The sequence below is a fragment of the Amycolatopsis sp. NPDC104863 genome, from assembly GCF_055582965.1.
The window spans coordinates 260517-314790 of the sequence record NZ_JBVJOW010000004.1 but is presented as its reverse complement, the minus strand read 5'-3'; the positions used below and the strand labels follow the sequence as shown (position 1 = coordinate 314790).

The window sequence follows — 54274 nt, the reverse complement described above, 5'->3', positions numbered from 1 at the left end:
TGGACGTCCAGCGCGCCGAAGGGTTCGTCCAGCAGCAGGACTTCCGGTTCGCACGCCAGCGCCCGCGCGATCGCGACGCGCTGCTTCTGCCCGCCGGAAAGCTGTTTCGGCAGCGACCGGCGCACGGCGTCGAGCCCGGTCTCGGCGAGGTACCAGTCCACGCGCTTGGCGCGCTCGGCCGCGTCGATCGGCAGCAGCTCGAGTCCGAACGCGACGTTCTTCTCGACGGTGCGCCACGGGTAGAGCGCGCCGTGCTGGAAGACGAGCCCGCGGTCCGGGCCGGGCCCGGTCACCGGGGCGCCGTCGAGCACGATCTCGCCTTCGGTCGGCGTGCTCAGCCCGGCCACCAGCGAAAGCAGCGTCGACTTGCCCGAGCCGCTCGCCCCGACGACGCAGACGAACTCGCCGCGCAGCACTTCGAGGTCGACCCCGTCGAGGGCGCGCGTCACCTTGCCGCGGACGGTGTAGTCCTTGGCGACGCCCCGCAGTTCCAGCGTCATGCCGCCCACTTCCCGACCTGCGTGCGCAGCAGGCGCAGCAGGACGTCGATGGTGAGACCGGCGATCCCGATGACCACCAGCACCGCGAAGATCTTGTCGGTCTGCAGGAACCGCTGCGCGCGAACGATCCGGTAGCCGAGGCCGGCCTGGGAGTTGATCAGCTCGGCGACCACGACGAAGTTCCACGCCGCGGCGGCGTTGACGCGGACCGCGTCGATCATGCCCGGCAGCGAGTGCGGCACGACGATCTTGCGCAGCACCTCGCCCCGGCGCGCGCCGAGGGTGTAGGAGACGTCGAGGAGCGCGCTCGGCACCGCCCGCACGACGTCGGCGGTCATCAGCGTGTTGAAGAAGACCGTGCCGATGAAGAGGATCGCGATCTTCGACGGCTCGCCGAGGCCCAGCCAGATGATCAGCAGCGGGATGAACGCGCTCGCCGGCAGGTAGCGCAGCAGGCCGATCAGCGGCTCGAAGAACGCCTGGCCCGCGGTGAAGGTGCCCATCAGGACGCCGAGCGGCACCGAGACGAGCACCGCGAGCCCGAAGCCTTCGAGCACCCGCTGGGTCGTCGCCCAGAGGTCGTCGAACAGCTCGCCGGTGCCGGCCATGTCCAGCCCGGCCTTGAGCACCGCGGCCGGCGACGGCAGGAACGTCGAGTCGACGACCCCGCTGACGCTCAGCACGACCCAGGCGAGGAACGGGATCGCGAACGACAGCACGGCCAGCGTCCAGCGGGCCGACGACGAGATCGGCGTGCGCAGGGAGAACAGCGGCGACCGGGCCTTCGGCGTGGCCCGCCGCGGCAGCGCCGACCAGGCCGGGCGGCCCCGGCCGGCGTGGGTGTCGTCGGCGAGCCGCTGCTCGGCCTCCAGCTCCTCGGCCGCGCGTTCGTCGGCCGGGGCGCCCGCGGTGCGCTGGGTCGGACCCGTCACTGCGGTGCGGCCTTCACGAACTGGTCGTCGAACAGCCCGTCGAGCGACGGCCGCTGCTGGGCGAGCCCGGTGTTCACGATGAAGTCGATGATCTTGTTCGCGGAGAAGTCCAGGTGCTGGGCGGTGACGCCCGGGGTGAACGCGTCGAGGTTCTGCTGGCGCGTGAAGATCGTGGTGCCGGCGTCGTAGGTCTTGTACTCGGCGTCGCTGACCCCGCCGCGCTTGGCCATGATCTGCACGGCGGCGTCCTTGTTGTTCTTGATCCAGGTCAGCGTCTCGAACCAGGTGTTGACGAGCGCCTGCACGTCCTTCGGGTGGTCCTTGACCAGCTTCTGCGACGTGACGAGGTGGTCCGGGATGGCGCCGGGGAACTCGGCGGACGACGAGATCGCGCGGCTGCCCTGGCGCTCGAGGGCCTTGGTGGTGAACGGCGCGAACGCGCCCACCGCGTCGACCTGGCCGGCGACGAACGCGGCCGCGGCGGCGTCGGTCGGCAGGTTGACGAGCTCGATGTCCTTTTCGGTCAGCTTCGCCTCCTGCAGCGCGAGCAGCAGCAGGTAGTGGTCGACCGTGCCCTGCTCGACGGCGACCTTCTTGCCCTTGAGGTCGGCGACGGCGTTGATCCCGTCCCGCGCGATGATCTTGTCGTTGCCGGTGGAGTTGTCGTTCACCAGCACGATCGACAGCTTGGCGCCGCCGGAGGCCGAGGAGAGCGTGTCGTTGAGGGTCTGGCTGTTCGCGTCGATCGCCCCGCTCGACAACGCGTTGATGCTGTCGGTGTAGTTGTCGAACCACTTGAGGTCGACGTCCACGCCGTTCTTCGCGAACAGGCCCTTTTCCTGTGCCACCTGCCAGGGGAACCAGCCCGGCCAGGCGCTGAACCCGAGGGTGATCTTGCCGCCGCCACCGGCGGCGGTGCTGTCGCTGCACCCCGAAAGCGCGGTGACCCCGGCAAGGGTCAGCAGAGTCAGGAACACCGTCAGCCGACGGGGACGGGAAGTCACAGCGAAACTCCAAAAGGCGGGGGAAGTGGAGTGTTGCGGCGCCGAAAGCGCACAGTCATCGCTGCTCTCTTCCAGACGCACCTGATCGGGTCACGGATGAGCAAAAGCGGACAGGGATCACCCACACCCAGTGAGATCCGGTGCCTCAGCGGACCGGACCAGCCACCCCTTGTCCCTCACCCGGCGGAGAGCCTAGCGAGGAGCACAAGATCACCACAATGCCCCGAGGATGCCGCCGAACGAGTGATCTAAGCGTGAGCCAACCAGCGTCATCGACACGTTCGACAAGCAGGGCAGGCCGACTTTCTGTCGGCCGCCCGGTCAAAATCGCGGTTCACCCGGACGTGCAGTTGCACGGGCAGTAGTCCCTCCCCGTTACACACGCCCGCGATCATCACCGTGGGCTACCGGCGAGAACCGAACAATCGTTCGTAATGTGCCACTGGCCGGAATGGTGTTCGAACAGATGAGCCCACCCGCGACTACCGCACCGGCCGGGAGACCGCGAATGATTCCGCCACTGTTAACAAACCCGAAACAATCGGAGCTATTTCGATCAATTGACAGATTTTGTGAGGTCGTAAACGGTGGTGCTCCCGGCGGTCTGCGGCGCGAAGGTCTGCTCGACCCACGCCTGGATCTCCCCCGACGTCCCGCGGCCGCCGCCGAAGCCGCCCCGCCCGCCGGCGACGTAGTAGTGGATGTCGCCCGCGGCGACGTACTGCTGGAACTGCGCGAGCGTCGGCGCTGGGTCGCTGCCGCTGAAGCCGCCGATCGCGAGCACCGGCCGTCCGCTCGAGAGCGCCAGCCCGGCCGACTGCATCGCGCCGCTCTGCGCCGCGGCCCACTTCGTCGTCGTGGCCTTCAGCAGGGCGATCACCGCGGTGTCGGCCTGTCCCTCGCCGAAGCCGCCCCGGCCGCCGAACCCGCGTCCGCTCGCGGCGGCGGCCGGACCGGACGACGGCGTCCCGCCCGCGTGCGCGTTCGCCGCCGTGGCCAGCGTGTAGGACGTCGTCCCGAGCAGCGCGCCGCACAGGCCCAGCACGGCCACGACCGGCCCGAGGCGGCGGAACCGGTCGGCGCCGAAGAGCAGCGCCAGCACCGCGGCCGCGCTCAGCACGAGCAGCGTGTAGCGGATCCACGGTTGCCAGTCCGGCGTCCGCGCGAGCAGCACGAAGCCCCAGACCGCCGTGACCGCGAGCATGACCGCGAGCACCGCGCGGGCCGCGAAGTTGGCCCGGCCCCGCCAGAGCTCACGGGCGGAGATGCCCAGCGTGGCGGCGATCCCGGGCGCCAGCGCGACCGTGTAGTACGGGTGGATGATGCCGCTCATGTAGCTGAACACCAGCGTGGTGACGACCAGCCAGCCGCCCCAGAGCAGCAGCGCGGCCCGCGTCCGGTCGGTGCGCGGCGCGCGCCGGGTGAACCACAGGCCCGCGACCAGGCCGAGGACCGCGGCGGGCAGCAGCCACGACGCCTCACCGCCGAACTCCCCGCTGAACAGCCGCGTCAGCCCGGTCTCCCCGCCGAACCCGCCGCCGAAGCCGCCACCCGCGCCGGACGGCGGCGCAAACGTCCCGCCTCCGCCGCCACCCCGGCCTTCGCCGAAGATCCGGCCGAGGCCGTTGTACCCGAAAGCCAGCTCCAGCACGGTGTTGTCGGTCGACCCGCTGATGTAGGGCCGGTCCGCGACCGGCCAGAGCGCGACGACTGCGATCCACCAGCCCGCCGAGACGAGCACCGCGCCCGCCGCCGCGAACAGCTGGCCGATGCGGCGCCCGAGCGACGTCGGCGCCGCGACCGCGTACACCAGCACGAAGGCGGGCAGCACGAGGAACGCCTGCAGCATCTTGTCGAGGAAGCCGAACCCGACGCAGACCCCGGCGAGCACCAGCCACTTCGTGCTCGCGTGCTCGAGCGCGCGCACGACGCAGTACGCACCGGCGACGAGCAGCAGCACCAGGAAGGCGTCCGGGTTGTCGTAGCGGAACATGAGCGCGGCGACCGGCGTCAGCGCGAGCCCGGCCCCGGCGAGCAGCCCGGCGCCCGGTCCCGAAAGCCGTCGCACGGCCAGGTACAGCAGGCCCACCGACGCGACGCCGGCGAGCGCGTTCGGCACCAGCAGGCTCCAGCTCGAGAAGCCGAAGATTCGGCCCGAGAGCCCCATGACCCACAGGGAGAACGGCGGTTTGTCGACCGTGACGACGTTGCCCGGGTCGAGCGAGCCGAAGAACAGCGCCTTCCAGCTCCACGTGCCGGCCTGCGCCGCCATCGCGTAGAAGTCGTTGGCCCAGCCCGTTTTGGCCAGGTCCCACAGGTAGAGCAGCCCGGTCCCGAGCAGCAGCGCGGCGACGGAAGGCTTGATCCACCGCGGCGGGCGGGCGGCCTGGGGCGCGGGCTGGGCGTGTTCGGGCGCCGACAGCGTGGTCGTCATGCTGCCCACCGTGTGGGCGGCGCATGTGGTGAACTTGTGCCGAAGCTGTGCGACGGCTGTGCGTCCGCCACGATCGGGTCACTCCGGCGCCGGGGCCTCCGGGAACGTGATTTCGAACTCCGTCCGCCCGGGACGGCTGTGCACCCCGACCCGCCCGCGGTGCACGCCCACCACCGCGGCGACGATCGCCAGGCCCAAGCCGGTGCTGCCCGCCGCCCGCGACCGCGAATTGTCACCGCGGGCGAAGCGCTCGAAGATGTCCGGGAGGATGTCCGGCGGGATGCCCGGGCCGTCGTCGCTCACCCGCAGGCGCACCACACCGTCCGAAGTGGACAGTGACGCCATGACCGTCGTCCCCGCCGGGGTGTGCGTGCGCGCGTTGGCCAGCACGTTGATCACGACCTGGTGCAGCTGGCCCGCGTCGCCGAGCACGCCGATCGGCTCGCCCGGCACGTCCATCAGCCACTTGTGGTCCGGGCCCGCGACGTGCGCGTCCGCGACCGCGTCGGCCACCAGCCGGCACAGGTCCACCCACTCGTGCACCACCGGCCGTCCCGAGTCGAGGCGGGCGAGCAGCAGCAGGTCCTCCACCAGCGTCGTCATCCGGCGCGACTCGGACTCGACGCGGCTCATCGCGAACGCGACGTCCGGCGGCACCTGCTCACCGCTGCGCCGGGTCAGCTCCGCGTACCCGCGAATCGCCGCCAGCGGGGTGCGCAGCTCGTGGCTCGCGTCCGCGACGAACTGGCGGACGCGGTTCTCGCTCGCGTGCCGCGCGGTGAGCGCGTTCGCGACGTGCTGCAGCATCCGGTTCAGCGCCGAGCCGACCTTGCCGACCTCGGTGTTCGGGTCGGTGTCGGCGTCCGGGACGCGCTCGGACAGCGCCACCTCGCCGCGGTCCAGCGGCAGTTCGGAGACGCGGGTCGCGGTCGCGGCCAGCCGGTCGAGCGGCTGCATCGTGCGGCGGATCGTCGCCGCGCCGACCGCGCCCGCCACCAGGATCCCGGCGAGCGCGACCCCGCCGAGGATGAAGCCGAGCCGCCACAGTGTCTCGTTGACGTCCTTCAGCGGCAGGCCGATGACGGTCTTCTGACCGCCGGGCGACGTCGTCGAGACGACGCGGTATTCCCCGAGCTTGCCGCCGAGGTCGATGCTGTGCGGCTTCCCGTCGGGCGGCAGGGCGAGCAGGGCCAGCGCCTGGCCCTGCTCGATGTTCCGGAACGGCGCCCGCCGCTTCGGCGGCGAACCGGCGACGGTGGAGTCGATCACCGCCCCGGAGTACTGCGAGCCGACCTGGACGGCGGCGAGCGTGCCCTCGCCCTGGCCCAGCGCACGCAGCGGGTCCGGCGGCGGGGGCTCGCCGTACGTCCACGGCGGCGGCCGGTCCGCCCCGTGCGCGGCGCGGTCGGTCGCCGCGGCGAGCCGTTTGTCCTGCTGGCCCACCAGGAACTCGCTGAGCGCGAACTCCGTCACCACGCCGACGACCAGGCACACCAGCGCGAGCAACGCGGCGAGCTGGACGATCAGCCGCCGTCGCAGCGACCACGGCCGCTGGGCCCGGAACCGCCGCCGCTCAGCCCGCTGGCTTGAGGACATACCCGGCGCCCCGCATGGTGTGGATCATCGGCTCGCGGTCGGCGTCGATCTTCTTGCGCAGGTAGGAGATGTAGAGCTCGACGATGTTGGCCTGGCCGCCGAAGTCGTAGCTCCACACGCGGTCCAGGATCTGCGCCTTCGACAGCACCCGCTTGGGGTTGCGCATGAGGTAGCGCAGCAGCTCGAACTCGGTCGCGGTCAGCGGCACCAGGTCACCACCGCGGTGCACCTCGCGGCTGTCCTCGTCGAGGGTGAGGTCGCCGACGACCAGCTGCGACCCGCTCGAGCCGGTCACCCCGCCGGCCCGGCGCAGCAGCGCGCGCAGCCGCAGCGCGACCTCTTCGAGGCTGAAGGGCTTGGTGACGTAGTCGTCGCCGCCCGCGGTGAGCCCGGCGATCCGGTCTTCGACCGCGTCCTTCGCCGTCAGGAACAGCACGGGCAGGTGCGGCGCCTCGGACCGCATGCGCCGCAGCACTTCGAGGCCGCTGAAGTCGGGGAGCATGACGTCGAGCACCACGGCGTCCGGCCGGAAGTCGCGCGCGATCCGGACGGCTTCGGTGCCGTCCCCCGCGCTGCGCACCTCCCAGCCCTCCATCCGCAGGGCCATCGAGACGAGCTCGGCCAGCGTCGACTCGTCGTCGACGACGAGGACCCGCACCGGGCTCCCGTCGGCGCGGCGCAGGTCGGCCTTGCCGGGGCCGGGTGACGTGGCGTTCATAGCGGTCATAGTGCCATCTTCTCGGCGGCGCTTCAGTGGTCACTGTGTGGCCGCTGTGCGTTTCCTGTGAAGGTCCTTCGTTCGGGTAAGGGAGCCACAGCGCGTGCTGACGGCCCGCACAGCTCAAACACAGCCACGGCGGTGAACCTGGGCTGGACCAGTGTGGGTACGACCGGAGGACACGATGACGACCGAGCCGAACACGCCCCAGAGCGAGCCGGCGCCCGCCGGCCAGCCGGCCCCGGCGAGCTGGGGCGACCCGGCCCCCGCGGCGCCCAAGAAGGGCTGGTCCGGCAAGAAGACGGCGATCGCGGCTGGCATCGCGGTGGTGATCGCGGCCGGCGGCGGCGCGGCGATCTGGGCCGGCACCAGCAGCGCCGACAACAGCGCCCAGCAGGGCCCCGGCGGGTTCGGCGGCCCGGGCGGCGGCCAGTTCCGCGGCCAGGGCGGCCCGGGCGGCGGCTTCGGCGGCGGCATGGCGGCCATGCGCGAGGCGCTGCACGGCGACTTCGTGGTGGCCAACCCGAACGGCGGCTACACGACCGAGCGCCTGCAGACCGGCGACGTCACCGAGCTGAGCGCCACTTCGGTGACGCTGACCAGCAAGGACGGCTACAAGCAGACGTACACGCTCGACTCGTCGACGCAGAAGACGGGCGACGTCAAGCAGGGCTCCACGAACATCACGGTCGTGGCGAAGGTCGACGGCCAGACGGCCACGGCGACGACGCTCGGCCAGGGCTTCGAAGCGGGTCAGCGCCAGCCGGGCCAGCGCCGCGGCGACTACTCGGCGCGGCCGTCGAACTGACCAGGGAATGCCCGGGTGCGGCGTCCCCCTCCCGCCGCACCGGGCGTTCCCGCCCGGCTCAGCTTCCGGGGACGAGGTTGTGCCGGTAGGCGTAGACGACCGCGTGCACCCGGTCGGGCAACCCGAGCTTCGACAGCACCCGCGACACGTGCGTCTTGACCGTCTCCTCGCCGACGTGCAGCTGCCGCGCGATCTCGGCGTTGCTGGACGCGTTGGCGATCAGCAGCAGCACCTCACGTTCACGCGAGGTCAGCCGCGCCAGCTCGGGCGGCTCCGCGGCCGCCGGTTCGAGCACCGACGCGAACTTCGCGACCAGCCGCCGGGTCACCGACGGGTCGATCAGCGCGTCCCCGCGCGCCGCGACCCGCATCGCCGCGACGAGCTCCTCCGGCGCCAGGCTCTTCAGCAGGAACCCGCTCGCCCCGGCACGCAGCGCGCGGTAGACGTACTCGTCGGCGTCGTACGTCGTCAGCACGAGGACACGCGTGTCGTTGCCCGGCGCGGCGAGGATCGCCTCGGTCGCGGCAAGGCCGTCGAGGCGGGGCATCCGGACGTCGAGGACCGCGACGTCCGGGCGCAGCCGCGCGGTTTCGGCGACGGCTTCGCGGCCGTCGGACGCCTCGCCGACGCAGGTGAAGTCGGGCTGGGTGTCGAGCAGCGCGCGCATCCCGGAGCGGAACATCGCGTGGTCGTCGGCCAGCAGGACGCGGATCATGTGCTCTCCACCGGGAAGGTCGTGCGCAGCTGCCAGTGCTCACCGGTCTCGCCGTAGGAGACCTGGCCGCCGAACAGCGTGACGCGCTGGCGGATGCCCGCCAGACCGCGGTGCGCGTGGTCGCCCTGCGCGGTGCGGCCGGCGCACAGGCTGTTCGTCACCGTGAGCACGATCTCGGTGCGGCCGTGGTTTAGCTCGACTTCGACCGGGCCCGTGCCGTGCCGCAACGCGTTGGTCAGGGCCTCCTGCGCGATCCGGTACAACGCGACGTCGAGCGAGCCCGGCAGTTCGCGGGGCTCGCCGAGCAGGGTCAGCCGGGTGGGCAGACCGGCCGCGCGGACGGTCTCGACCAGCTCGTCGAGGTTGTCGAGCCCGGGCTGCCCGGCGCCGGCCTCGGCGTGCAGGAGGTCGAGCAGCCGGCGCAGGTCGGCCATCGCCGAACGGCTCGCGGACTCGACGGCGCCGAGGGACTTCCGCGCCGGCTCGGCGCCGTCGGGCAGCCCGAGCCGGGCCGCGCCGGCGTGCACCCCGATGGCGCTGACGTGGTGGGAGATGACGTCGTGGAGGTCGCGCGCGATGGTCGTGCGCTCCTCGGTGACGGCCCGCCGCACGGCTTCTTCCTCGTGCTGACGGCGTTCGTCCGCCGCCCGCTCGAGGTCGGCGATGTAGGCGCGCCGGGCTGTCGTGTACCGGCCGACCAGCCACGGCAGGAGCGCGCTGACGCTGACGCTGACCGTGATCAGCCGCAGGTCGCCCGCCGTCCGGCCACCGCCTTCGATGCAGCCCGCGGTGACCCCGGCGAGCATCACGAGCAGCGCGAGCACCGCCGGTTTCGGCCGCAGCCAGGCGCCGGCGCGGTACCCGGCGATCAGGATGCCGGCGTTGTTGCCGACGACGTACCCCGTGGTGGTGCTGATCAGCACCGGTGACGCGGCGAAGAGCAGGGCGTGCGCCAGCGACACCCAGCCCGAGTAGCGGGCCGGCCCGGCGAGCGCGGCGTTGACGGCGACCCCGCCGGCCAGCACCGCCCACGGCTGCCAGCGGCCGTCGCCGAGCGGCCCGCGCACGCTGAAGAGCATGGCGTCACAGGCGATGCAGACCAGCGCGACGAGCAGCGACTGCCGCCGCAGTGACCCGCTGATGTCGTGCACCCCCGCAACTCTGCCCTAACCGGGGCCGTCGCCGGGCCCGTTCCCGGCGACTGGCCCGAACGCGTGCCAGACTGGGTGGATGAGGCGCTGGATCACCTTCGCGGTCGGGGTTGTGCTCCTGCTCGTCGGCGCCGTCTGGGTGCTGCAGGGCATCGGCGTCATCACCGGCAGCTTCATGACCGGCCAGAAGCTGTGGTTCCTGATCGGGCTCGTCGCGTTCCTGCTCGGCGTGGTCCTGATCGCGGCGAACCTGACGAAGCGGCGCAAACCTACTTCGTGAAGATCTCGAAGACCGGGTAGCCGGGCGCGATCTCGCGCAGCTTCTCGTCCGACGCCTTGGCGTCGACCCCCGTCGAAGAACACGCCGACCTCGAACTTCCAGCGCTTGAGGTAGGGGCGCAGGATGCCGGGCTTCTCGTCGTCGCCCAGCTCGCGGAAGGTGAACTCCTCGACGCGGCGCCCGACGCTCAGCGTGCCCTGGCCGGCCGCACGCAGGTTGCGCACCCACTGCGTCTCGCCGCGCGGGGCGACGAGGTAGCGCACGCCGTCGACGGTCAGCAGGTTGACCGGGACCGACCGCGGCTCGCCGCTCTTGCGGCCGACGACGGTCAGCACCCGGCTGCCCCAGACGCTGAAGCCCATCCGGGTCAGCTTCGCGACGGCCTCGTTGAAGACGTTGGTGGCCTTCTTCGGCTCGATGTAGCGGGCGGCAGTCATGGTGTCCTCCGAAGTTTTGGGAGAGCAGTGCTCTCGGTTAAGAGCAGTGAACACCGGCCGCGGCACGTTGTCAAGAGCAGTGCTCTCGATTTGGTGCGCCGCTCTCCGCCATGGCACACTGAGCCTCATGACCGCGACCCGCACCGCGCGCGAACGCGCCCGCGCCGAGCTGACCCAGGAGATCAAGGACGAGGCCCGCCGCCAGCTCGCCGAGGTCGGCGCGCACGGCCTTTCGCTGCGCGCGGTGGCGCGGGAGCTGGGCATGGTGTCGTCCGCGCTCTACCGCTACTTCCCCAGCCGCGACCGGCTGCTGACCGACCTGATCGTCGACGCCTACAACGCGATCGGCGAGGCCGCGGAACAGGCCGACCCGGGCGAGGGCGAACCGCGCGACCGGTGGCTGGCGATCTGGCGGGCGACGCGCGAGTGGGCCCGCGCGCACCCGCACGAGTACGCGCTGATCTACGGCTCGCCGATCCCCGGTTACCAGGCGCCGCAGGACACCGTCGCGCCGGCGTCCCGGGTCGCGTTCGCCCTGGTCAAGGTGCTCACGCACACCGAACTTCGAGACGTCCACGGCGACGTCCCGCCCCGGCTGCGCGCGCAGGCCGAGGCCCTCACGAAGGTCCTCGGGATCGTCTCCGGGCCGGAAACCGTGGCCCGGCTGATCATGGCCTGGACCCAGCTGTTCGGCGCGATCAACTTCGACCTGTTCGGCCAGTACGTCGGCAGTGTCGACCCGGCCGACGAGTTCTTCGCGCACACGGCGCTGCGGATGGCGGAGTTCGTCGGGCTCTAACGCAGCCAGGTCCGCAGCAGCAGCTCGACGGCGTCGGCGATCACCGTGTCACTGGTGCCGTCCGGGCTGAGGTACCGCTGCCGGAGCAGGCCGTCCTCCAGCGCGTGGATGATCAGCGCCAGGAACGCCGGATCCGCCGGCGGCTCGACCCCGCGCTCGGCGAACGTCGCGCGCACGCTCGTCTCGATCAGCTCCCGCGCGGCGCGCTCGTTCTCCCCGGCCGACGGCCGCGCGGCCGGGTTGCGCAGCGCGTACAGCGTCAGCTCGGTGCGCAGCGCGAACCACTCCGGCAGGTGCTCGGCACGCTCGGCGTGCCACTCCTTCAGCCGCGCCAGGACATCACCCCGCAGCGCAGCGACTTCGACGGCTTCCTGCTCACGCCGTCGCGCCAGCAGGGCCACGACCAGGTCGTGCTTGCCGTCGAAGTTGCCGTAGAACGCCCCGCGCGTGTACCCGGCGCGTTCGGCGATCTGCTCGACCGAGGCGCCGTTGACCCCGCGCTCGGCGAACAGCTCGGCGGCGGCCGTGAGCAACCGGTCCTTCGTCCGTTCGCGGCTTTCCGCCCGCGTCAGGCGCTTCCCCGTCACGGCCGAGACGGTACCGTCGCCCGGTGAGCATCGGCGGGAAGGCGGGCACGACGTGACGGGGTGGGCCGGGAAGGTCGGCAGGATCCGGGTGATCGGGACCGGGGTGATGGGCCGCGGGATCGCTCAGCTGGCCGCGACGGCGGGGGTGACCGTCGAGCTGGCCGACGTCCGGCGCGAAGCCGTCACCGAAGCGATCGAGTTCATCGGCGGCATGGCCGACAAGCTGGCCGGCAAGGGCAAGCTCGACGACCCGCAGGCGGTCAAGGACCGGCTGGTCGCGGTGGACGCGCCGGACGCGCCCGCCGACGGCGTCGACCTCGTCGTCGAGGCCGTCCGCGAGGACATCGCGACGAAGCGGGCCCTGTTCGCCGGCCTCGAGCGCGTCTGTCCACAGGAGACGATCTTCGCGACGAACACCAGCTCCCTGTCGGTCACCGAGATCGCCGCCGAGCTGGCCGACCCGGGCCGGCTCCTCGGGCTGCACTTCTTCAACCCCGTGCCGCTGATGCGCCTGGTCGAGGTCGTCCCGGGCACGCGCACGCACGACTGGCTGCCCGGCGAAGCGCTGGAGCTGGTCAAGAGCTGGGGCCACGAGCCGGTGCTGGCGAAGGACGCGCCGGGCTTCCTGGTCAACCACGCCGGCCGCGGCCTGAACACCGAGGCGCTGCAGATCCTCGCCGAGGCGCTCGCCGAACCCGCCGACGTCGACCGGGTCGCCCGTGACGTGCTCGGGCTGAAGCTCGGGCCGTTCGAGCTGCTCGACCTGACCGGGCTCGACGTGTCCCACGCCGTGCTGGAAAGCATCTGGAGCGGCTTCCACGGCGAGCCGCGGCTGCGGCCGTCGTGGCTGACCCGGCCGCGCGTCGCCGCCGGGCTGTTCGGGCGCAAGAACGGCGAAGGGTTCTACTCGTACGTCGACGGGAAGCAGCAGGTCGCCGACGAGCCCGCGGCGCCGCCGAAGCCGACGAGCCCGGTGTTCACCGCCGACGAGCACCTCGCGCGGGTGCTGTCCTCGGCGGGGGTGCACGTGGTGTCCGACGCCTACCCGGACGCGGTCCTGCTCGTCCCGCTCTACGGCGAGTCCACTGTGGACGCCGCGACCCGCGCGGGACTGCCGCCGGCCCGCGTCGCCGGCGTCGACCCGCTCGGCGGTTACGAACGCCGGCTCACGATGTCCGTGCACGCCGGTCTCGACCCGGCGGCGGGCCGCGCCGCGTGGGGCGCGCTGGCCGCGACCGGACGCCCGGTGACCGTCGTCCGCGACGGGCCGGCCCCGGTCGCGCAGCGGCTGCTCGCCTCGATCGTCAACACGGCGTGCTTCATCGCGGGCCAGCAGCTGGCCACCCCGGCCGACGTCGACACCGCCGTCCGCCTCGGCCTCGGGTACCCGCGCGGGCCGCTGGCCTGGGGCGACCTCGTCGGCGGCGACGTCGTGCTGCGCATCCTGCGCGGCCTGCTGGCCACCACCGGCGACCCGCGGTACCGGCCGAGCCCGTGGCTCACCGAGCGCGTCGCCCTCGGCCTGCCGCTGACGGCGCCGGGCACGACCCCGGCCGACCTGCGCTCCTGAAACGCGAAGCGGGCCGCCCCCGGAAACCCGGAGACGGCCCGCTTCTGCTCACTCAGACGTCACCAGGGACGGTCGACTGCCCCGCCCGCGACGGTGTAGGTGATGTAACCGCCCTGGAAGTCGCTGCGGTACACCCCTCCCGTCACGTACTCGTCCGTCGTCGGGTAACGCAGGTAGGACCGCTCCCACCCGAGCGCCGCCCAGCGCTTGCGGATCTCGCCCTTCACCGCGTGCGCACCCGTGGCCACCGTGTAGTAGATCGAGTGGCCGAGGCTGAAGTGGTTGTACCGGCCGACGCCGTCGGGGGTCGTGCCCTCGTCGGTCGTCGGGTAGCCGAGCCCGCGCTCGTACCCGTACTCCGCCCACTTCTTCCGGATCTCACCGAAGATCGCGTGCGCGCCCGTCGCGGCCGTGAAGTAGATCGACCCGACGTTGCCGCCCTTGACGAAGTGGTTGTACCGGCCGACCCCGTCCGGCGTGCCGGACTCGTCGGTCGTCGGGTAACCGAGCCCGCGCTCGTAGTCCAGCGCCGCCCACTTCTTCCGGATCTCACCGTAGATCGAGTGCGCACCCGTCGCCGCGGTGTAGTAGATCGACCCGATGTTCCCGTTGTTGTTGAAGTGGCTGTACTGCGCGACACCGTCCGGAGTGGACGCGGTGTCCGAGGTCGGGACACCGAGCGCGTTGCTGCCGCCGAGGGCGACGTACTTGTCCAGCACCGGACCGGTCACGTACTTCACGCCACCCAGGGCGCTCCAGTACAGCCGGCCGTTCGCGTAGGCGCGGTAGTGGACCGGACCGTCGGTGACCTCGGCCGCCGTCGGCGCCCCGAGCTTCGCCCGCAACGCGGCGTCGCCGTCGTAGCGCTGGTCGATCGGCGTGGCGTAGTTCGCCGTCAGCGTCATGTCACCCGTGCCGACGGTGACGATCCACGTGGTGTCCGTGGGACCGCCCTGCCAGCCGGTGAACTTCGAGACGCCGTCGATGCCCAGCGGTGCGGCCTCGACGTCGAACTTGGCGCCCTCGGTGACCAGCGCCGAGCTGACCCCGCCCTCGACCGGGATGCTCAGCGCCGCGGGCTGCGTGCTGAGCAGGGTGAGCCGGTGCTGGCGCGGCATCGCCGTGTACGTCTTGGTCGTGACCACACCCGCGCTGTCGGTCACCGTCGCGATGAACTCCATGCGGGAGTCCGGGTGGTCGGTGAACGGCTGCGCGAAGCTCGACCCGGTGCCGCCGACACCCGGGTGCGAGTGACAGGTCGCCTCGCTCGGGCAGTGCCGGACCGCGGTGGTCCAGGTGACCGGCAGCGTGCCGTCCTCGGCGTCGGTGGCGGTGGCGCTCAGCGAGACCTGCTGGTTGACCGCGAAGGTCGCGGTGTCCCCGGGCGTGGTCAGCGTGAGCTCCGGCGTGTGGTTGCCGGGCGCGACCTGGATGTCGGTCGTGCCGGTGGCGCCCAGCGGGTCGCGCACGGTGAGCTTCGCGGTGAACGACTCGGTGCCCGCCGCGTAGGTGTGGTTCACCTTCGGGCCGGCGTCGACGGCGGTGGCGCCGTCACCGAAGACCCAGTCGTACTTCAGCGGGTCGTTGTCGTAGTCGACCGAGCCGGAGCCGTCGAACGACACCGTGCGGGCGTCCGGATCGGTGGTCGTCGTCGCCTTCGCCACCGGCGCGGTGTTGCCCGCCGAGTAGGTCAGCCGCCGCAGGTTCCCGGTCAGGATGTCGGCGTAGACGATGTCGCCGTTCGGCGCCGCCGCGAACTTGGTCGGGCCGCCGATGCCGGTGAAGGCCGGCGGGTTCTCCGGAGCCTGCGTGAGCTGGCCCTGGCCGTCGTACCGCAGGGTCCAGATCTTGTTGCGCACGTAGTCGCCGAAGAAGTACGACCCGCGGTAGGCGGCCGGATAGCTCGAGCCGTTGTAGACGATGCCGCCGGTGACGCTGTTGGCCTGCATCGGGCCTTCACCGTGGAGGAACTCCACGAGCGGCGGCTGGTTCGGCACGCCGGCACAACCCGCGAGGCCGCTGTAACCCGGCGTCGGGTGGTTGCCTTCCCAGCACGGCCAGCCCTGGTTGGCGCCGCGCTGGACGACGTCGACCTCTTCCCAGGTGTTCCAGCCGACGTCACCGGCGACCGGCAGGCCGAGGTTCTGGTCGATGCTGAAGCGGAACGGGTTGCGGAACCCGCGCGCGAACACCTTGCTCGCGGTGGACGACGGGTTCGCCGTGTCGTAGTAAGGGTTCCCCGGCACCCCCTTGCCGTCCTTGGTCATGTGCAGGATCTTGCCGTAGGGCTGGTTGACGTCCTGCGCGCGCAGCGCACCGGCGTCCACCTGCGTGAAGTCGGCGGAGTCGCCGATCGACATCCACAAGGTGCCGTCCGCCGCCGCGATGACGGTGTTGATGCCGTGGACGTCGTGGAACCCGGGCGTTTCGAAGATCGTCTGCTCACCGGTCAGCCCGGACGGCACCCCCGCCGCGTCGAGCGTGACCGTGAACCGCGCGAGCCGCTGGACGTAGCCGGAACCGCTGTTGATCGACCGCGTCAGGTAGATGTTGTGCGACGTCGTGTAGTCCGGCGCCACGGCGATGCCCACCAGGCCGAGGTCACCGTTCGTGCGGACCGTCAGGTTCGCGATGGACTTCGAGGCTCCCGTTTCCGGCAGCCACCGGACGCCACCGGTCTTCCCGATCGCGAGCACCGAGTTGTCCGGCAGATAAGCGAAGTCGGACAGCTCGATCTGCCCGAATCCGGTCGCGGTGTCCCGCAGGACGAATCCCTGCGGGAGTGTTGTTGCCGCCGTCGCCACCCCAGTGGACACGACGGGCAGCATCGCCCCTGCGAGCACGGCCGCCACGAGGGCGTGACGGAGTGCCCGAAGTTTTGCCAAGGCCATTTGGCCCCCCTTCCCAAGCGATCACTTATCGCCCGAACAGGGGGGCCAGTTGCACTCGACAGAGTGAAGTTATCTGACTGTGACCTACTGAGGGTGGTCGTTACGGCACAACCTGCACCACGTCACCGACGTGCAAAGTGTTGAAGAACTTCAGGGACGCGCTCGCCGACAGGTGGATGCAGCCGTGCGAGTAGACCGAGAGGCTGCCGGTGTGGAAGGCGTCACCCGGGTAGAAGAAGACCGAGTTCGGCATCTTCGCGTTGTCGAACTCCTTGGAGAGGTGCATCTTCTCCTTGGAGAGCACGTGGAACGTGCCGGTCGGCGTCGCGTAGCCCTTGCGGCCCGGCAGCATCGGCACCGGCCCGTAGACGACCTTGCCGCCCTGCAGGATCCACGCCTTGTGCGCGGAGAGGTCGACGCAGGCCGCGGTGCCGGAAGCGGCCGCCGCGGCGGCGCACGGAACCCCGGAGTCGTTCGCCGCGGGCTGCGGCTTCGGCTTGGGCTTCGGCTTGGCCGTGGTGGTCGGCGCGGCCTTCGACGTGGTCGGAGTGGGGGTCGGTGTCGGTGTCGCGCTCGACGTCGTCGTCGGAGCGGCGGTGGTGCTCGAGGTGGCCGGCGTCCCCCCACCGGTCCCCGCGGCCGCGACGGCCCCACCACCGGCGTTCGCCCCGCCCGCGGCGCCGCCGCCGGAGCAAGCGGCCAGCACGAACGCGGTGGCCAGCGCGGCCGCTCCCGCCAGAAGCCTTTTCACGATCCGGTACCCCCAGCTACTCGATCATCGCCTTTGGACACCCGTAAAGACGGTGGTCACCCGGTGAAGGTTCGTCGGCGAAGGTCACGATTGGGTAGATGCCGGGTCTCTCGTCTTGCGGATGCCCGGGGCTCAGCCGGTGACGCGCCCCAGCATCCGCGCGTACATCCGGCCCGGGCTCGGCACCGACGGCGGCACCAGGAACCCCGGCAGCGGCGGCAGCGCGCCGACGAAGGCACCGAGCCGCTCGTACAGCACGGCCGCACCGGGCGGCCGCGCTTCCGGGTCCTTCTCGAGCATTTCCGCGAGCAGCGCGTTGAGCTGCTTCGGAATCCCCGGCACCGGCGCCGGCAGCTCCTTGACCTGCCGCTCGAACACCGCGTACGCCGTGGGCCCGTCGAAGAGCCGCCGGCCGGTGAGCATCTCGTGCAGCACGCACCCCAGTGCGTACAGGTCGCTGCGCGGTTCGGCGCCGCCGCGCTGGATCTGCTCGGGCGCCATGTACGACGGCGTCCCCAGCAGCTGCCCGGCCCGCGTGAACTGCGCCGCGTCGGCTTCGCGCAGCACCGCCAGCCCGAAGTCCATCACCTTCACCCCGCCGTCGGGCCCGAGCATCAGGTTGGACGGCTTGAGGTCGCGGTGACAGACGGCGAGCGCGTGCGCGGCGGTCAGCACCGCGCACGCCTGCGCCGCGATCGCCGCGGCCCACGGCACCGGCAGCGGCCCGTGCTCGGCGAGCAGATCCGCCACCGTCACGCCGTCGACGAACTGCATGACCTGGAACAACCGGTCGTCGTGCGTGCCGTAGTCGTACAGCGTCGGGACGCCGGGGTGGTCGAGTGTCGCCAGGATCCGCGCCTCGCGGGCGAAGCGGGCTTCGAGCTCCTCGTCCCGGCCCGGCAGCCTGAGCAGCTTGATCGCCACGCGCCGGCCCAGCCGGCGGTCGTGCCCGCCGTGCACCGCGCCCATCCCGCCGCGGCCGAGCGGCAGCTCGTCGAGCTCGTAGCGGTCGGCGATCAGCATCCGTTCCCCTAATGGCCCGGCTTGAGCCGTCCTTCGACAAGTCCAGCGAAGCCTAGCCGGACCAGCTCACGGCCCGTTTCCGCCGTCTCGCGCAGGACGGCGTCGAATTCCGCGAGCCGCCGGAAGACCAGTCCGTATTCCCGCTGGACGGCGATCGGGCACCGCGGAATCCGCACCCGCCTGCCGTCGATCCGGGTCGACGCGGACGCGGCGGGCAGGTCGGCCGCGCGCAGGCAGCCGGCCAGGAAACCCGCGTCCAGCCGGTCCGCGTCGACGCGGTACACGGTGAGCCCGGCGCCGACCGGTTCCGGCGGTCCACTGTGGACGTACGCGACCCCGGTCACCGACGCGACGACGTCACCCTCCTCGGCCACCGGGGGCTCGGCGTCCGCGCGGGCCGCGTGTTTCACCTCGACGATCCCGGCCTTGACCAGCTCGCCGATCGTCGTGAACGCGGGTTCGGTGTCCGCCGTCTCGAGCACCGGCAGCTGGGGTGTCAGCTCGGCAAAGTGATGTTGCACGGCCTGGAAAGCCTGCCCGAGGTCCTCGTCCCGGGCACGGCGCCGGGCCGGCGTGAGGTCGACGTCGTCGTCGAGCAGGTCGATGATCCGGACGCCGGATTCGGGACGGGTCAGGAACTCCTGCCAGCTGGCATCCACTGTGGACAGATCGTCGCCCGCTTCGCCGAGCAGCACGGTCGACGGCGGCCGCTCGCCGGGCACCGGCCGCCGCAGCAGCCAGAGGTCCGGGCCCGCCGCGGTCAGCGTGACGACCGCGCGGACCGCGCCCGCGCGCAGCAGGTTGCCGCGGATGCGCTTGCCGCTGCGCCGCCCGGCGGCCGCGCCCGGCATCAGGATCACCACGGTGCCGCCGGGTTCGACGTGGGCCAGGCAGTGCTGCACCCAGGCGAGCTCGGGCTCTCCCCGCGGCGGCAGGCCGTACTCCCAGCGCTCGTCGCCGACGAGCTCGTCATGCCCCCAGGCCCGTTCGTTGAACGGCGGATCGCACAGCACGGCTTCGGCGACGCGGCCGGTGAAAGCGTCTTCACGCAGCGCGTCGACCGCGTAAACCTCGGCTTCGAGGCCGCGCAGCCGCAGCCGGAGTGCCGCGATCGACGCCGTCATGGGGTCACTGTCCTGGCCCAGCACGGTTTTGGCGCCGCTCGCCAGCGCGAGCGCGCCGAAGCCGCACGCGGGGTCGAGGATCGCCGACACCGGCCCGGCGAGCCGGGCCATCAGCTCGGCGACCGGCTCCGGCGTGGTCGACAGCCGCCGTGAGTGGGCCTCGAAGTACCGGTGGCACAACAGTTCGAACGCTTCGACCGGCCCGGTCTGGTGTGTCATCTCGCTGAGCAGGGTGAGCAGCTCGGGGTCGTCGAGCTTGCTGTCGAAAGTGTCGAAAATGCCGGCCTGGAAAGCGAAGAAGACCCCGGCGCGGCTCACGCGCGCGGCGAGGTCGAGGTCGTCACCGAGGGCGCGCAGGCGCTGCCAGGCGCGTTCGCCCGCGGTCAGCTCGAACTTCTTGCCACGGGCGCGGAACCAGCCGGCGACGTCGGACAGGCCGAACAGCGGGCTCGACGCCGTGCCGCCGACAGGCTGCGGGAAGTCCGGGTAACGACGTCGCCAGTTGCTCACCGCGGCCCGGCCGACCCCGGCGAGCCGCGCGATGTCGGCCGCGCTGACCGTGGCGTCGTCGTCCATGGCGAGGACTCTATCGGAGGATGCTCCATTCAGCCGTCATGGTTGTGAACTCAGTCAACCAATGCTTTCATGGGGGCATGACACACGATCGGTACGTCCTGCGGTACGCCGCGGGGTCGGACGTCGGCCAGCGTCGCCGGGTCAACGAGGACTCGCTGTACGCGAGTTCCCGCCTGCTCGCGGTGGCCGACGGCATCGGCGGTCAGCCGCACGGCGAGGTGGCCAGCGCGACCGCGGTGGACGTGCTGCGTGAGCTGGAGGTCGACCTGCGCCGGATCGATCTCACGAGTGTCGACCTGGCCGCGACGATGGCCGGCGTGGTCAAGTCGATCGACCAGCGGCTGACCGAGGTGGCATCCCAGGAGCCGACAACCGAAGGCATGGGCACAACCCTGACGGCGCTGCTGTTCGACGGCATCGAGTTCGCGGCGGCCCACATCGGCGATTCCCGGGGTTACGTGCTGCACGAGGGTGGCCTGCGCCGCCTGACCCGCGACCACACGCTCGTCCAGGCACTGGTGGAGGACGGCCGCGTCGCGGCGGAAGACGCGGAGACCCACCCACGGCGGTCGCTGCTGATGAAAGCGTTGCAGACGGCGGGATCCGGCGACCCCGACATCTGGACGTTCAAGCCAACCGAAGGCGACCGGGTACTGCTCTGTTCGGACGGCTTGAGCGGCCCGGTCAGCGAGGCCACCCTGCGCGACGTCCTGGCATCGATCCCGGAGCCGGCGGACACGATCCCGGAGCTGATCCGCCTGGCCAACGAGGCCGGCGGCCCGGACAACATCACGTGCGTGGTCGCCGACGTCACGCGCTGACCCACCTTCAGACCGCGAGATGACCATCCGGTATCGTCTCCTGCGGAGGATTGGCCGAGCGGCCTAAGGCGCACGCTTGGAAAGCGTGTTGGGTTCACGCCCTCGCAGGTTCGAATCCTGTATCCTCCGCCGTTTGATCAGGCAAAACGCCGGGCCGCGCGCCCGGCGTTTTGTCGTTTCGGTGCCGGAATTCGGTGGCCCGTCACGAATCCCCGCCCCTACCGTCCCAGTCGTGACCTACGAACACCCCCTCGCCTACCTCCTCGGCATCGAAGGCCTCGCCCTGCTGCGCGGGTTCACCGGAGAGTTCGACCGCGAGTTCGTCGAGGCCCGGCTCACCGAGGTCCGCCGGCTGCTCGACGACGCGTCGCTGGCCGAAGCCGTCACCAGTGAGCGGCTCGACTCCGTGCCCGGCTACGAGATCTGGGCCCCCTCCTACGACAACCCCGGCAACGCCGCCTTCGCGCTCGACGAGCCGCTGCTCGAAAAGATCCTCGACGACCTCCCACCCGGCGATGCCCTCGACGCCGCCTGTGGCACCGGCCGGTACGCGCGGATCCTCGCCGGGCGGGGTCATCGCGTCATCGGTGTCGACAGTTCGCCCGCGATGCTCGCGAAGGCGGCGGGTGGCGACTTCCGGCTCGGTGACCTGACCGCGCTGCCCGTCGACGACGCCGCCGTGGATCTGGTCGTCTGCGGGCTCGCCCTGACGCACGTCGCCGACCTGGGACCAGTGCTCGCCGAGTTCGCGCGGGTGCTGCGGCCCGGCGGCCACGTTGTCATCTGTGACGTCCACCCCGAGTCTGTCGCCCGCGGTTCCATCCCGGCGCTGCGCGGACCCGGCGGCCGGCCCGGGCGGATCGTCTCGCACCGGCACCTCGTCGGCGACTACCTGCGGGCCGCGCTGACGGCCGGGCTGACCGTCGTGCGCTGCGAGGAACCGGGCCTGCCACCCCAGGATCCCGCGCCCGCCACGACCGAGCCGGGGCCGTGGGAGCTCTGGCCGTGGAGCCTCGCCGCGCTGGTGCCCGACGCGGCTCGGGCGGCCGCCAAGGGCGTGCCGGCGATGCTCGTCTGGGAGTTTCGGCGGCCCGAAATGTGAAATCGCTTCGATTGTGGCGTTTTCCGCGCGTTGACGGGGAGTTACGAGCAGGGCCGAGCGAAGCCCGTTGCTCCGGTCGCGTTACTCTCACCCGCAACCAAGCCCGCCCCGTCAAGAGAGGCCAGCAGTGGCACGAAAACCGCTCTGACCTGGGGTAGCGCTGGCCAGCGACTTCAGTGTGCGGTACTGGTGTCGGGACGACCCCCGCACAGACCGTGATCGGCCCGGCCCCGGACGTCCCACGTCCGGGGCCTTGCTGATTCCGGACCCGCGATCACTCGGCATCATCAGATGATCACGCTGTGTCGTTGGATCTGTTTCAATGGAATCCGTCCCCCGTAAGACACCAGATATCCGAGGAGTAGAGGCCCGATGGCCGGAGTCGAAGAGATCCGCGCTGGCATCGCGCTCGCCAACGAAAAGGCGTCCGCAGGCATCGCCGCCCTTCAGCAAGCAGCGCAGTCTCTCGAAGAAGCCCAGCAGTCGCTCGCCCAGGCGACGCAGGGCAGCAGCCAGCACGAAGTGAGCCAGGCCCACGGCCTGCTCGCCCAGGCCCTGCACGACATAAGCGGTATGCAGAGCACCATCCAGGCCAGCATCTCCTCCGCCGACTCGTATTCGGCCAGGCTCTGACCGGATGACGCTAGCCGAACTCCACCAGCTGCTCACCGCCGTCGTGGACGGGCTCGCGAACGCGCGGGCCCACTCCGAGCGGGCCACAAGCCTGCTCGGAGAGGCCCGGCAAGCTCTCGTGGACGCCCAGGCCAAGGCCGATCCCTGGCTACCGACGCAGTACGCGCAGGCCGGCGAGGGGCTGGACCAGCTCCTCGGCCGCCTGAGCACCGCCGAGGACCTGGTGAGCGGATACCGGTCGCGCCTGTAATCCTTTTTCCGGGGGACGACTTTTCTTGGGGACGCCGATGGCCAGCAAGTCAGCCGAGCAACGCAACCGCGTCGAAACCGCACTCGACCGCGTCCGCCATCAGATCGGGCTGGTGCTGGGCGCGGCGGCCGGCGCCCGACAGGCCGCCGAGGCCGATCTCGCCAAACTCCAGCTGGAGCGGGACATCGTCCGCGTCGGCATGAACCACGCCAGCACCGAGCAGCAGAACGAGTGGGCCCGCCACCCGGCCGCGCACGAGGTGTTCGGCGCGCTCGGCAGTGTCCGCAGCGCGTTCTACACCGACTGGAGCCAGGGTCCGGTGACCCTGCGCGAGCTGGTCGCCCAGAACGCGCCGGGCCCGGCGGGCCTGCCGCCGGGTGACTGGCTCGGCCGGGTCGGGCACAACCCCGGCCTGACCTCGCCCGGCCTGTGGCGCGTCGGGTCCGCGACCGCCGCGGGCGGGGACGCCACCCGCACGTTCGACGTCGCGGTGCCGCTGCTCGACGAGTCGCACCTGGCGATCACGTCGGCGCCGAAGACGCGGCCCACGATCGATGGCATCGTCCAGAACCTGCTGATCCGCGTGCTCTCGACGTTCGAACCCGGTGCCGTGCGGGTGCACCTGTGGGACGTCGGGCAGCTGACCGCGATCCTGCCGGACCTGTACCCGCTGAGCACCACCAGCGCGCTCTCGCTGTACGACCCCGGCCGGCTCGAGGACCTCCTCGACGAGCTGGCCGGGCACATCCGCCGCATCCACGCGACCGGCATGGCCGCCGGGTTCACGTCGCTGCGCGAAATCCGCAAGTCGACCCAGCAGCGGGGCGAGCCGTACCGCGTCGTCGTGTTGTACGGCAACGGCGAAACCCTCGAACCCGAACGCGCCCGCGACCTCAAGCGCGTCGCGAGCGGCGCGCTGGCCGCCGGGATCTGCCTGGTCATGGTCGACGTCCCGACGGCGGTGAGCGCGCCGGTCGAGACGCTGAGCCTGGTCGACGACCGGCACGCGATCAGCAGCATGACCGGCACCGACCTGGTGGTCGACCTCGATCCGCCGATGCCGTCCGGGCAGGTGATCCGCGCCGTCGACAAGATCGCGAAGGCGTTGATCGCGAAGCAGGGTGGCCCGCGCTCGTTCGACGACCTGCTGCCGACGGAGCTGGGCCGCGAAAACTCGGCGCGCGAACTCCGTGCCCCGGTCGGGTTCTTCGAGGGCGAGCCCGTCGAGGTCGTGATCGGCGACGCGAGCCCGCACGCCCTGATCGGCGGACCGTCCGGTTCGGGCAAGACGAACTTCCTGTACGCGCTGCTCGGCAGCCTCGCGGCGCGCTACGACCCGAACGAGCTGGCGCTCTACCTGCTGGACTTCAAGGAAGGCGTCTCGTTCGCCGGTCTCGCACCGGGCCGGAAGGACGCGAGCTGGCTGCCGCACGCGCGGCTGGTCGGCGTCAACGTCAACACCGACCGCGAGTTCGGCCTGGCGCTGCTGCGCTTCCTGGCCGACGAGCTGCGACGGCGGTCCGCGGCGGCGAAGGAGCACGAAGTCACGAACCTCGCCGACCTGCGCGAAGCCGACCCGGGCGGGCACTGGCCGCGGATCGTCGCGGTGATCGACGAGTTCCAGTACCTGTTCGCCGGCCGCGACCAGGTGACCGCGACGGCGACGCAACTGCTCGAAGACATCGCGCGGCGCGGGCGGTCGCAGGGCATCCACATGGTGCTGGCCAGCCAGGACGTCGCCGGCATCGAGGCGTTCTGGGGCAAGCCGGCGGTGTTCGAGCAGTGCACGCTGCGGATCGCGATGCCGAAGGCGCGGCGCGTGCTGGCCGAGACGAACAACGCCGCGGTGGCGGCGCCGAAGTGGCACGGCGTGATCAACCACGACTCCGGCATCGCGCACGGCAACCAGCTTGCCCACATCCCGGACGCGAGCAGCAAGAACGTCTTCGTCCGGCTGCAGCACCGGCTGTGGGAGGAGTACGCGGGCCGGTTCCCGCGGCCGCGCCTGTTCGACGGCGCGCATTCGCCGATCCTGGAACAGTTCCCGGCGTACCTCGACCTCAAGCCGAGCTCGCGGCCGCGGGCGCTGCTGGGCCAGTCGATCGACGTCACCGAGGCGGCGTGCGGCGTCGACCTCTCGTGGGCGCCGGGCCGCAACATCGCGGTGCTGGGGTCGGCCACCGCGGAAGCGCTGTCCATTTTGGACTCTGCGGCGCGGTCGCTGTCCCGCCAGTACGAGCCGGGCGAGGTCGAGTTCGTCCTGGGCTGCGCGATCGAGGCGTGCGCGCCGGCGGCGTTGGAGCTGGCCGACCGGCTGCGCTCAGACGGCCACGCGGCGTCCCTGGTGGAGGACCTGACCGGGGTACTGGAGTCGCTGGCCGGTTCGATGTCGGGCGGGGCGAAGATCCTGCTGCTGTACGGCGTCGACGCGGCGCTGCCGGTGTTGGAGGCCAAGGCCGTCGGGCAGCTGAAGAGCGGGCTCGACCACCTGCGGACGGTGCTGAAACAGGGTCCGGGCCACGGCATCCACACGATCGGCTGGTGGCGCAGCATCGCGAGGTTGAAGGACACGCTGGGTTTTGCCGGCACCGACGACATCGGCACGTGGGCGGCGCTCGACGTCCAGGGCAACGAGCTGGCCCCGTTCGCGGCGGGCCAGGTCGTGCACTGGTCACCACGGCCCGGCCGCGCGTTGTTCTTCGACCGGACGACGCACGGCGCACCCGAAGTGATCATCCCGTTCCAGCGTCCGGAGAACGCGTCATGACCGACGACGGCGCCACCGCGGCCATGCGGTACAAGGAGATCATCGCCCTGTCCCGGGGCTCGGCGGAGAACCTGCGTGAGTGGGAGCTAAGGCGGGCCGAGGAGCTGGAGGGCGAACTGGAGGAGGCCCAGACCGCCATCGAGGCGGCAACGGACCGCGAAGCCAGGGCGGCCGAGCGTGCAACGCGCTGGTGGAAGATGGCGCTGCACAACATCCAGGGGTTGATGTGGTTGCACCCGGGCGACGAGCCCCGCCCCGTCCCTACGGCGCGGGCGGCGTATCTGGAGCGGTATCTGGAGGAGGTCAAGCCCAGTTACCAGGAGCTGGTGCAGGCTGTGCTGGCGCTGGGCTGGCGGGCCAAGCGGGCGGCGGGGAAGCGGGGAGAGCAGCCGCTCCCATAGGGGAATTTCACTCCATCAAGTGATTGTTGACAACCAGTTTGGACGAGTACCAAGGCGTCCACCTCGAACTATCACTCTTGGTCATCGCATATAACCAAGAGTGTGCGGCATCGTAGACGATACTGTGCCCGTGTCCAAGGAAATATTTGCGGCCCCAGAGGAGGGGTCGCGGGAGCAGCACGTCAAATTGGTTGACGTCAGCCCGGCCATGGCGAAGGCCTGGCTGAAGAAGAAGGCTCCCAATCGGCAGATGAGCAAGCATCGGGTCAAGCATTACGCCAGCCTGATCAAGAACAATCGGTTTTACTTGAACGGTGAAACCATCAAGTTGACAGAAACCGAATCATTGATCGACGGGCAGCATCGACTGGCCGCCATCGTACTAGCAGGTATCAGTGTTCGGATGCATATCGCCTACAACGTACCACGCTCGGCCATAGTGTCGATCGACATGGGGCGTCAGCGTTCATTGGCGGACCAGCTTCGGGTTGCGTACGAATACAAGCAATCCGGGACACTGGGGACCATCATCCGCCTGATTCTGGAATGGAATGAGACCGGTTGGATCTGCCATAAGACGTTTCGCCAGGTCGACCCAGACGAGGCTCATGCCTACATCGAGGCAAACCCCGAGGTTGCCGACTTGCCGTTCACCACGGCACAGTTCGACCTCAAGGTCGTTTCCTCGATTATGACCAGAAATCAGTTCGCATTTCTACTCTGGCTCTTTTCGCGCATCGACCAGGCCGACGCTCTCAATTTCATGGGTAAACTCGTAAACAATATCAGCGACTACGAAAACGACCCCTGCGTACAGCTCCGTCGATACCTGCTCCGCATGCGCAGCGATCGCTATGGCGACGCCAAGCGCAACGTCGTCATCGGCTTGACCATCCAGAACTGGAACAAGTGGCGAACCAGGCAGCCGGTCAAACTGATCCGAATTCCTCCGCAAGCTTGGGACGAAGGCTCTTACCCCAAACCCGCCTAGGGGCGGCCATGAGGGACTGCAACAGCAGTCCCTCATGGAGCTCACCCCTTTCCGAACCAGCCGAACTCAGCATGCGGGCGGTATGAGTGTCACGCGTCCAGAATCCATTCTTACCCAAATCCACCAAAGCGCTTAGGGAAGAACAATCCAAACCTTCCTGCCGACACCCGGCCGAACACCCTACAAACGGTAACGAACTTCGCGAAGCGCTACGAACTTCAGAACCGGCAAAGTTTGTCAACGATCACATCATTGATCGCACACCGTGGCTTTTTGACAGCCGAGCAGAGTACCGGAGTTGGAAAACCGAACTCGCTCTCGGACTGGATGTCGACCCTCACGATCTCATCCTGGTCGGCAGTGCGGCGACCGGGTTCAGCTTGAGCCCAGGGAAGGACTTCGCCCTCTTCCACGCGAACTCCGATATCGATGTCGCAATTATCAGTCATTGGCATTTCGAGCTCGCTTGGCGGTCCTTGCAGAAGCTCAACAAAGTAAATCTGTTCCACGCGAGCAGCGCCGAATTCCAGCACTTTAGCCGACATCGTGAATGCTTGGTATTCGACGGCACCATTGCAACCGATCGAATACTGCACTATCTCCCTTTCGGACCAGCCTGGGCTACCGCTTTCTCGCGGGCCTCTAATCGACACCCAACCATTGGAAGATCGATAAACGGCCGCATATATCGCAGCTGTCACGCATTGCGTCAGTACCACATCGAGAATGTCGGCAACATCCGGACACAGCTACTCAGCCCTCAGGACCAGACATGACCATGACTAGCATAAACAGTCGTACCACCGAATCGCCGCAACGCTTTCTCGAAGTTGCCCACCACACAGTTTCGTGGTTCTGGAAGCGCCTGCAAGGTGACGAACTGGATATGTGCCCTCCATTCCAGCGCAACCCGGTCTGGCAGGGCCATCAAAAAGCCTACTTGATCGACTCGATTCTCCGCGGTCTTCCCGTTCCGGAACTGTACATCCAGACGAACGTAAATGGAAGCGGCGAGGAAACACACGTTATCGTCGACGGCCAGCAGCGCATACGCGCCTGCCTGGAGTTTCTCTCCAATGTATTTCCTCTCGGCGACAAGTCCGAACACTTGTCCGGACTCAAGTTCGATCAGCTCCCCGAGGACGAAAAGCGTCGAATCTTCGAGTACAAGTTCGTCGTTCGAGTGTTGCCCGAGCTGACCAATGAACGACTCCGAGAGATATTCGGAAGACTGAACCTCAACAATATTGCACTGAACCGCCAGGAAATTCGGCACGCAACCTACTGGGGCGACTTCATCACCTGCATGGAAGAAATCAGCAGGAACCCCTTCTGGGTCAACTCCGGAATCTTCACCACAAACGACTTCCGTCGAATGCTCGACATCGAATACGTGAGCGAGCTTGCGTCCGGAATTCTATTCGGACCACAGAACAAAAAGGCAAACCTTGACGAATACTACGCATCTTTCGAAGAAGAATTTCCGGACCGACCCCAGATCGAAGAGACATTTGGGAAAGTACTGGGCGAGCTCGAACGGCTGATCACCTGGCCGAACCGACTGCGCTGGTCTCGGAAGGTCGATTTCTACTCCCTGTTCTTGGTGCTAGCCAATCGCGTGACCGAGTTTCCGCTCGACCGCGAAGACCGAGCTCAGGTGGCAGCAAGATTGACTGAGTTCTCCTACCAGGTCAGTTACCTCGTTTCCTCAGCTGAACGCCGCCGCGACGACGAGGAGGACCTTGACCCCCGCGCGGCTGCGTACGCGAGGAGCGTCCGGAACTCGAGTGACCTGGGCAGTCGTCGTACCCGCATCGCCGCGCTCGACGCATTCCTGCGCGACCAGCCGATCTCGTTTGAGCCGAGCCCAGCTCGCTCACGAGATCCACTTCGGTCTCTTCCATCACCTGAGGTGTTGATGTCCCGCAGCAGTGATACGAGCGTCGAAGAATAGAGTCAGACGTCGAAGACCGTGTCGTAAGGTTCGTCGTCGTCGACGTGGGCTTGCCTACGCTGAGGCAGTGGGGGCTGTCGCTGCACAGCCCAAGATCTCGGCGTGTCTGATTGAAGCGCTCGCTGCCGGGCGTCCACCAACCCGGCAGCGATGGCTTCCCGCACGGCGGCGGTGATGATCCGGCTGAGCGTGACGGCGTCATGCCGCATGGCTTCGGGCGCGAGCCGCACTTCGCTGACAACACCGCCGGGTCCAGCCAGCACGGTGACGGACCGATCCGGCGAGACGACGGTGGTGTGCGCACTCCCGGCGATGCTCGCGAGTAGGCGCTGGTTGTCGGCTTTGCGGTCTTCGATCTGTCTTAGCTGCCAGCGCATTTCTTCGATCAGCTGCGGGTTGTTCATGGCCTCCCCTGGTGTCGCAGGAATTCGTAGCGCGAAGCCGCCCCGTTCGGGGCCATGGCGTAACCGCGGGCCTGGGCCGTGCTCAGCACATCGGGAGCGGGCAGGCCGCATTCGGCGTAGGGCACGTACACCAGCGGGCGGCCGTCCAACTGCTGCGCGAGACGCTGAATGCGCGCTTTCTTCTGCCTGCTCTTCACGAAGAGGTACACGCCGACGGCGGTAAGGACGATTGCAGCCAAAACGGCGAGGGTCCCGAAGTACACCGCGTCGCTGCCGTTGAACTTGGAGCCCGCGAGGTCCATGCCCTCGAACTCGTGAAGCACATTCAAATCGCCCACGGCCCCGGCCTCCCCGCCTGGTGCGGCGCGTACACGAACTCGTAGTAGTTCCCGAACTGGTGCTCGATCAAGGCGTAGCCCCGGCTCTGCGCGACCCAGTGGAGATCGGCCTTGCTGGCGCCGAACTCGACCATGCGGATGGTGACCTTGTTCCGGCCGTCCAGCCGAGAGGCCAGGCGCGCCATTTGCTGTTCGCGCGGCTGGGAGCCTCGGTTGGCCCGGATGATCGTCACCGTCAGGCTGGCAGCCGGCAGGCCGCCGAGCACAACGGTCAACAGCAACAGGAGCAGCAGCGATCCCGCATCACTCGAATGGGCAGCCAGCACCGTCATGCGACCTGCCCCGGCTGGTTCGGCGTGTATACGAACTCGTAGTACTTCGAATGCCGATGGACGATCAAGCTGTACCCACGACCGCGCGCGACCCAGAGCAGTTCTTCGACGGACAGACCGTTTTCGATCATCCGGAGATACACCTTGTTCCGGCCGTCCAGCTCGGCGGCCAAGTTCGCCATCTGCTGGTCACGCGGCTTCCTCGACCGAAGCGCCCGGACGGTGGTCAACGTCAGGCCGGCGACGACCACGAGCCCGCCGAGGGCGAGGCCCATCACGTCTGCGACCGTTCGGCCGCCCGTGGCCACCACCAGGGTGGTCACGACGCCTCCTCACTGCGGAGGCTCCACGCGACCTTCGCCGTCGCCTCGGCAACCGCGGGCCAGGCATCCTCCGACTCGGCGACCACCGAAAGGATGACCACGGACCGGCCGTCCGGCAGCGGGATCTGGTACTCGGCCTTGATCTGGGTGCGCACGTCGTGCTCGGGCAGGTGGTACTCGCCGCCGCTGATCGCGACGATCGCCGGGCCGATCGGCAACCGCACCGGCTGCACCACCACCCGCTTGTGGCGGCTCCGGTACTGGTCGGCCATCGCCGCCACCAAGGCGTCGCGGTTGCCCGGTGCGGTCTCCGGCCACTGCGCGACACCGAGTGTCAAGGTCGCGACGTCACCCTTCCGGGTGCCGACCGCGAACTTGCCGAACACGTGGATGCCGTTGGCCTGCATGGCCGGGACCAGCGCCATCAGGTAGCTGCCGAACTCCTCGATGGACGTGCCGGCGCCGGCCGCGAGGTTCCCGGCGACGGTCCAGGCGTGGCCTCGGTTCATCTTGTCGTCGGCGCCCACCGGCATCCCGGCGAAGCCGGGTGGCAGATCGATCTGCAGAGGCATCAGTTCCACACCTCGTCTTCCGCCCGCTCACGTCGTCGGTCCGGCGCGTTGTCGGCCTGGACTCCGGCATCGGCCGCATTTCCCACCGCCATCACCGCCCAGGGCGCGGGCCCGGCGACGAGCGTGCCGGCGACCACGGCCAGCTGACCCCCGTCCTTGGGCACCCAGTAGTTCTGGAAGTCATCCCAAGGACTCTCGAAGTCCTTGTCTCCGACACTCTCTCCGACGATCTGATCGGCGACCAGGCCGTACGCCGCGACCTTGATCGCAGTGTCCGGCAGCACGTCGGCGAGACCGGCCACCGAGGTGGCGGCGCCTACCGCGTCGAAGATCAACGTCTCGGGTGCCACGTCGGCTCCGGCCGCCTTGGCCACCGCGTGCCCGCTGAGCGCTCCGAGCCCCAACGCCGTGGCGACGCCACCCGCGACCTTGTCGGCCGGTGGTGGCAGGACGTCACTCAAGACGCCGATGCCGTTGCCGATGTCGCCCATGACGTCGGACACTTTCGAGATCAGCTCCGCGTGGTCCTGGACGAAGTCCCACGCGTCGTCCGCCGAGTCGGACAGGGTGTTTGCCAGGTCACCCAGGACGCCGCCCATGGCGTCGCCCAGTTTGTCGAGCAGCCCCGGCTCGTCCGGCGCCAGCTCCTTTGCCTTCCGCAACGCCTCCGCCACCCGACCAGCCGCGTCCGCGTGCTCCTGCTGCAGCTGCTTCGCCGCGTCCTGGACGTTCTGACATCCGTCGATCGCCGACTGGAGCTGTTGGCCCGCGTTGTCCAGCAGTTTCTGGGCGATCTGCAGGGACTGCTGGTCCGGGAACGTCCGGTTCGCCAGGGCCAGGTCCGGGTTCGCCCGCGCCGCCTCCGCTGCCTTGGCCGCCGCCTCCGCTCGGGCCTCCAGGTCGGCCGCGCGTTTCTGCAGGTTGCCGAGGTCCTGGGACCACCTTTCGAGCGCGTCCGCGGCCTCGCCCATCGACCGGGCCGCGCCCTCGAGGTACTGCGGGAGCGGGCCGACGCGCCGGGCGAACGCCTCGCTCGCCTCGCCCTGCCAGATGCCCTGCTTCCGGACGATCTGCCGCACCGCGTCGTCGGCCGCGGTCAGGTCCTTGCTCACCGCGCGGTACTTGGCCGCCAGGTCGGTGACGCCGTCGAGGTCGCCCGGCGCCGGGTCGAAGCCCAGGGCCGGGAAGGCTTGCGTGCTCATCCGTCGAGTCCGTCCAGGATGCCGGTGATGCCGCCCGTCGCGCCGCCGCCCACCATGCCGCCGCCGGGGCCCTGCCGGTCGGCCGGCTCGTTGATGCCCGGCACCCCTCCGGTGACGCCGCCGCCCACCATGCCGCCGTCGCCGGACGGCTGCCCGACCCGGGGTTGGTTCCCAGGCTCGTCACCCAGCACCGCGGACCCGAACTTCGTCAGCTGACCGCCGAACTCCGCCTCGATCCGCTCGTACTTCTCCTTGGCCGCCTTCAGCCGCTCAGTGATGTCCCCCGCCGCTTCACCCAGGCGCCCGATGCCGAACCGCCAGGCCTCCTCGAACTCGACACCCGCTTTGCCCAGGTCGGCCGTCCCCAGCGATCCGAACGCCCCACCGCCGCCGAGCTTCTTGTTCGCGTCGGCCATTCGACCCGCCGCCGTGTCGAGGTCGTTGATGAGCTTGCCCAGCTCCTCGACCTTCACCGCATACCCGTCCACGCCACCCTCCCCTGTGGTCCTGTCCACCGTAAGACGGCCGTCAACGCCCGGTGGTTTCCTCGTCACCCAAAGGAGCGAACGCGCAAAAGGCCGCCACCGGGCGAACCCGGTGACGGCCCCGAAATCCGCGGACTAGTGCCCGAGGATCTGCTCCAGGTAGTCGAGCAGATCGTTGAGCGCGTCCAGGATCGCGTTGCCGGTGCTCGGCCGGAACCGGATCACCTGCGGGTCGTGGTCACTGGCCTGGTCGGCGAACTCCGCGTTGATGTGGACGACGTCGTAGTCCACCCCGCGCGGCGCCTTCGACGCCAGGATGTGGTCCAGCACCTGCGACTGGCCCTCGAAAACGTAGCTGTACCGCTCGGCTTCCGGCACCGACGCGATCAGGTCCTTCAGCGCGCCACCGGCGGTGAGCGTCTGGACCGCGGGCGAGAACGGGTAGTCGTTCAGGTCGCCCGCCACGACGATGTTCGCGTTGCGGTCGGCCGACAGCAACGAGTCGACGAACCCGCGCAGCACCGTGGCCTGCTTCGCCCGCTGCACCTCGGAACTGCGCACCGGCGGCTGGTTGCGGCCGTGCGTCGGCTGGTCGCCGCCCTTGGAGTTGAAGTGGTTGGCGATGACGAACACGGTGCGGCCCTTGAAGACGAACTCGCCGGCCAGCGGCTTGCGGCTGGCTTCCCAGGCCTCGTTGGCCGGGTCGACACGACCGGGCGACGCCGTCAGGTGCGCCTTGCCGTGGTCACGGACGACACCCACCGGCGAGGTCGACGAGCCACCCGGACGATCCACAAAGGACACCCGAGCCGGGTTGAACAGGAACGCCACGCGGATGTTGCCACCCGGCTGGCCGCCGTCCTGATCGTTAACCGGGTCGATCGAGCGCCACTGGTAGCGCGGGCCGCCCTTGGCGACGATCGCGTCGGTGAACTTCTGCAGCGTCTGGTCCGCCGCGACGGTGCCGTCGTCGGTCGCGCCCGTGTTGTCCTGGATCTCTTCCAGGTTCACGATGTCCGGCGTCGCCAGGTGCGTCACGATCGCCTCGCCGAGCCGGTCGTACTTCGCCTGCGGGTCGCTCGGCGCCAGGTTCTCGACGTTGTACGTCGCGACGGCGAGCTCGCCGGAACGCTGCTTGCGCGTCGTCTCGGCCTGCAGCCCGTTGTCCTTTTCGGTCCCGAGCACACTGGCGAACAGCGTGTAACCGCCGAAGTTGCTGTACTCGACCGGGCCGGACGTGGTGCCGGTCAGCAGGTCGCCGACGTTGAGCTTCGGGAACGGCCGCTGCTCGAACGGGATCAGCGACTGGACCTTCAGGACACCGCTGTTGAGCTTGTCGTAGCCCAGGTAGACGCTGCCGCCGCGGACGGACTTGTGCTGGTCCGGCTTGGTCGTCACGTAAAGCTCGTTGAAGGAGTTCGACGGGCCGACGACGCGGGCGTCATTGACCGAAACGATCTCGCTTTCGTGCGACTCCCAGAAGTCCAGCGCGTACTTCGCCGGCTCCAGCGGGAGCGACTCGATGTTCCCGCCGGGCGACGGCGCATACGTCGTCGGCACGGTGTCGGGGTTCAGCACCGTCGGCGCGGGCAGGGCGTTCCCGTGCGAGCCGACCGTCCATTGTGCACTGCTCAGCTCGGTGAGTGACTGGTAGTTCGACGTCGCCGGCGCGTCCGGGTAGAACTCGCGGACGGTGCCGGTCGCGGTCACCGCGTCGCCGACCGCCACGGCCGGGCTGGTCGAGCCGGTGAACACGAACAGGCCCTCGCTGGTGCGCGGGTCGTTGTCCGGGTTCGGGTCGGTGAGCCAGAAGCCGCGCACCGAGCCGAACGTCCGCGTCGCGGTGACCACGCCGGTGACGTCGCTGACCTTCTTGTCCTTGAACGGCGAAAGGCGCGTGGTGCCCTGGATTTCGTGGATCTTCGCCGGGGTGCCCGGCTCGCCCGGGTTCCCGCCGCCGGTCGTCTCGCCCTTGGTGTTCGTCGGGGAGGGGTCGCCGGTGGTGAAGTCGGCGGCGTTGTCGTCGGTGTCGGCGAGCGCGGTCCCGCGCGCGACGGAGGTCGAGTTGGACGGCGCGGCGGTCGGGTTGCCCTCGCGCACGGTCGCCGTGCCGAAGCCGACCAGGTCCTTGATCCGCGGGTCGGCGGCGCAGTCCGCGGCGGTCTTGCAGGTCAGCGCCGTGGTGCCGGAGACGAGGGCGATCGTGCCCGCGGTCGCCGACATCGCGATCGTGCCGGTCGCGTCCGGTGCAGGCAGTGCGACGGTGCCCCCGGAACCCTTGCCCTCGGCGACGAGGTAACGCCCGCCCGGCGCGACGCTGCCGGCCAGCTGCGTCACCTGCCAGGTGCTGGACGCGCTCGGCGCGCCCGGCAGGTACTGGACGCTGAAGCCGTCGACGCTCGTGGCGGCGGTACCGTGGTTCGCGAGCTCGACGAAGTCGTTGGTCAACGTGGCGCCGGAGTTGCCGCCACCGCCGTAGACCTCGGCGATGACCGCGTCGGCGCTGGGTGCCGCGAAGGCGGCCGGCGCGGCCACTCCGCCGAGCACCAGGCCCGACGCGACGGCCACCGTCAGCGCGGTCTTGGATCTGTGGGTCTTGGTCACCCTGAGTCCCCTTTGTGCTTGAACAGTCGTGGCATAGTCCCCCGAACAGATGAGGAGGAGGAAGACAAAGATGCAACGATTCGTAACAACTACTTTCGTCGTCACTCGATCGGCAGAAGCTTCGTGATCACGCTGGTACTCGGCGGAGACGTCAACGTCCAGGGCCGCGCGAAGCCCGCGGAAGCGTTCGCCCGCCTGGAACCCCTGCTCGAAGGCGCCGACCTCCGGTTCGTGAACCTCGAAGGCCCGGCCGACGCGTCGCTGGCCGAAGCGCTGACGTCCGCCCGCATCAACGTCGTCTCGTGCGCCAGCAACTTCACCCACCTGCCGAGCCTCGCGGTCCTCGACCGCGCGGGGATCGCGCACTGCGGGGCGGGCGCGAAAGCCGACATCGCGCACGCACCCGCCGTGGTGGAGCAATCCGGGGAGAAGGTCGCATTCCTCGCGTACACCTCACTCCGCTCGCCCGGCCAGGTCGCGCAACCGGACTTCCCGGGCGTCGCGCAAGCGTTTGCGACCACCGCTTACCAGCCCGACCCCCGTGTGGCGGAGATCCCGGGACGGCCGCCGCTCGTCCGCACGACGCCGCTGCCCGAGCACCTCGACCGCCTCGTCGCGGACGTCAAGCAGGCCAAGGCCGCCAACAACCACGTCGTCGTCTCGATGCACTGGGGCCTGCCGGGGCCCGACCTGGCCGAGTACCAGGTCACCTACGGGCGCGCCGCGATCGACGCCGGCGCCGACCTGGTGGCCGGGCACGGGCCGCACACGATCCAGGCCGTCGAGGTGTACCGCGGCCGCCCGATCCTCTACAGCCTCGGCAACCTCGTCTTCGACTGGCCGGCGATGCGCGGACGGCACCTCGACGGGCTGCTGGCCGGCTGCATGTTCGGCGACGAACCGCGGCTCGAGCTCATCCCGGTGCGGCGCGGCGCCGACAACGAGTGCGAACCGCTCGCCGGGGACGAAGCCGCCAAGGTGCTGCGGCACGTCGCGGACCTCTCCGCGCTGCGTTCCACATCGGTCACTGTGCGAGACGGAATCGCGTCGGTGGCCGGGTTGGGTGTTGGTGCGTAACGGATCGCGCGCGAACTGTGACGACTCGCGCCGCGCGTGTCACCCATCCGGCGCATCTGCCTTAAATGCTCCCTAAGGACCGGAACAACCCGCGTGAAGCGGCGGTACGGTCTGCGTGAGCCGCCGGAAAAGTGGCACAGACCACTCCCCGACAGCTCAACCGGCACAATCACGTGGGGGAGGGAGAACCATCATGTGGGGGCTGATTGTTCTCAGCTGCGTGTTCGTGCTGGTGCTGGGGATAGCCGCGGTCGTGGACCTTCGGGACCACGACCGCGGCGAGCACCGGGCCTAGCGGACCGCCGCCCTTCCCTTGTAGCGGCCGAGGAGCGTGCGCGCGCCGGCCAGTGCCACCCGCCCGGCGCCCTTCGCGCTCGCCGCCAGGACCGTCGTCCAGTCGAAGTAATCGCGCCAGAGCACGATCCGGCCGCCTTCGACCTCAAAAGTGCCGCACACCCAGAACTCCGCTTCCCACGCGCCGCGGCGCAGGACGTCGGTGCGTTCGGTGAGGACGATGTTGCCGTCCGCCGCGATGTGGTGGGTGCGCGCTTCGAACCCGGAGCCGAACCGGGCCATGAGGCGTAGCTGTTTTTCGACCGCGGCGACGCCGCGAGCGGGCGGCAACGGCACGTTCTGGTACACGATGTCGCTCGCCGCGAACGTCAGCGCGCGGTCGATGTCGAGGTCTTCGAGGGCCTTGAGGAAACCGGTCACCACTGCCTGGGGTTCATCGGTCATGCCCCCAGGCTAAGGCTCAGTACGGCCGGTCGCCCGCGATGGCGACGCGCTCCGCGATCCGGACGTGCGGGTGGTAGTCGTTGACCGCGTAGTGCTGCGTCGCGCGGTTGTCCCAGAACGCCACCGAGTTCGGCCGCCAGCTGAACCGGACCTGGAACTCGGGCGTGTGTGCCTGCAGGAACAGGTACCGCAGCAGCCGGTCGCTCTCGGCCCGGTCGAGTCCGACGATGTGCGTCGTGAACGCCTGGTTGACGAACAGGGTGCGCCGGCCGGTCTCCGGGTGCGTCCGGACCACCGGGTGCTCGACCGGCGGGAAGCGGTCCTGCCACTGCGCGAGGAGCGCAGGATCGGAGAACCGGTCGAAGCCGGGGAGGTAGTCGTGCACCGCGGTGAGCCCGTCGATGCGGGCGCGGACGTCTTCGGGCAGGTTGTCGTAGGCGGCGGCCATGTCGGCCCACATCGTGTCGCCGCCGACCGGCGGCACCTCGATGAGCCGCAGCACCGAGCCGAGGGCGGGGTTGGGCCGCCAGGTGACGTCGACGTGCCAGATGTTCTCGTAACCGGGCATGGCGGCGGTGCGCTCGAAGCGCGTGACGGCGTCGTCGTCACCCTTCGGGATGAACGGGTTGGTCTCCAGCTCACCCCAGTTCGCAGCGAAGGCGCGTTGCTGCGCCGACGTGATGTGCTGGTCGCGGAAGAAGACGACCTTCCACTCGAGCAGGGCGCGGTTCAGCTCTTCGCGCAGCTCAGGGGTCAGCGGCTCGGCCAGGTCGATGCCTTCGACCTCGGCGCCGATCACCCGGCCGAGCGGCCGGATCCGGAAGAGCTCGTACGGTTCGCTTTCGACGCGGTGCAGGACGCGCGGGCCTTCGACGATCCCGGCGTCGGGTGTGGTGGCCTCCCGCAGCTGGATGCGGGCAGGCAGATCTACGGACATGGTTGTGCTCCAAGGGTTTTCGGGAAAAGCGGACGCTGGGCCGGCGTCAGGCAGGGGGCGAGCCCAGGCGGCCGCGGCGCAGGAGCAGCTCCACGGTGCCTTCCCCGACCGACCGCTTGGAGGCGCGGCCGAGCCACCGGACCATCAGGCGTTCCGAGGTGGCGGGCATGCGCTCATGGTCACCTTCTTCCCGTCCTGCGGTCAAGCCGTCCACTTGGTGGAACGCGATCAACACCGCAGGTCACCGCGATGCGGGCCGGGCGGGACCATGAGGCAAGATCTTCACGATCGGGTGAGCGCCCTTGACGACGGAGGTCCCCATGCCGGAAGGCAGAGGCTCGCGGATCGACCCTGACCAGCTGCGCACCGCGGCTGACCTGCTGGATCAGGCAGCGGCAGCCGACGACAAGGCGGCGGGCCGGTTCGCCGAGGCCCGCGTCGAATCGACGCCGTTCGGCATCTCACCGCAGGCCCGCGAGCTGGCGGCGCGCTGGGCGTCCGCCCTCGCAGCACGCGAAGCGGACGCGCGCATCCTCGGTGATGCGACGTCCGACCTGGCCGGCCGGCTGCGCATGGCGGCCGAGAGCACCCGGAGCACCGGCTTCCGGGGGCGGTTAGCGGTGGCGCCGTGACGCTCGAGCTGTTCGAACACCCGGCGCTGACATCAGCGGCTGCCTCGCTGGCGTCGCTGCGCGCGGCGGCCGGCCGCATCGGCGCCCCGGACCCGGTCGCGGCGCTCCGGCACCTCGACTGCGCCCCGGCGTCGGTCAGCGCGTCCGCATCGACGGTCGACGCGGGCGCCCTGCTGGTGACGTCGGCCCAGGCGGAGTTCCGCGGCGGCGTCGAACGCGCCGAAACCGGCGGCAGCGCGGAGACGTTCGGCACCTGGGCGGACACAGTGGACGGTCAGTACACGTCAGCGGCCCGGGCGGCCGCGTCGACCGCCGCGCTGGGCGTCCGGATCGCTGCGGAACTGGACGCGCTGGCTGTTTCGGCGTCCGAAGAGGTGGCCACCATCGCGTCCGGTGTTTCGTCGTCGATCGCGGCGGTGTTGTCGGACGACCGGTCCGCCGAAGTGGTGAGCGCGGTGAGCGCGGCGTGCACTTCGGTGCTGCGGGTGGTTTCGGCGAAGGTCGCGTCGTTGTCTTCGCTGGCCGCGGAGCTGGAGCCGTTGACGGCCCCGGCGGTCCAGCTCAGCTGAAGCGTTCGCGCGCCCATTCGTCGAAGCTCCTCGCCGGATGCCCGGTGACGGTGGTGACGTCCAGCGAGACGGGCTCCGGATCGTCGACGAGCGAGGCCCAGTAGGGAAGAGCGCTTTTCGCGAATTCCTCGCCGAGCTGTGTTGTTGCTTCTTCGAGTGGTTGTTCTTCCCATTCCACGGGGATTCCCAGTGCTTTCCCGATGGCCTTCACCTGGTCTTCCTGGCTGATGGCTTCCGGCCCGGTGACGAGGTAGATCTGCTTGGCGTGGTCCTCGGTGAACGCTTTGACCGCCATTTCGGCGACGTCTTTTTCGTGGACGAGGGATCGTTTGGCCTGACCGTAGGGTGCTCGCACCTTGCCGGTTCGGGCTTGCCGTATCCAGCCGAGGGTGTTGGTGGCGAGGCCGGTGACGCGGAGGAAGGTCCAGTCGCCGGTGACGTGTTCGATGGCCTTCTCGACCTCTCTCCAGACCCCGCCATGTTCCGCGTTCATCGCGGAAAGATAGACGATCTTCTTGCCCCGCATGGGTTTCACGGCGGCTTCGACGCCTTCGGCACTGTAGGACGGCCAAAGGAGATAGACGGCGTCGACGCCTTCAACGGCCTCGGCGGGATCGGCGATATCGCCGTGAACGACTTCGACGCCGTCGGGCGCCTTGGCGGGATCACGAACAAGAACCCGAACATCGACGCCGGCGTCGAGCAGACCACTGACGACGTGCCGGCCGGTGTTGCCGGTGGCCCCGGTGACAAGAACCTTCATGGTGCGCTCCTCGATCAGCTGGTGCCGACCACGGTCACACTTCAAGTCCCCTTCAAGTCAAGCCGCTACCAGACCTCCCCGCCGTGGGCCTCCGCCCACCGACGCGCCTGGTAGTCCTTCAGCTGACTCCGAGGCACCCCCGACGTACGCAAGAATTCCAGCGCACCGTCCACGAAGGCCGACTCGATCCAGCTTGTTACGCATGGTGGCCAACCGCGGTTGCCGACCGCACAACTGAACGGACCCCCGGTCAGCTGGGCTGACCGGGGGTCCGGCAGAGCGGTGGCGGTGGGATTTGAACCCACGGACGGGGATTAGCCGTCACACGATTTCGAGTCGTGCTCCTTCGGCCGCTCGGACACGCCACCGCCGAGAACAATACCGGAGCACCTACTCGAGCCTCACGAGGGGTCGCCGGGGCCGGGCGAACGGCGCCTGACCTGGGCCTCCCGGAAGCGGTCGCGCAGGTCGTGGGCCACCTCGGCCACCTGGGCGCGGCGGCGCTGCATGCGACCCGAAGCCTCCAGGCGCCGGTTGCCCGTCGCCGCTCCGAGCTTGGAGCGTGCGCCGCCGACCGCCTGCTGGACCTTGTCCTTCATAGTCATGTCCACCGGGTACCCAGCGGACCGCGACGGTTAGCGCCGCGTGGCGAAATACGTCTCCAGGATGGCCGCGCACTCCGCCGAAAGGACGCCTCCGTGGACCTCCGGACGGTGGTTCAGCCGGCGGTCGCGGACGACGTCCCACAGCGAACCCACCGCTCCCGTCTTGGGCTCCCACGCCCCGAACACCAGCCGCGAAATCCGGGCCAGCACCAGCGCGCCCGCGCACATCGTGCACGGCTCCAGCGTCACCGCCAGTGTGCAGCCCTCCAGGCGCCAGCCGTCGCCGGCCACGCGCGCCGCCGCGCGCAGGGCGAGGACCTCCGCGTGCGCCGTCGGGTCGCCCAGCTCGACCCGCGCGTTGCGGGCCGCCGCCAGGGGCTTGCCGTCGGGGTCGAAGACCACCGCCCCGATCGGCACGTCCGCGCCGGGGGCCCGCGCCGCTTCCAGCGCGGCCTCCACGGCCTCGGTGTCGGACGGGCGTCTCAGAGCTCGTCCAGGAGCTTGGCGAACTCGCTGCCGAACCCGACGCGCTGCGCGATCATCTGCAGCTGCTCGTCCGGGTAGAGGTCGACCTCGCCGACGATGACCTCCAGCTCCGGTCCGGGCAGCCCGAGATCCGTCAGGATCTCCAGGTCACCCTCGGGCCAGACGGAGTCGTCCTCTTCGTCCGGCGGGTCGACGCGCAGGACGTCGAGGACGTCCGCCGCGATGTCGTAGTCCAGTGCCGCCGCCGCGTCCGACAGCAGCAACGACGGCCCCCGTGGGCTAGGCCGGACGATCACGAAGAACTCGTCATCGACCGCCAGAAGCCCGAAGGCCGCACCGGTGGAACGTAGTTTGCCCAGTTCAGTGATCGCCGCGTCCAGCTCGGTCAGCGCCCCCGGGTCGAGCGCACTGCACCGCCACCGACCGTCTTCCCGGACCACGGCTACCGCGAAGCCCGTGACCGGCTCATCCACCGCCATGCGCACACCGTATTCCGCTGCCCGACCGAGCGCACGCACGGTGCGCCCGAAGCGCCCCATGGGGCACTATCGGGAGCATGACCGGCCCCACTGACCTGCCCACGCTGCCCGGCACGCCGTTCGACGGCCTCCTCGACGACGCGCGGGCGCTGCAGGACCGCACCGTCGCCCTCCGGCGCGCCGTGCACCGGCACCCGGAACAGGGCCTCCACCTGCCGATCACCCAGGCCGCCATCCGGGAGGCGCTCGACGGCCTGCCGCTGGAGATCACCGAGGGCAAGGCCACGACGTCGCTGACGGCCGTCCTGCGCGGCGCCCGGCCCGGCCCGGCGGTGCTGCTGCGCGGCGACATGGACGCGCTGCCGCTGACCGAGGAGACCGGGCTGGACTTCGCGTCCGAGGACGAGACGTCGATGCACGCGTGCGGGCACGACACCCACGTGGCGATGCTCGCGTCCGCGGCCAGGCTGCTCTCGGAGCGCAAGGACCAGCTGGCCGGCTCGGTCGTCTTCATGTTCCAGCCGGGCGAGGAGGGCCACCACGGCGCCCGCTTCATGATCCACGAGGGCGTGCTCGACGCCGCCGGGACGCGGGTCGAGCGCGCCTTCGGCGTGCACATCCTGGCCAACGCCCGCAGCGGGCTGCTGCAGCTGAAGCCCGGCCCGCTGATGGCGTCGGCGGACTCGTTCACCGTGCGCGTCACCGGCAAGGGCGGCCACGGCTCGGCGCCGCAGCACACGATCGACCCGGTGCCGGCGGCCGCGGCGATGGTCGGGGCGCTGCACACGATGATCACGCGGCGGGTCAGCGTGTTCGACCCCGCCGTGCTTTCGGTGACGCGCATCGAGGCCGGCACGACGACGAACATCATCCCGGAGACCGCCGAGCTGCAGGGCACGATCCGCACGCTGTCCGAGGCGACGCGCGCGCTCGTGCGCGACGAGCTGTACAAGGTGTGCGACGCCGTCGGCACGGCGTACGGCTGCCGCGTGGTCGCCGACGTCGAGCCCGGTTACCCGGTGACCGTCAACGACGACCGCGTCGCGGGCGAGGTGCTGCGGCTCGCCGCGAGCGTCCTCGGGGCGGAGAACGTCGAGCTGATGGCCGACCCGCTGATGGGCGCCGAGGACTTTTCCTATGTCCTGCAACGCGTTCCGGGCGCGTACGCGTTCCTCGGCGGCTGCCCGCCCGGCGTCGACCCGGCCGAGGCGGCCGCGAACCACTCCAACCGCGTCCTCTTCGACGAGGACGCGATGCCGACCGGCGTGGCGATGCTCGCCGCCTTCGCGCTGGACTCCCTCCGCTAAGGCCCGGTGCGTGACGGGCCGCCGTCCTCCAGGTGCCCGGTGAAGCGGCGGCGCCACCCCGGCGTCTCGAAAGTGACGTCGTACCAGCCGTTCTTCGCCGGCACCGGGAAGTCGCGCGAGCCGCCGGGCGGAAGGGTGACGTCGTTGAGCACGACCGGCGCCGCGCCGCTGTTGGTCACCGTGACCCGCAGCGCGGGCGTGGGCAGGAACGTGACGGCGGCGTCGAGGCCCACGCCGCCGGAGGCCTCGACGAGGAAGCCGTTCGGACCGTGGATCGCGACGTCGTACGTGCCGCTGTGCGCGGTTTCGCCCGTCACCGAGCCGCCCGGACCGACGTCGAAGCGTTGTGACGTCCCGCCCGCGTGGTAGGCGTACGCGGCGAACTGCAGCGCCTGCGTGCCGTGGTTGGCCAGGTGCAGCTTGACCGCGGACGGCTCGGCCGAAACCCAGGCGACCGGCTGGTACGGCAGCGGGCGCGCCTTCGCCGTGCCGGGCTCCTGCACCAGCGCGCCCGGCCGCAGCCCGGGCTTCGGCAGGCGTGCCTGCGTGCGGTCGGCTTCGGCGCGCAACACGTCCGCGTCGGGCAGCAGCGGGATCGACGTGTCGTGCGTGCGGAAGTCGAAACAGCTGGTCAGGTCGCCGCAGAGGGCCCGGCGCCAGGCCGAGATGTTCGGCTCGCGCACCCCGGTCCACGTCTCGAGGAACCGCAGCACCGACGTGTGGTCGAAGACCTGGGAGTTCACCCAGCCACCCCGGCTCCACGGCGAGACGACGGTCATCGGCACCCGCGGCCCCAGCCCGATCGGCGTCGGCGCCCCGGACGGCTTGCCCTGCCACGGCTGGTGCGCGGGCAGGAACTCCCCGGGGGTGCCGGGCGGCGGCGTCGGCGGGAGGACGTGGTCGAAAAATCCGTCGTTTTCGTCGTAGTTGAGGAAGACGACGGTTGATTCCCACAGTTCCGGCTTGTCCCACAACGCTTTCAGCATCCGCTGGATGTAGGCCGCGCCGTCGACCGGCCGGGCCGCGGGATGCTCGCAGTAGCCGTACGGCGCCACGACCCACGACACCGCGGGCAGCGTCCCGGCCGCGCAGTCCGCGAGGAACTCGGCCAGCACGTGGTCGAGGTCCTCGCCCTGCCCCGAGTCGGGCTTGAGCTTCTTGCGCAGGTTCGCGCGCTCGGCCAGCCGCCGCTTCACCGGATCCATCGAATACAGCGCGTCGTGGTAGTTCTCGAACAGCCACAACGGGTTGTCGCCGTAGTCGCCGACGAAGTGCTCGGGGACGCCGCGCTCCTCGTCGTTGGCGTAGATCCGCCAGCTGATCCCGGCCGCTTCCAGGCGTTCCGGGTACGTCGTCCAGCGGAACGACGGCTCGTAGTCGGGGAAGTTGTGCGTGACCGGCCCGCCGGCCCGGCCGTCGGGGTCGATCGTGCCGGTCCAGTGGAACAGCCGGTTCGGCTGCGTCGGGCCCTGGATCGAGCAGAAGTAGTGGTCGCACAGGGTGAACGCGCTCGCCAGGGCGTGCTGGAACGGGACGTCGTCACGCGCGAAGTGCCCCATCGTCATGGGGCTCTTGGCCGCGACCCAGCTGTCGTACGCGCCGTTGTTCCACGCTCGGTGCGTGCTGTTCCAGTCGTGCGGCAGCTCGCCGAGGTCCTGACCGTCCACGACGGACGTGTCGATCCGGAACGGCAGCACGGGCCCGTCACGGCCGCGCTGGCGGAAGACGTCGCGCAGCGCCGCGCGGTCGCCGAAGCCGCGTACGCCGGCCATGGTGCCGTAGTAGTGGTCGAACGACCGGTTCTCCTGCATCAGCACCACGACGTGGCGGACGTCGTCGATCGTGCCCGTCCGCGCCGGGACGGCACAGGCCGCGGGCAGCGCGCCGGCCACGGTGACCGCGGCCGCGCCGCCGAGCACCGTGCGTCGCCGGATCCGGCCCATGCCACCTCCTCGTCCCCCTGTCAGCGGGCCCGACAAGGGGTACCTTTTCCGCCGAGAGAGGTGGTGCCCATGCTCGGCTCAGCGGATCTGGTCGCCTTCGCGCCGTCGACCGACCTCGAGCGCTCACGCGCCTTCTACACGGACGTCGCCGGCCTCGAGTTCATCGAGCAGTCCCCCTTCGCGGTCGTGTTCCGGAGCGGCGGCACCATGCTGCGGGTGACCGCCGTGGCCGAGTTCACGCCCCAGCCGTTCACGGTGCTCGGCTGGGCGGTCGCCGACATCCGGGCGGCGGTGGCCGGGCTGCGCGGCCGGGGCGTGGAGTTCCTCACGTTCGACACGCTGCCACAGGACACCGACAAAATCTGGACCACGCCGGGCGGGCGGATCGCCTGGTTCCCCGATCCGGACGGCAACGTGCTCTCCCTCACCGAGTTCGCTGGTAATTAAACAACAGTGTTGATTTAATAGGCGCATGACCGAAACCGACCGCCTCGCCCAGCTCGCCGACCAGGAAGAACGCCTCCAGTTCACGAAGTTCGACAACGAGACCGCACTCGCCCTCGGCCAGCAGCTCCTGGCCGCGGCGCGCGAGCGCGGGCTGCCGGTGACGATCTCCGTCCGCCGCAACGGCCAGCGGCTCTTCCACGCGGCGCTGCCCGGGACGTCGGCCGACAACGACGCCTGGATCGAGCGCAAGAGCCGGGTCGTCGACCGCTACGGCCACAGCTCGTTCATGATCGGCACGCGGTCCCGCGCGAAGGGCAGCACGTTCGAGGCGGACTCCCGCCTCGACCCGGACGTCTACGCCGCCCACGGCGGGGTGTTCCCGGTGCTGGTGCGCGATGTGGGCGTGGTGGGCACCGTCGGCGTTTCGGGCCTCCCGCAGGCCGATGACCACGCCTTCGTCGTCGAGCAGCTGGAGCTTTTCCTGGCTTCCTGAATATGTCGATCCGGCGCTTCCTCGCGCGACGGGTGGGAGAAGACCCGCAACCGAGGAGACACCATGAGCAAGCTGATCGCCACCACCTTCCTGACCCTGGACGGCGTCTACCAGGGCCCCGGCGGTGTCGAGGAGGACACTTCCAGCGGCTTCGACCAGGGCGGCTGGGTGACGCCGTTCTACGAGGAGGGCATGCAGGAGCTCGCCACGGAGTGGATTTCCCGCGCCGACGCGTTCCTGCTCGGCCGGCGGACCTACGACATCTTCGCGGCGTACTGGCCGAAGGTCACCGACCCCGGCGACCCGCTGGCGTCCCGGCTCAACGGCCTCCCGAAGCACGTCGTTTCGCGCACGCTGTCCAGCTCGACCTGGGCGAACACGTCCTTCGTCGGCGGTGACGTCGTCGAGTTCGCGCACGACCTGAAGGCGCGTCCGGGCCGCGAGGTCCAGGTCCACGGGAGCGGCGAGCTGCTGCAGACGCTGATCGCGCACGACCTCGTCGACGAGTACCGGCTGTGGCAGTTCCCGGTGGTGCTGGGCCAGGGCCGCCGGCTCTTCGGACGGTGTCGTGCCGAAGGCGTTCGAGCACGTCGAGACGCGCCACACGGCCGCGGGCGTGAACGTCCTCGTCCTCCGGCCGGCGGGCAAGCCGCGGTTCGACACCTTCCAGCTCGTCACGGAATAAGGAGTCGCGCGCGCTGCTACCGTCGATCCCATGAAGCGCGCTGCGAACACGACGACGCCGGAGAGTGTCCCGGCGCGCTGATCCATGGTCACGAAAGCCCGGGGCGGTTGCCCCGGGCTTCGTCTTGTGGTCACCCGCCTCGCCCGTCACGAGGAGTCCACAATGCACGACCACCGCAAGCTCGGCCGCGAGCTCGGCCTGTTCGACACCGACCCGCTCATCGGCGCCGGCCTGCCCTACTGGCTGCCCGACGGCGCGCTCGTCCGGCACAGCCTGGAGGAGTACGTCCGCGACCTCGAACGGCGCGCGGGCTACCGGCACGTCCATTCGCCGGTGCTCGGCAAACGTGAGCTGTACGAGATCTCCGGGCACTGGGCGCACTACCGCGACGACATGTACCCGCCCATGGACGTCGGCGGTGAGCAGCTCGTGCTGCGGCCGAGCCTGTGCCCGCACCACGCGCTGATCTACCGTTCGCGCGGCCGCAGCTACCGCGAGCTGCCGCTGCGGATCGCCGAGCTCGGCGGGATGTACCGCGCCGAGCTGTCGGGGGTGCTCGGCGGGCTGAGCCGGGTGCGCGCGATCCAGCTCAACGACGCGCACATCTTCTGCACCCTCGACCAGGTGGAGGACGAGGCAGTCGCCGCCCTTTCGATGATCCGGCAGGCCTACGACGCCCTCGGCATCAGCCCGGCGCGCTACCGGCTTTCCCTGCCCGGCGACGGCGAGAAGTACGTCGAGAGTGATTGGGACCGTGCCGCGGACATCCTGCGGTCGGTGCTCGATCGCAGCGGGCTCTCTTACGACGCTGTCGAGGGCGAAGCGGCCTTCTACGGACCGAAGATCGACGTCCAGATCGCCGACAACGCCGGTCGTGAGTCGACCCTGTCGACCGTGCAGGTCGACTTCCACCAGCCCGCGCAGTTCGGCCTCGAATACGTGGGCGCGGACGCGGCGAAACACCGGCCGGTCATGGTGCACCGCAGCATCATCGGCAGTGTGGAACGCGCGATGGCCCAGCTCGTCGAGGTCCACGGCGGCGCGTTCCCGGCGTGGCTCGCGCCGGTGCAGCTCCGCTTGCTGCCGCTGTCCGACGCGGAACTGCCTTACGCGCTCGAGGTTCTCGACGGCTGTGGCGACCTTCGTGCGGAGGTCGTGTCGGAGGGCAGCCTGGGCGCACGGATCCGGGAGGGACGGCTGGTGCCGTTCCAGGCGGTGATCGGGCCGGCGGAGGCCGCCGCGGGGCAGCTTTCCCTGCGGCTGCGCGACGGAAGCCGGCTCGACGCGCAGCCGGCGGCCGAAGCGCTGGCCCGGATCAGCGAGCTGTCGCGGCGGCCAGCCAGTCGAGCGCCGGGGTCAGGCTTTCCGGCGCGGCCCAGCCGTTGACCACCGCGAGCAGCTCCAGGTAACGCTCACGGCGTGGGTCGTTGACGACGCCGAGCCAGTCCCGCAGCTGGGCGGGGGTGCGCCCGAGGCCGTCGACGATCGCCGCCGCCTGCGCCGAAGCCGGGGTCAGCCCGGCTTCGAGCGCGGGCGTGACGGCGTCGCGCACGTCGGCGGCCAGGTCGCGGCGCAGACCGCCTTCGTGCTGCTCGACGAGCCGGCGCAGGACCGCGCGGAACCCCGGGTCCTGCGTCAGCTCGGCCAGCTCGACCCAGGCCTCGATCTGGTCGGGACTCGGGTTTTCGGGCAGCTCGGGGGTCAGCGTGCGGGCGACGCCGGCCAGGTCGGGACGGTCGCCCAGCGCGTCGGCGAGGAAGTCCTCGACCAGGCGTCGGCGCTCCACTTCGGACAGTCGGGCCAGTTTGTGCAGCACGCTTGTCTCCTCGGGGGTCGAGCCGCGCCGGGCCACCGCCGTGAGCACCGCGCGGCGCAGCCGCAGGACGCGGATCTCCAGGTCCAGGGCTTCGGCGTGCTTCGCCGCGACCTCGGCGACCGTGGTCTCGCCGTCGGTGATCCGGCGGATCGAAGCGAGGTCGAGGCCGAGGTCGCGGAGGGTGCGGATGAGGTCGAGCCGGGCGAGCGCGGCGTCGTCGTAACGGCGTTGACCTGCGGTGTTGCGCCCCGACGGCGGCAGGAGGCCGCGGTCGGAGTAGTACCGGACGGCCTTGGTCGTCAGCCCGGTGCGCCCGGCCAGCTCGCCGATCGAATACCGCATGCCGCCAGCCTGGCACCTCCCCTCGGGGGAGCCGCAAGCCCGACTTCCACCCGATCGTGTCGATCATCTGTTCGATGATCGGCGGTACAGTCGATCACATGAGCGAACGACCTAGGCCTCCTCCCGGATCCGGGTGACCAGCTGGGTGGGGTTCACGAACCGCAACGCGACGATGAGGAGTACGAGCATGGAAGCCGTGTAGATGGTCGCCATCGCGTCCACCGACTGGTTGGCCCGGATGCCCGCGGCGAACACGGAGTTGTAGAGCGCCACCACGAGCGTCGTCGAGTCCGGGCCGGCGGTGAGGAACGTCAGCTCGAACATGCCGACCGTGCGCACCAGCACGAGGATCGACGCGGCCAGGATCCCGGGCAGCAGCAGCGGGCCGAGGATCCGGGTGAACACCGAGACCGTCCGCGCGCCGGACATGCGGGCCGCGGCCTCGATCTTCGGGTCGATCTGCTCGATGAACGGCGTCATGGTCAGTACGACGAACGGCACCGACGGCACCAGGTTCGCCAGGATGACGCCGGTCGTCGTGCCGGCGAGGTGGAACTTGTAGAGCACGGTGGCGAGCGGGATGCCGTAGGTGATCGGAGGGATCAGGATCGGCAGCACGAACAGCAGCATCACCAGGCGCTTGCCGGGGAACGAGCGGCGAGCCAGCGCGTAGGCGGCCGGGACGCCGACCGCCACCGAGACGGCGATGACCACGAGCGCGACGACGGCCGTGGTGAGGAGGACGTCCGAGAGGCCGAACTCGCGCCAGGCGTCGGCGTACCAGTGGGTGGTGAAGCCGTCCGGGAGCCAGGAGCCGAACCACTGCGTGCCGAACGAGTCAACGACCACCGAGAGCACGACGCCGGCGAGGTTGACGAAGAAGAACACCACGACGGCCCAGACGACCCAACGTCCGGGACGCGCGACCCAACCAGTCATCCCTTGCCTCCGGTCGCTCCGCGGTACAGCGTGCCGCGCCACGCCATGACCAGGCCGATCACGATCAGCATGACCACCGCCATGAGCATCGCGACGGCCGAGCCCATCGAGTAGTCGTACTCCTCGAAGGCGGCGTGGTAGGCCGCGATCGAGATGACGCGGGTCTCGTTCGCCGGGTCGCCGACGAGCTGCGCGGAGGGGAACACCGAGAACGCCATGACGAACGAGAGACAGAAGGTGATCGCCAGGCCGGGCGCCAGCAGCGGCAGCGTGATGCGGCGGAAGCGCTGGAGCCAGTTCGCGCCGAGCGTCGCGGCGGCCTTCTCCAGGGAGGGGTCGATGCCCGAGAGATAGGACAACGTCAGCAGGAAGGAAAACGGGAAGCCGGTGATCACCAGCGACAGCAGCACGCCGGTGTAGTTGTGGATCAGCGGGAGCGGCTGGTCGGTGACCCCGAGGACGGTGAGCACCTTGTTCAGCCAGCCCGCCGGGCCGCCGTACATGATCAGGCCCTGCGCGGTGAGGACCGTGCCGAGCGTGATCGGGACGACCAGGATCGTCGTCAGGAGGCGTTTGCCGCGGACGCGGCCGCGCATCACGTAGGCGATCGGGATGCTGGCGAGCACGTTGATGAACGTCGCGGGCAGCGCGATGCCCAGCGTCGTCCAGACCGTGTCGCGCAGGTACGGGTCGCCGAAGAACCGCGCGTAGTTGGCGAAGACACCGCCCTGGCGTGGGGCGAACGACAACTGGAGGCCGTAGAGGAACGGGTACAGGAAGAGGCAGGCGGTGACCAGAAGACCGGGCACCAGGAGGAGCAGGGTGCGGTCGATGCCGCGTTCGGCCAGGCGGTGACGCAGGGCGGGGCGGGCGGCGCCGGTGGCGGTGGCGGTGGCGGTCATGGCGCGAACACCAGGACGCGGTCGGCCGGGACGCCGATCCGGACCGTGTCGCCGGGGGCGAGGCGCTTGTCGGTCCGGAAGTAGACCGGTGTTCCGGTGGGCAGCCGGGCCGAGACGGACAGCTCGCGGCCGTGGTACTCGACGATCTCGACCGTGACGTCGAGGGCGTTCTCCGCGGCGTCGCCGATGACGAAGTCTTCGGGGCGGATCGCGACCTTCGCCGGGCCCTCCGCGAGCGAGCCGCGGCCGGACAGGCGGACTCCGTCACCCTCGACGGTCACCGACGTCCCCGAGGCGCGGGTGACCGTCAGGTCCAGGAGGTTGCGGTAGCCCATGAACGACGCGACGTAGCTGTTCACCGGCTGGGCGTACACCTCCTCGGGGGTGCCGACCTGCTGGACCGCGCCGTCGCGCAGCACCACCAGGCGGTCGGCCAGCGAAAGGGCCTCCTCCTGGTCGTGGGTGACGTACACCGTGGTGAGCCCGAGCGCCTGGTGGAGGCGGCGGATCTCCATCCGCATCTCGAGCCGGAGCTTGGCGTCCAGGTTGGACAGCGGCTCGTCCATCAGGACGACCGCCGGCTCCAGCACGACGGCGCGGGCGATGGCGACGCGCTGCTGCTGGCCGCCGGAAAGCTGGGCGGGGAACTTCGCCGCGTGCTCGGTGAGCTGGACCAGGCGGAGGGCTTCGTCGACCCGTCGACGGGCCTCGGCCCGGCCGACCTTGCGCATCTTGAGGCCGAAGCCGACGTTCGCGCGCACGGACATGTGCGGGAACAGCGCGTAGTTCTGGAAGACCATCCCGAACCCGCGCTGCTCCGGCGGGCGGCCGTCGATGCGGTTGTCGTCGAGCCAGATGCTGCCGCCGGTCAGCGGGAGCAGGCCGGCGAGGCAGTTGAGCGCGGTCGACTTGCCGCACCCGGACGGGCCGAGGAGGGCCACGAACTCGCCGCGGGTGATGGCGAGGTCGAGGCCGCTCAGCGCGTTCGCGGAGCCGAAGCTGCGCGAGACGCCGTCCAGGCGAAGCTGCCCGAACGTCACTTCTTGCCGACCTTCGAGCCGCCGACCAGCTGGTTCCACTTGTCGAACGCCTTCACCTGCTGTTCGGCGGGCAGTGACGTCTCCTTGGGGTACTGGGCGATCCACTGCTCGTACTCCGGGCGGCCGAACTGCTTGATCGTGTCCTGGCTCTTCTGCGGCGCCATCTGCAGGGTGACGTCCTTGACCGCCGGGCCGGGGTAGAAGTAGCCGTCGTCGTAGGCGATGGCCTGCTGGTCCGGCTTCAGCATCCACGCGATCAGCTGCAGGATCGCCGACTCCTGGTCGGGCGAAAGCCCCTTCGGGATCAGGGCGTACTGGGCGTCGGTGACCCAGTGCATCGGCTGCATGATCGCCGTCTTGACGGTGTTGGGCACCGTGCCGAGCTTGCGCGGGTTGATGTCCCAGCCGGTCGTCGACATGACCATGTCCACCGAACCGGACGCGAGGTTCTTCATCGTCTCCGTCGTCCCGGAGGGGTAGTACTTCACGTACTTGCCCAGCTCCTGCAGGAACGCCCAGGTCTTGTCCCAGCCCTTGTCGGGATCCTTCGGGTCCTTGTCACCGAGGAGGTACGGCAGGCCCATCAGGAAGGTCCGGCCCGGGCCGGAGTTCGACGGCTGGGCGTACTGGAACTTCTCCGGGTGCGCCTTGGCCCAGTCGAGCAGCTCCTGCGGGGACGCCGGCGCCGCGGACACCGCGCCGGGGTTGAACTCCAGCAGCGGGCCGGACGGGTAGTAGACGACTTCGACGCCGTAGCCGTTGGCAAGCTCCTGCATCTTGGCCGCGGGCTCGAGGTAGTTCTGCATCAGGTTCGGGAACCGGCCGGCGAAGTCCGGGAGGACCTTCGCCAGGGTGCCGTTCGCGATGCCGGCGGAGAGGCCGTCGGTGCCGCTGAGGACCAGGTGCGTCTGGGCGACTCCGCCGTCCTGCTCCGCCTTGAGCTTGCCCGCCATGCTCGGGGCGGGCGCCGTCGAATAGGTGACCTTCGAGAGCACTTCCGGGTGCGCGGCCTTGAAGTTCTCGATCATCTGCTTGGTGAGCTGCAGGTTGCCCGCGATGTCGAGGATGTTGAGGTCGACGGGCTTGGCCGGCTTGTCGGGCACGGCCGATGGATTCGCTGCCTGGCCACCGTCACCGCCCGGGGCGCCGCAGGCTGCCAGCCCGGCGGCGAGGCCGGCTGCGAGCAGCACTCGTCGGAATCGGAAGCCGGTGCGACGCTGCATGGCTGCTCCCTGGGTCCGTGATAATGTTGTATGTCGCATCGTATATCAGATCGGACATGCCAGTGGCGAGCACTTCTTCGGCGCGGAGGCCGCCGCCGCCCGTCTCGCGCACCGATTTTGTCCGCGACACGATCAAGGAAGCGATCTTGAGCGGGGAGTTCGGGCCGGGCGAAACGCTCGTCGAGGCCGAGGTCGGAGCCTCGCTCGGGGTGTCGAAGACGCCGGTGCGCGAGGCGCTGCGGATCCTGGCCGGTTCCGGTTTGGTCACGATGAGCACGTACAGGCGGGCGGCGGTCCGCGTCATGGACGCCGAGAGCGCGTGCGCGGTGTACGACCTCCGCGCGATGCTCGAGCCCGAAGCCGTCCGGCGCGCCGTCGAGCGCGGGGCGGACTTCAGTGGCGCACGGCGGGTGCTGGCCGAGGTCGGGACCGGCGCGGCGGCCGTCGACCGCGCGAAGGCCAGCCTGACCAATCGGCTGTTCCACCGGGCGCTCTACGCCGGGTGCGGGAACCCGTTGCTGGTCGAAACGCTGGACGGGCTGCGTGACCAGGCGGCGCTGATCACCGTCACCGGCTGGGGCATCAGCCCGACGTGGCAAGGTGAAGCCGCCGAACACCGGGCGATCCTGACCGCCGCCGAGAGCGGGAACGCCCGGCAGACCGAACACCTGCTGCGCAGGCACATCACGGATTTCCTCGACCGGGTCGCCTTCGGGCTCACGGGCGAGCGTGCCGCACCGACCGACGATCCGAAGGGGGCTCGATGACGTTCGAGCAGCAGAAGCGGCGGCTTTCCGGGGTGGTGGCCATTCCGGTCACGCCGTTCGACGCCGAGGGCGCCGTCGACGGCCCGACGTACGCGAAGCTCGTGGACCGGCTGATCACCGGGGGCATCGAGGTCGTGACGCCGAACGGGAACACCGGCGAGTTCTACGCGCTGGACGCGAACGAAGCGCGGCAATGCCTCGAAGCCACTGTCGAAGCCACCGCCGGCCGGGCGAGCGTGCTCGCCGGGATCGGGCACGACGTCGCGTCGGCGACGCGGGCCGCGGCGCACGCGCGGGACGCCGGCGCGGACATGATCATGATCCACCAGCCGGTGCACCCGTACATCTCCGGGGACGGCTGGGTCGACTACCACGCCGCGATCGCCGCCGCGGTGCCGGAGCTCGGGGTGGTGCTCTACGTCCGCAACCCGGCGATCTCCGGCGAGCAGCTGCGGGCGCTGGGCGAAGCCGCGCCGAACGTCATCGGGGTGAAGTACGCGGTGCCGGATCCCGTTCGGTTCGGCTCGGTCGCGCGCGACGCGGGCTTCGAGCGGTTCGTGTGGATCGCCGGCCTGGCCGAGCTTTCGGCGCCCGGCTACTTCGCCGTCGGCGCCACCGGATTCACCTCGGGCCTGGTGAACGTCGACCCGGCGATCTCGCTGGAGATGTTCCGCGCACTGTCCACAGGGGACTATCCGGCGGCGATGACGGTCTGGGAGCGGATCCGCCCGTTCGAAGAGCTCCGGGCCGCCAACGGGAACGCCAACAACGTCAGTGTGGTCAAGGACGCGCTCGGCCAGCTCGGGCTGTGCCGCCCCGACGTCCGGCCGCCGAGCCGGCTGCTGACCGCGGGCGAGCGGGAGCAGCTCTTCGGCTTGCTTTCTTCGTGGGGGCTCTCGTAAAAGGCGGTGGGGGGGGGGGGGGGGGGGGGGGGGGGGGGGGGGGGGGGGGGGGGGGGGGGGGGGGGGGGGAGGGAGGAGAGGGAAGGGAAGGGGGGAGAGGAGGGGGA

56 protein-coding genes, 2 tRNA genes and 2 pseudogenes (1 of these 60 running past the window's edge) are annotated in these 54274 nt (G+C 70.0%); 23 read left to right on the top strand and 37 right to left on the bottom strand.

Annotation, left to right across the window (positions count from 1 at the left end; all coding sequences use genetic code 11):
* From ACZ63J_RS23020 to ACZ63J_RS22995, 6 genes are all read right to left on the bottom strand, one after another.
* A protein-coding gene (locus ACZ63J_RS23020; protein WP_465403027.1) for an ABC transporter ATP-binding protein crosses the window boundary here: on the bottom strand, positions 1-500 show its 5' portion. The gene continues 289 nt to the left of window position 1, outside the view; 500 of the gene's 789 nt are visible here — the first part of the coding sequence; the start codon lies at positions 498-500; its stop codon lies beyond the left edge, outside the window.
* On the bottom strand, positions 497-1432 hold the full coding sequence (locus ACZ63J_RS23015) for an ABC transporter permease (RefSeq protein WP_465333919.1): 936 nt from the start codon (positions 1430-1432) through the stop codon (positions 497-499). The genes ACZ63J_RS23020 and ACZ63J_RS23015 overlap by 4 nt, the downstream gene beginning before the upstream one ends.
* A complete protein-coding gene (locus ACZ63J_RS23010; RefSeq protein WP_465403024.1) occupies positions 1429-2436 on the bottom strand; it encodes an ABC transporter substrate-binding protein in 1008 nt (335 codons plus the stop codon). The genes ACZ63J_RS23015 and ACZ63J_RS23010 overlap by 4 nt, the downstream gene beginning before the upstream one ends.
* A 556-nt stretch (positions 2437-2992) precedes the next feature.
* Positions 2993-4870: a glycosyltransferase family 39 protein gene (locus ACZ63J_RS23005; RefSeq protein WP_465403022.1), complete on the bottom strand. Its 1878-nt coding sequence runs from the start codon at positions 4868-4870 to the stop codon at positions 2993-2995.
* 78 nt (positions 4871-4948) lie between these two features.
* Entirely contained in the window at positions 4949-6466 is a 1518-nt protein-coding gene (locus ACZ63J_RS23000; protein ID WP_465403020.1) for a sensor histidine kinase, read from the bottom strand.
* Positions 6444-7193: a response regulator transcription factor gene (locus ACZ63J_RS22995; protein ID WP_465313089.1), complete on the bottom strand. Its 750-nt coding sequence runs from the start codon at positions 7191-7193 to the stop codon at positions 6444-6446. Before ACZ63J_RS22995 ends, ACZ63J_RS23000 begins: the two co-directional genes overlap by 23 nt.
* 175 nt (positions 7194-7368) lie before the next feature.
* Between ACZ63J_RS22995 and ACZ63J_RS22990 the strand changes: the two genes are divergently transcribed.
* Entirely contained in the window at positions 7369-7992 is a 624-nt protein-coding gene (locus ACZ63J_RS22990) for a hypothetical protein (RefSeq protein ID WP_465403019.1), read from the top strand.
* A gap of 58 nt (positions 7993-8050) precedes the next feature.
* Here ACZ63J_RS22990 and ACZ63J_RS22985 read toward each other — a convergent pair whose 3' ends face one another.
* Entirely contained in the window at positions 8051-8707 is a 657-nt protein-coding gene (locus ACZ63J_RS22985) for a response regulator (protein WP_465333907.1), read from the bottom strand.
* Positions 8704-9858: a sensor histidine kinase gene (locus tag ACZ63J_RS22980; RefSeq protein WP_465403017.1), complete on the bottom strand. Its 1155-nt coding sequence runs from the start codon at positions 9856-9858 to the stop codon at positions 8704-8706. Before ACZ63J_RS22980 ends, ACZ63J_RS22985 begins: the two co-directional genes overlap by 4 nt.
* 79 nt (positions 9859-9937) lie before the next feature.
* On the opposite strand from ACZ63J_RS22980, the gene ACZ63J_RS22975 reads away from it, so the two are divergent.
* Positions 9938-10138: a hypothetical protein gene (locus tag ACZ63J_RS22975; protein ID WP_465313085.1), complete on the top strand. Its 201-nt coding sequence runs from the start codon at positions 9938-9940 to the stop codon at positions 10136-10138.
* Here ACZ63J_RS22975 and ACZ63J_RS22970 read toward each other — a convergent pair.
* Positions 10128-10575 (bottom strand): annotated as a pseudogene (locus ACZ63J_RS22970) (nitroreductase family deazaflavin-dependent oxidoreductase). The gene ACZ63J_RS22975 and the pseudogene ACZ63J_RS22970 sit on opposite strands and share 11 nt — an antisense overlap.
* Positions 10576-10702: 127 nt before the next feature.
* Between ACZ63J_RS22970 and ACZ63J_RS22965 the strand changes: the two are divergent.
* Positions 10703-11374: a TetR/AcrR family transcriptional regulator gene (locus tag ACZ63J_RS22965; protein ID WP_465333901.1), complete on the top strand. Its 672-nt coding sequence runs from the start codon at positions 10703-10705 to the stop codon at positions 11372-11374.
* Here the strand turns inward: ACZ63J_RS22965 and ACZ63J_RS22960 are convergent.
* Positions 11371-11961, bottom strand: coding sequence for a TetR/AcrR family transcriptional regulator (locus ACZ63J_RS22960; protein WP_465403013.1), 591 nt, complete (start codon positions 11959-11961; stop codon positions 11371-11373). The genes ACZ63J_RS22965 and ACZ63J_RS22960 overlap by 4 nt on opposite strands.
* Before the next feature lie 52 nt (positions 11962-12013).
* On the opposite strand from ACZ63J_RS22960, the gene ACZ63J_RS22955 reads away from it, so the two are divergent.
* The gene (locus ACZ63J_RS22955; protein WP_465403011.1) at positions 12014-13531 is read left to right on the top strand and encodes a 3-hydroxyacyl-CoA dehydrogenase; all 1518 of its coding nucleotides are present in this window, start codon (positions 12014-12016) and stop codon (positions 13529-13531) included.
* Between the two features lie 59 nt (positions 13532-13590).
* Here the strand turns inward: ACZ63J_RS22955 and ACZ63J_RS22950 are convergent, their stop codons facing one another.
* The 4 genes from ACZ63J_RS22950 to ACZ63J_RS22935 form a co-directional block, all read right to left on the bottom strand.
* On the bottom strand, positions 13591-16422 hold the full coding sequence (locus ACZ63J_RS22950) for a PQQ-dependent sugar dehydrogenase (RefSeq protein ID WP_465403009.1): 2832 nt from the start codon (positions 16420-16422) through the stop codon (positions 13591-13593).
* Between the two features lie 100 nt (positions 16423-16522).
* On the bottom strand, positions 16523-17173 hold the full coding sequence (locus tag ACZ63J_RS22945; RefSeq protein ID WP_465333893.1) for a L,D-transpeptidase: 651 nt from the start codon (positions 17171-17173) through the stop codon (positions 16523-16525).
* Between the two features lie 132 nt (positions 17174-17305).
* Positions 17306-18196 carry a serine/threonine-protein kinase gene (locus ACZ63J_RS22940; protein WP_465403008.1) on the bottom strand — a complete coding sequence of 297 codons (891 nt, stop codon included), beginning with the start codon at positions 18194-18196 and terminating at the stop codon, positions 17306-17308.
* 8 nt (positions 18197-18204) lie between these two features.
* The gene (locus ACZ63J_RS22935) at positions 18205-19896 is read right to left on the bottom strand and encodes an HsdM family class I SAM-dependent methyltransferase (protein ID WP_465403007.1); all 1692 of its coding nucleotides are present in this window, start codon (positions 19894-19896) and stop codon (positions 18205-18207) included.
* A gap of 77 nt (positions 19897-19973) precedes the next feature.
* On the opposite strand from ACZ63J_RS22935, the gene ACZ63J_RS22930 reads away from it, so the two are divergent.
* The 8 genes from ACZ63J_RS22930 (at position 19974) to ACZ63J_RS22895 (ending at position 26861) form a co-directional block, all read left to right on the top strand.
* On the top strand, positions 19974-20717 hold the full coding sequence (locus ACZ63J_RS22930) for a PP2C family protein-serine/threonine phosphatase (protein ID WP_465403006.1): 744 nt from the start codon (positions 19974-19976) through the stop codon (positions 20715-20717).
* A gap of 44 nt (positions 20718-20761) precedes the next feature.
* Positions 20762-20846 (top strand) — tRNA-Ser (locus ACZ63J_RS22925).
* 103 nt (positions 20847-20949) lie between these two features.
* Positions 20950-21819: a class I SAM-dependent methyltransferase gene (locus ACZ63J_RS22920; RefSeq protein WP_465403004.1), complete on the top strand. Its 870-nt coding sequence runs from the start codon at positions 20950-20952 to the stop codon at positions 21817-21819.
* A 372-nt stretch (positions 21820-22191) separates the two neighbouring features.
* Complete coding sequence (locus ACZ63J_RS22915) at positions 22192-22452, top strand: hypothetical protein (RefSeq protein WP_285457569.1); 261 nt, start codon at positions 22192-22194, stop codon at positions 22450-22452.
* Positions 22453-22456: 4 nt separating this feature from the next.
* Positions 22457-22702: a hypothetical protein gene (locus ACZ63J_RS22910; RefSeq protein WP_465313074.1), complete on the top strand. Its 246-nt coding sequence runs from the start codon at positions 22457-22459 to the stop codon at positions 22700-22702.
* A 37-nt stretch (positions 22703-22739) separates the two neighbouring features.
* Entirely contained in the window at positions 22740-25469 is a 2730-nt protein-coding gene (locus tag ACZ63J_RS22905; RefSeq protein WP_465403002.1) for an FtsK/SpoIIIE domain-containing protein, read from the top strand.
* Positions 25466-25870: a hypothetical protein gene (locus tag ACZ63J_RS22900; RefSeq protein WP_465403000.1), complete on the top strand. Its 405-nt coding sequence runs from the start codon at positions 25466-25468 to the stop codon at positions 25868-25870. The genes ACZ63J_RS22905 and ACZ63J_RS22900 overlap by 4 nt, the downstream gene beginning before the upstream one ends.
* Positions 25871-26000: 130 nt before the next feature.
* Entirely contained in the window at positions 26001-26861 is an 861-nt protein-coding gene (locus ACZ63J_RS22895) for a hypothetical protein (protein ID WP_465402998.1), read from the top strand.
* A gap of 218 nt (positions 26862-27079) precedes the next feature.
* On the opposite strand, the gene ACZ63J_RS22890 is transcribed toward ACZ63J_RS22895, so the two are convergent.
* Positions 27080-27457, bottom strand: a complete 378-nt coding sequence (locus ACZ63J_RS22890) for a hypothetical protein (protein WP_465402996.1) — start codon at positions 27455-27457, stop codon at positions 27080-27082.
* Positions 27458-27633: 176 nt separating this feature from the next.
* On the opposite strand from ACZ63J_RS22890, the gene ACZ63J_RS22885 reads away from it, so the two are divergent.
* Positions 27634-28815, top strand: coding sequence for a GmrSD restriction endonuclease domain-containing protein (locus tag ACZ63J_RS22885; protein ID WP_465402995.1), 1182 nt, complete (start codon positions 27634-27636; stop codon positions 28813-28815).
* Between the two features lie 2 nt (positions 28816-28817).
* On the opposite strand, the gene ACZ63J_RS22880 is transcribed toward ACZ63J_RS22885, so the two are convergent.
* The 8 genes from ACZ63J_RS22880 to ACZ63J_RS22845 all read right to left on the bottom strand — a co-directional run bounded on the left by ACZ63J_RS22880 (position 28818) and on the right by ACZ63J_RS22845 (position 35075).
* A complete protein-coding gene (locus ACZ63J_RS22880; protein WP_465402993.1) occupies positions 28818-29219 on the bottom strand; it encodes a YbaB/EbfC family nucleoid-associated protein in 402 nt (133 codons plus the stop codon).
* Positions 29216-29557, bottom strand: a complete 342-nt coding sequence (locus ACZ63J_RS22875) for a hypothetical protein (RefSeq protein ID WP_465402991.1) — start codon at positions 29555-29557, stop codon at positions 29216-29218. Before ACZ63J_RS22875 ends, ACZ63J_RS22880 begins: the two co-directional genes overlap by 4 nt.
* Positions 29545-29889 carry a hypothetical protein gene (locus ACZ63J_RS22870; protein WP_465402989.1) on the bottom strand — a complete coding sequence of 115 codons (345 nt, stop codon included), beginning with the start codon at positions 29887-29889 and terminating at the stop codon, positions 29545-29547. Before ACZ63J_RS22870 ends, ACZ63J_RS22875 begins: the two co-directional genes overlap by 13 nt.
* Entirely contained in the window at positions 29886-30212 is a 327-nt protein-coding gene (locus ACZ63J_RS22865) for a hypothetical protein (RefSeq protein ID WP_465402987.1), read from the bottom strand. The genes ACZ63J_RS22870 and ACZ63J_RS22865 overlap by 4 nt, the downstream gene beginning before the upstream one ends.
* A complete protein-coding gene (locus ACZ63J_RS22860) occupies positions 30209-30784 on the bottom strand; it encodes a hypothetical protein (RefSeq protein WP_465402985.1) in 576 nt (191 codons plus the stop codon). The genes ACZ63J_RS22865 and ACZ63J_RS22860 overlap by 4 nt, the downstream gene beginning before the upstream one ends.
* Positions 30784-31986 (bottom strand): putative T7SS-secreted protein, encoded by a 1203-nt coding sequence (locus ACZ63J_RS22855; protein WP_465402984.1) that lies wholly within the window; start codon positions 31984-31986, stop codon positions 30784-30786. The genes ACZ63J_RS22860 and ACZ63J_RS22855 overlap by 1 nt, the downstream gene beginning before the upstream one ends.
* Positions 31983-32474 (bottom strand): hypothetical protein, encoded by a 492-nt coding sequence (locus tag ACZ63J_RS22850; protein WP_465402982.1) that lies wholly within the window; start codon positions 32472-32474, stop codon positions 31983-31985. Before ACZ63J_RS22850 ends, ACZ63J_RS22855 begins: the two co-directional genes overlap by 4 nt.
* Before the next feature lie 132 nt (positions 32475-32606).
* The gene (locus tag ACZ63J_RS22845; protein WP_465402980.1) at positions 32607-35075 is read right to left on the bottom strand and encodes an endonuclease/exonuclease/phosphatase family protein; all 2469 of its coding nucleotides are present in this window, start codon (positions 35073-35075) and stop codon (positions 32607-32609) included.
* A gap of 123 nt (positions 35076-35198) precedes the next feature.
* On the opposite strand from ACZ63J_RS22845, the gene ACZ63J_RS22840 reads away from it, so the two are divergent.
* Positions 35199-36152 (top strand): CapA family protein, encoded by a 954-nt coding sequence (locus ACZ63J_RS22840; RefSeq protein WP_465402978.1) that lies wholly within the window; start codon positions 35199-35201, stop codon positions 36150-36152.
* Positions 36153-36443: 291 nt separating this feature from the next.
* On the opposite strand, the gene ACZ63J_RS22835 is transcribed toward ACZ63J_RS22840, so the two are convergent.
* Genes ACZ63J_RS22835 through ACZ63J_RS22825 form a run of 3 tightly spaced genes read right to left on the bottom strand, consistent with a single transcriptional unit; the run spans position 36444 to position 37996 of the window.
* The gene (locus ACZ63J_RS22835) at positions 36444-36890 is read right to left on the bottom strand and encodes a limonene-1,2-epoxide hydrolase family protein (RefSeq protein WP_465333868.1); all 447 of its coding nucleotides are present in this window, start codon (positions 36888-36890) and stop codon (positions 36444-36446) included.
* Between the two features lie 16 nt (positions 36891-36906).
* Positions 36907-37827, bottom strand: coding sequence for a TauD/TfdA dioxygenase family protein (locus ACZ63J_RS22830; protein WP_465402976.1), 921 nt, complete (start codon positions 37825-37827; stop codon positions 36907-36909).
* Between the two features lie 46 nt (positions 37828-37873).
* On the bottom strand, positions 37874-37996 hold the full coding sequence (locus ACZ63J_RS22825) for a hypothetical protein (protein ID WP_465402974.1): 123 nt from the start codon (positions 37994-37996) through the stop codon (positions 37874-37876).
* Positions 37997-38147: 151 nt separating this feature from the next.
* Between ACZ63J_RS22825 and ACZ63J_RS22820 the strand changes: the two genes are divergently transcribed.
* Together ACZ63J_RS22820 and ACZ63J_RS22815 are read left to right on the top strand one after the other, a co-directional pair.
* Entirely contained in the window at positions 38148-38459 is a 312-nt protein-coding gene (locus tag ACZ63J_RS22820) for a hypothetical protein (RefSeq protein WP_465402972.1), read from the top strand.
* Positions 38456-39028 carry a hypothetical protein gene (locus ACZ63J_RS22815; protein WP_465402970.1) on the top strand — a complete coding sequence of 191 codons (573 nt, stop codon included), beginning with the start codon at positions 38456-38458 and terminating at the stop codon, positions 39026-39028. The genes ACZ63J_RS22820 and ACZ63J_RS22815 overlap by 4 nt, the downstream gene beginning before the upstream one ends.
* On the opposite strand, the gene ACZ63J_RS22810 is transcribed toward ACZ63J_RS22815, so the two are convergent.
* From ACZ63J_RS22810 to ACZ63J_RS22790, 5 genes are all read right to left on the bottom strand, one after another.
* Positions 39021-39791, bottom strand: coding sequence for an SDR family oxidoreductase (locus ACZ63J_RS22810; RefSeq protein WP_465402968.1), 771 nt, complete (start codon positions 39789-39791; stop codon positions 39021-39023). The two genes, ACZ63J_RS22815 and ACZ63J_RS22810, sit on opposite strands and share 8 nt — an antisense overlap.
* Positions 39792-40071: 280 nt before the next feature.
* A tRNA-Ser gene (locus tag ACZ63J_RS22805) sits at positions 40072-40159 on the bottom strand.
* Positions 40160-40192: 33 nt separating this feature from the next.
* Positions 40193-40396, bottom strand: coding sequence for a CsbD family protein (locus tag ACZ63J_RS22800; protein WP_465402966.1), 204 nt, complete (start codon positions 40394-40396; stop codon positions 40193-40195).
* Between the two features lie 30 nt (positions 40397-40426).
* The gene (locus ACZ63J_RS22795) at positions 40427-40855 is read right to left on the bottom strand and encodes a nucleoside deaminase (protein WP_465313052.1); all 429 of its coding nucleotides are present in this window, start codon (positions 40853-40855) and stop codon (positions 40427-40429) included.
* Between the two features lie 23 nt (positions 40856-40878).
* Positions 40879-41361 (bottom strand): tRNA adenosine deaminase-associated protein, encoded by a 483-nt coding sequence (locus tag ACZ63J_RS22790; protein WP_465313051.1) that lies wholly within the window; start codon positions 41359-41361, stop codon positions 40879-40881.
* A gap of 77 nt (positions 41362-41438) precedes the next feature.
* On the opposite strand from ACZ63J_RS22790, the gene ACZ63J_RS22785 reads away from it, so the two are divergent.
* Positions 41439-42668 carry a M20 metallopeptidase family protein gene (locus ACZ63J_RS22785; RefSeq protein ID WP_465402964.1) on the top strand — a complete coding sequence of 410 codons (1230 nt, stop codon included), beginning with the start codon at positions 41439-41441 and terminating at the stop codon, positions 42666-42668.
* Here the strand turns inward: ACZ63J_RS22785 and ACZ63J_RS22780 are convergent.
* Positions 42665-44611, bottom strand: coding sequence for a phosphocholine-specific phospholipase C (locus ACZ63J_RS22780; RefSeq protein WP_465402962.1), 1947 nt, complete (start codon positions 44609-44611; stop codon positions 42665-42667). The genes ACZ63J_RS22785 and ACZ63J_RS22780 overlap by 4 nt on opposite strands.
* 69 nt (positions 44612-44680) lie before the next feature.
* Here ACZ63J_RS22780 and ACZ63J_RS22775 point away from each other — a divergent pair, with 69 nt between their 5' ends.
* From ACZ63J_RS22775 to thrS, 4 genes and pseudogenes are all read left to right on the top strand, one after another.
* Complete coding sequence (locus tag ACZ63J_RS22775; RefSeq protein ID WP_465333849.1) at positions 44681-45058, top strand: VOC family protein; 378 nt, start codon at positions 44681-44683, stop codon at positions 45056-45058.
* 25 nt (positions 45059-45083) lie between these two features.
* Entirely contained in the window at positions 45084-45551 is a 468-nt protein-coding gene (locus ACZ63J_RS22770; RefSeq protein ID WP_465402960.1) for a heme-degrading domain-containing protein, read from the top strand.
* Positions 45552-45614: 63 nt separating this feature from the next.
* Positions 45615-46055, top strand: a pseudogene (locus tag ACZ63J_RS22765) (dihydrofolate reductase family protein); the annotation flags it as partial.
* Between the two features lie 265 nt (positions 46056-46320).
* A complete protein-coding gene (gene thrS / locus ACZ63J_RS22760) occupies positions 46321-47622 on the top strand; it encodes a threonine--tRNA ligase (RefSeq protein ID WP_465402958.1) in 1302 nt (433 codons plus the stop codon).
* Here thrS and ACZ63J_RS22755 read toward each other — a convergent pair.
* The 5 genes from ACZ63J_RS22755 to ACZ63J_RS22735 form a co-directional block, all read right to left on the bottom strand.
* Positions 47552-48394 (bottom strand): MerR family transcriptional regulator, encoded by an 843-nt coding sequence (locus tag ACZ63J_RS22755; protein ID WP_465402956.1) that lies wholly within the window; start codon positions 48392-48394, stop codon positions 47552-47554. The two genes, thrS and ACZ63J_RS22755, sit on opposite strands and share 71 nt — an antisense overlap.
* Positions 48395-48505: 111 nt before the next feature.
* On the bottom strand, positions 48506-49333 hold the full coding sequence (locus ACZ63J_RS22750) for an ABC transporter permease (protein WP_465313039.1): 828 nt from the start codon (positions 49331-49333) through the stop codon (positions 48506-48508).
* Positions 49330-50235: an ABC transporter permease gene (locus tag ACZ63J_RS22745; protein ID WP_465402954.1), complete on the bottom strand. Its 906-nt coding sequence runs from the start codon at positions 50233-50235 to the stop codon at positions 49330-49332. Before ACZ63J_RS22745 ends, ACZ63J_RS22750 begins: the two co-directional genes overlap by 4 nt.
* Positions 50232-51275, bottom strand: coding sequence for an ABC transporter ATP-binding protein (locus ACZ63J_RS22740; protein ID WP_465402952.1), 1044 nt, complete (start codon positions 51273-51275; stop codon positions 50232-50234). Before ACZ63J_RS22740 ends, ACZ63J_RS22745 begins: the two co-directional genes overlap by 4 nt.
* Positions 51272-52498, bottom strand: a complete 1227-nt coding sequence (locus ACZ63J_RS22735) for an extracellular solute-binding protein (protein ID WP_465402950.1) — start codon at positions 52496-52498, stop codon at positions 51272-51274. The genes ACZ63J_RS22740 and ACZ63J_RS22735 overlap by 4 nt, the downstream gene beginning before the upstream one ends.
* A 62-nt stretch (positions 52499-52560) precedes the next feature.
* Here ACZ63J_RS22735 and ACZ63J_RS22730 point away from each other — a divergent pair, with 62 nt between their 5' ends.
* Together ACZ63J_RS22730 and ACZ63J_RS22725 are read left to right on the top strand one after the other, a co-directional pair.
* Positions 52561-53265: a GntR family transcriptional regulator gene (locus tag ACZ63J_RS22730; protein ID WP_465403114.1), complete on the top strand. Its 705-nt coding sequence runs from the start codon at positions 52561-52563 to the stop codon at positions 53263-53265.
* Positions 53262-54167, top strand: a complete 906-nt coding sequence (locus ACZ63J_RS22725; RefSeq protein ID WP_465333832.1) for a dihydrodipicolinate synthase family protein — start codon at positions 53262-53264, stop codon at positions 54165-54167. Before ACZ63J_RS22730 ends, ACZ63J_RS22725 begins: the two co-directional genes overlap by 4 nt.
* Positions 54168-54274 lie beyond the last annotated feature (107 nt).

Bases quoted from the DNA above. Each gene is read 5' to 3' on its own strand.
- ACZ63J_RS23005 (WP_465403022.1), bottom strand. From the start codon at position 4,870: ATGACGACCACGCTGTCGGCGCCCGAACACGCCCAGCCCGCGCCCCAG.
- ACZ63J_RS23000 (WP_465403020.1), bottom strand. From the start codon at position 6,466: ATGTCCTCAAGCCAGCGGGCTGAGCGGCGGCGGTTCCGGGCCCAGCGG.
- ACZ63J_RS22995 (WP_465313089.1), bottom strand. From the start codon at position 7,193: ATGACCGCTATGAACGCCACGTCACCCGGCCCCGGCAAGGCCGACCTG.
- ACZ63J_RS22990 (WP_465403019.1), top strand. From the start codon at position 7,369: ATGACGACCGAGCCGAACACGCCCCAGAGCGAGCCGGCGCCCGCCGGC.
- ACZ63J_RS22985 (WP_465333907.1), bottom strand. From the start codon at position 8,707: ATGATCCGCGTCCTGCTGGCCGACGACCACGCGATGTTCCGCTCCGGG.
- ACZ63J_RS22975 (WP_465313085.1), top strand. From the start codon at position 9,938: ATGAGGCGCTGGATCACCTTCGCGGTCGGGGTTGTGCTCCTGCTCGTC.
- ACZ63J_RS22965 (WP_465333901.1), top strand. From the start codon at position 10,703: ATGACCGCGACCCGCACCGCGCGCGAACGCGCCCGCGCCGAGCTGACC.
- ACZ63J_RS22950 (WP_465403009.1), bottom strand. From the start codon at position 16,422: ATGGCCTTGGCAAAACTTCGGGCACTCCGTCACGCCCTCGTGGCGGCC.
- ACZ63J_RS22940 (WP_465403008.1), bottom strand. From the start codon at position 18,196: ATGCTGATCGCCGACCGCTACGAGCTCGACGAGCTGCCGCTCGGCCGC.
- ACZ63J_RS22935 (WP_465403007.1), bottom strand. From the start codon at position 19,896: ATGGACGACGACGCCACGGTCAGCGCGGCCGACATCGCGCGGCTCGCC.
- ACZ63J_RS22930 (WP_465403006.1), top strand. From the start codon at position 19,974: ATGACACACGATCGGTACGTCCTGCGGTACGCCGCGGGGTCGGACGTC.
- ACZ63J_RS22915 (WP_285457569.1), top strand. From the start codon at position 22,192: ATGGCCGGAGTCGAAGAGATCCGCGCTGGCATCGCGCTCGCCAACGAA.
- ACZ63J_RS22910 (WP_465313074.1), top strand. From the start codon at position 22,457: ATGACGCTAGCCGAACTCCACCAGCTGCTCACCGCCGTCGTGGACGGG.
- ACZ63J_RS22905 (WP_465403002.1), top strand. From the start codon at position 22,740: ATGGCCAGCAAGTCAGCCGAGCAACGCAACCGCGTCGAAACCGCACTC.
- ACZ63J_RS22900 (WP_465403000.1), top strand. From the start codon at position 25,466: ATGACCGACGACGGCGCCACCGCGGCCATGCGGTACAAGGAGATCATC.
- ACZ63J_RS22885 (WP_465402995.1), top strand. From the start codon at position 27,634: ATGACCATGACTAGCATAAACAGTCGTACCACCGAATCGCCGCAACGC.
- ACZ63J_RS22880 (WP_465402993.1), bottom strand. From the start codon at position 29,219: ATGAACAACCCGCAGCTGATCGAAGAAATGCGCTGGCAGCTAAGACAG.
- ACZ63J_RS22870 (WP_465402989.1), bottom strand. From the start codon at position 29,889: ATGACGGTGCTGGCTGCCCATTCGAGTGATGCGGGATCGCTGCTGCTC.
- ACZ63J_RS22860 (WP_465402985.1), bottom strand. From the start codon at position 30,784: ATGCCTCTGCAGATCGATCTGCCACCCGGCTTCGCCGGGATGCCGGTG.
- ACZ63J_RS22855 (WP_465402984.1), bottom strand. From the start codon at position 31,986: ATGAGCACGCAAGCCTTCCCGGCCCTGGGCTTCGACCCGGCGCCGGGC.
- ACZ63J_RS22835 (WP_465333868.1), bottom strand. From the start codon at position 36,890: ATGACCGATGAACCCCAGGCAGTGGTGACCGGTTTCCTCAAGGCCCTC.
- ACZ63J_RS22830 (WP_465402976.1), bottom strand. From the start codon at position 37,827: ATGTCCGTAGATCTGCCTGCCCGCATCCAGCTGCGGGAGGCCACCACA.
- ACZ63J_RS22825 (WP_465402974.1), bottom strand. From the start codon at position 37,996: ATGCCCGCCACCTCGGAACGCCTGATGGTCCGGTGGCTCGGCCGCGCC.
- ACZ63J_RS22820 (WP_465402972.1), top strand. From the start codon at position 38,148: ATGCCGGAAGGCAGAGGCTCGCGGATCGACCCTGACCAGCTGCGCACC.
- ACZ63J_RS22810 (WP_465402968.1), bottom strand. From the start codon at position 39,791: ATGAAGGTTCTTGTCACCGGGGCCACCGGCAACACCGGCCGGCACGTC.
- ACZ63J_RS22800 (WP_465402966.1), bottom strand. From the start codon at position 40,396: ATGACTATGAAGGACAAGGTCCAGCAGGCGGTCGGCGGCGCACGCTCC.
- ACZ63J_RS22790 (WP_465313051.1), bottom strand. From the start codon at position 41,361: ATGGCGGTGGATGAGCCGGTCACGGGCTTCGCGGTAGCCGTGGTCCGG.
- ACZ63J_RS22785 (WP_465402964.1), top strand. From the start codon at position 41,439: ATGACCGGCCCCACTGACCTGCCCACGCTGCCCGGCACGCCGTTCGAC.
- ACZ63J_RS22780 (WP_465402962.1), bottom strand. From the start codon at position 44,611: ATGGGCCGGATCCGGCGACGCACGGTGCTCGGCGGCGCGGCCGCGGTC.
- ACZ63J_RS22775 (WP_465333849.1), top strand. From the start codon at position 44,681: ATGCTCGGCTCAGCGGATCTGGTCGCCTTCGCGCCGTCGACCGACCTC.
- ACZ63J_RS22770 (WP_465402960.1), top strand. From the start codon at position 45,084: ATGACCGAAACCGACCGCCTCGCCCAGCTCGCCGACCAGGAAGAACGC.
- thrS (WP_465402958.1), top strand. From the start codon at position 46,321: ATGGTCACGAAAGCCCGGGGCGGTTGCCCCGGGCTTCGTCTTGTGGTC.
- ACZ63J_RS22755 (WP_465402956.1), bottom strand. From the start codon at position 48,394: ATGCGGTATTCGATCGGCGAGCTGGCCGGGCGCACCGGGCTGACGACC.
- ACZ63J_RS22750 (WP_465313039.1), bottom strand. From the start codon at position 49,333: ATGACTGGTTGGGTCGCGCGTCCCGGACGTTGGGTCGTCTGGGCCGTC.
- ACZ63J_RS22745 (WP_465402954.1), bottom strand. From the start codon at position 50,235: ATGACCGCCACCGCCACCGCCACCGGCGCCGCCCGCCCCGCCCTGCGT.
- ACZ63J_RS22735 (WP_465402950.1), bottom strand. From the start codon at position 52,498: ATGCAGCGTCGCACCGGCTTCCGATTCCGACGAGTGCTGCTCGCAGCC.
- ACZ63J_RS22725 (WP_465333832.1), top strand. From the start codon at position 53,262: ATGACGTTCGAGCAGCAGAAGCGGCGGCTTTCCGGGGTGGTGGCCATT.